At 46.1% G+C, this 57494-nt stretch carries 59 protein-coding genes (1 of these 59 running past the window's edge); 35 read left to right on the top strand and 24 right to left on the bottom strand.

Features of this window, described 5'->3' with window-relative positions; translation table 11 throughout:
* The 3 genes from recF to dnaA form a co-directional block, all read right to left on the bottom strand.
* On the bottom strand, nt 1-1073 hold the 5' portion of the coding sequence (gene recF, locus AB4138_RS05305) for a DNA replication/repair protein RecF (RefSeq protein WP_372305200.1). 7 nt of this gene lie to the left of the window's left edge; only the first 1073 of its 1080 coding nucleotides appear in the window; its start codon is at nt 1071-1073; its stop codon lies off the left edge, out of view.
* A 53-nt stretch (nt 1074-1126) separates the two neighbouring features.
* The gene (dnaN, locus tag AB4138_RS05300) at nt 1127-2227 is read right to left on the bottom strand and encodes a DNA polymerase III subunit beta (protein WP_017058809.1); all 1101 of its coding nucleotides are present in this window, start codon (nt 2225-2227) and stop codon (nt 1127-1129) included.
* Between the two features lie 81 nt (nt 2228-2308).
* A complete protein-coding gene (gene dnaA, locus AB4138_RS05295) occupies nt 2309-3730 on the bottom strand; it encodes a chromosomal replication initiator protein DnaA (RefSeq protein WP_017058808.1) in 1422 nt (473 codons plus the stop codon).
* 311 nt (nt 3731-4041) lie between these two features.
* Between dnaA and AB4138_RS05290 the strand changes: the two genes are divergently transcribed.
* From AB4138_RS05290 to glmU, 23 genes are all read left to right on the top strand, one after another.
* Complete coding sequence (locus AB4138_RS05290; RefSeq protein WP_009848135.1) at nt 4042-4791, top strand: amino acid ABC transporter substrate-binding protein; 750 nt, start codon at nt 4042-4044, stop codon at nt 4789-4791.
* Between the two features lie 135 nt (nt 4792-4926).
* Nucleotides 4927-5598 carry an amino acid ABC transporter permease gene (locus AB4138_RS05285; RefSeq protein ID WP_009848134.1) on the top strand — a complete coding sequence of 224 codons (672 nt, stop codon included), beginning with the start codon at nt 4927-4929 and terminating at the stop codon, nt 5596-5598.
* Nucleotides 5595-6332, top strand: a complete 738-nt coding sequence (locus tag AB4138_RS05280) for an amino acid ABC transporter ATP-binding protein (RefSeq protein WP_017063027.1) — start codon at nt 5595-5597, stop codon at nt 6330-6332. Before AB4138_RS05285 ends, AB4138_RS05280 begins: the two co-directional genes overlap by 4 nt.
* Before the next feature lie 206 nt (nt 6333-6538).
* Nucleotides 6539-6673, top strand: a complete 135-nt coding sequence (gene rpmH, locus AB4138_RS05275) for a 50S ribosomal protein L34 (protein WP_004735800.1) — start codon at nt 6539-6541, stop codon at nt 6671-6673.
* 45 nt (nt 6674-6718) lie between these two features.
* Entirely contained in the window at nt 6719-7042 is a 324-nt protein-coding gene (gene rnpA / locus AB4138_RS05270) for a ribonuclease P protein component (RefSeq protein ID WP_017055478.1), read from the top strand.
* Nucleotides 7009-7266 (top strand): membrane protein insertion efficiency factor YidD, encoded by a 258-nt coding sequence (yidD, locus tag AB4138_RS05265; RefSeq protein ID WP_004735802.1) that lies wholly within the window; start codon nt 7009-7011, stop codon nt 7264-7266. Before rnpA ends, yidD begins: the two co-directional genes overlap by 34 nt.
* Before the next feature lie 2 nt (nt 7267-7268).
* Nucleotides 7269-8891, top strand: a complete 1623-nt coding sequence (yidC, locus tag AB4138_RS05260; RefSeq protein ID WP_017058806.1) for a membrane protein insertase YidC — start codon at nt 7269-7271, stop codon at nt 8889-8891.
* Nucleotides 8892-9021: 130 nt separating this feature from the next.
* Nucleotides 9022-10383: a tRNA uridine-5-carboxymethylaminomethyl(34) synthesis GTPase MnmE gene (mnmE, locus tag AB4138_RS05255; protein WP_029235098.1), complete on the top strand. Its 1362-nt coding sequence runs from the start codon at nt 9022-9024 to the stop codon at nt 10381-10383.
* A 50-nt stretch (nt 10384-10433) separates the two neighbouring features.
* Nucleotides 10434-10868, top strand: a complete 435-nt coding sequence (gene mioC / locus AB4138_RS05250; RefSeq protein WP_017058804.1) for an FMN-binding protein MioC — start codon at nt 10434-10436, stop codon at nt 10866-10868.
* A 482-nt stretch (nt 10869-11350) separates the two neighbouring features.
* Nucleotides 11351-13246 (top strand): tRNA uridine-5-carboxymethylaminomethyl(34) synthesis enzyme MnmG, encoded by a 1896-nt coding sequence (gene mnmG / locus AB4138_RS05245; protein WP_017058802.1) that lies wholly within the window; start codon nt 11351-11353, stop codon nt 13244-13246.
* Nucleotides 13246-13878 carry a 16S rRNA (guanine(527)-N(7))-methyltransferase RsmG gene (gene rsmG, locus AB4138_RS05240; RefSeq protein ID WP_017058801.1) on the top strand — a complete coding sequence of 211 codons (633 nt, stop codon included), beginning with the start codon at nt 13246-13248 and terminating at the stop codon, nt 13876-13878. The genes mnmG and rsmG overlap by 1 nt, the downstream gene beginning before the upstream one ends.
* 14 nt (nt 13879-13892) lie before the next feature.
* A complete protein-coding gene (locus tag AB4138_RS05235) occupies nt 13893-14666 on the top strand; it encodes a ParA family protein (RefSeq protein ID WP_029235097.1) in 774 nt (257 codons plus the stop codon).
* 23 nt (nt 14667-14689) lie between these two features.
* On the top strand, nt 14690-15571 hold the full coding sequence (locus AB4138_RS05230; protein WP_017058799.1) for a ParB/RepB/Spo0J family partition protein: 882 nt from the start codon (nt 14690-14692) through the stop codon (nt 15569-15571).
* A gap of 192 nt (nt 15572-15763) precedes the next feature.
* A complete protein-coding gene (locus tag AB4138_RS05225) occupies nt 15764-16153 on the top strand; it encodes a F0F1 ATP synthase subunit I (RefSeq protein ID WP_017058798.1) in 390 nt (129 codons plus the stop codon).
* A gap of 8 nt (nt 16154-16161) precedes the next feature.
* On the top strand, nt 16162-16959 hold the full coding sequence (atpB, locus tag AB4138_RS05220; protein WP_017058797.1) for a F0F1 ATP synthase subunit A: 798 nt from the start codon (nt 16162-16164) through the stop codon (nt 16957-16959).
* Between the two features lie 48 nt (nt 16960-17007).
* Nucleotides 17008-17265, top strand: coding sequence for a F0F1 ATP synthase subunit C (atpE, locus tag AB4138_RS05215; RefSeq protein WP_004411110.1), 258 nt, complete (start codon nt 17008-17010; stop codon nt 17263-17265).
* A 59-nt stretch (nt 17266-17324) separates the two neighbouring features.
* The gene (atpF, locus tag AB4138_RS05210; RefSeq protein ID WP_032545592.1) at nt 17325-17795 is read left to right on the top strand and encodes a F0F1 ATP synthase subunit B; all 471 of its coding nucleotides are present in this window, start codon (nt 17325-17327) and stop codon (nt 17793-17795) included.
* A gap of 15 nt (nt 17796-17810) precedes the next feature.
* Complete coding sequence (atpH, locus tag AB4138_RS05205) at nt 17811-18344, top strand: F0F1 ATP synthase subunit delta (RefSeq protein ID WP_372305198.1); 534 nt, start codon at nt 17811-17813, stop codon at nt 18342-18344.
* Between the two features lie 13 nt (nt 18345-18357).
* Nucleotides 18358-19899 (top strand): F0F1 ATP synthase subunit alpha, encoded by a 1542-nt coding sequence (gene atpA / locus AB4138_RS05200; RefSeq protein WP_102321083.1) that lies wholly within the window; start codon nt 18358-18360, stop codon nt 19897-19899.
* Between the two features lie 48 nt (nt 19900-19947).
* A complete protein-coding gene (atpG, locus tag AB4138_RS05195) occupies nt 19948-20814 on the top strand; it encodes a F0F1 ATP synthase subunit gamma (RefSeq protein ID WP_016794171.1) in 867 nt (288 codons plus the stop codon).
* Nucleotides 20815-20848: 34 nt separating this feature from the next.
* Nucleotides 20849-22252: a F0F1 ATP synthase subunit beta gene (gene atpD / locus AB4138_RS05190; RefSeq protein ID WP_048610850.1), complete on the top strand. Its 1404-nt coding sequence runs from the start codon at nt 20849-20851 to the stop codon at nt 22250-22252.
* Between the two features lie 18 nt (nt 22253-22270).
* Nucleotides 22271-22693: a F0F1 ATP synthase subunit epsilon gene (locus AB4138_RS05185; protein ID WP_004735742.1), complete on the top strand. Its 423-nt coding sequence runs from the start codon at nt 22271-22273 to the stop codon at nt 22691-22693.
* A 183-nt stretch (nt 22694-22876) separates the two neighbouring features.
* Nucleotides 22877-24238: a bifunctional UDP-N-acetylglucosamine diphosphorylase/glucosamine-1-phosphate N-acetyltransferase GlmU gene (glmU, locus tag AB4138_RS05180; RefSeq protein WP_136974239.1), complete on the top strand. Its 1362-nt coding sequence runs from the start codon at nt 22877-22879 to the stop codon at nt 24236-24238.
* 124 nt (nt 24239-24362) lie between these two features.
* Here the strand turns inward: glmU and punC are convergent, their stop codons facing one another.
* The gene (gene punC, locus AB4138_RS05175; protein WP_050633564.1) at nt 24363-25574 is read right to left on the bottom strand and encodes a purine nucleoside transporter PunC; all 1212 of its coding nucleotides are present in this window, start codon (nt 25572-25574) and stop codon (nt 24363-24365) included.
* A 163-nt stretch (nt 25575-25737) separates the two neighbouring features.
* Here punC and punR point away from each other — a divergent pair, with 163 nt between their 5' ends.
* A complete protein-coding gene (punR, locus tag AB4138_RS05170; protein ID WP_136974240.1) occupies nt 25738-26652 on the top strand; it encodes a DNA-binding transcriptional activator PunR in 915 nt (304 codons plus the stop codon).
* Nucleotides 26653-26749: 97 nt separating this feature from the next.
* Here the strand turns inward: punR and ilvA are convergent, their stop codons facing one another.
* The 5 genes from ilvA to ilvG are packed head-to-tail and all read right to left on the bottom strand — an operon-like array spanning nt 26750 to nt 33085.
* Entirely contained in the window at nt 26750-28294 is a 1545-nt protein-coding gene (gene ilvA, locus AB4138_RS05165; RefSeq protein ID WP_102426595.1) for a threonine ammonia-lyase, biosynthetic, read from the bottom strand.
* Nucleotides 28295-28297: 3 nt separating this feature from the next.
* Entirely contained in the window at nt 28298-30139 is a 1842-nt protein-coding gene (gene ilvD / locus AB4138_RS05160; RefSeq protein WP_048610861.1) for a dihydroxy-acid dehydratase, read from the bottom strand.
* 32 nt (nt 30140-30171) lie between these two features.
* Nucleotides 30172-31140 carry a branched-chain amino acid transaminase gene (locus AB4138_RS05155; RefSeq protein WP_171733076.1) on the bottom strand — a complete coding sequence of 323 codons (969 nt, stop codon included), beginning with the start codon at nt 31138-31140 and terminating at the stop codon, nt 30172-30174.
* Nucleotides 31141-31152: 12 nt separating this feature from the next.
* Nucleotides 31153-31437: an acetolactate synthase 2 small subunit gene (gene ilvM / locus AB4138_RS05150; protein WP_017055442.1), complete on the bottom strand. Its 285-nt coding sequence runs from the start codon at nt 31435-31437 to the stop codon at nt 31153-31155.
* Nucleotide 31438: 1 nt separating this feature from the next.
* Nucleotides 31439-33085, bottom strand: coding sequence for an acetolactate synthase 2 catalytic subunit (ilvG, locus tag AB4138_RS05145; RefSeq protein ID WP_017058784.1), 1647 nt, complete (start codon nt 33083-33085; stop codon nt 31439-31441).
* A 472-nt stretch (nt 33086-33557) separates the two neighbouring features.
* On the opposite strand from ilvG, the gene AB4138_RS05140 reads away from it, so the two are divergent.
* Nucleotides 33558-35081: a YifB family Mg chelatase-like AAA ATPase gene (locus AB4138_RS05140; protein WP_017058783.1), complete on the top strand. Its 1524-nt coding sequence runs from the start codon at nt 33558-33560 to the stop codon at nt 35079-35081.
* Nucleotides 35082-35143: 62 nt separating this feature from the next.
* On the opposite strand, the gene AB4138_RS05135 is transcribed toward AB4138_RS05140, so the two are convergent.
* From AB4138_RS05135 to AB4138_RS05110, 6 genes are all read right to left on the bottom strand, one after another.
* Nucleotides 35144-36100: a DUF2860 domain-containing protein gene (locus AB4138_RS05135; protein WP_017066751.1), complete on the bottom strand. Its 957-nt coding sequence runs from the start codon at nt 36098-36100 to the stop codon at nt 35144-35146.
* A gap of 139 nt (nt 36101-36239) precedes the next feature.
* The gene (locus tag AB4138_RS05130; protein WP_017063015.1) at nt 36240-36839 is read right to left on the bottom strand and encodes a thiol:disulfide interchange protein DsbA/DsbL; all 600 of its coding nucleotides are present in this window, start codon (nt 36837-36839) and stop codon (nt 36240-36242) included.
* A 55-nt stretch (nt 36840-36894) separates the two neighbouring features.
* Nucleotides 36895-37881 carry a serine/threonine protein kinase gene (locus AB4138_RS05125; RefSeq protein ID WP_372305207.1) on the bottom strand — a complete coding sequence of 329 codons (987 nt, stop codon included), beginning with the start codon at nt 37879-37881 and terminating at the stop codon, nt 36895-36897.
* Nucleotides 37882-37954: 73 nt separating this feature from the next.
* Nucleotides 37955-39373, bottom strand: a complete 1419-nt coding sequence (ccoG, locus tag AB4138_RS05120) for a cytochrome c oxidase accessory protein CcoG (RefSeq protein WP_017063014.1) — start codon at nt 39371-39373, stop codon at nt 37955-37957.
* Nucleotides 39374-39699: 326 nt separating this feature from the next.
* On the bottom strand, nt 39700-39963 hold the full coding sequence (locus AB4138_RS05115) for a YihD family protein (protein WP_009848104.1): 264 nt from the start codon (nt 39961-39963) through the stop codon (nt 39700-39702).
* Nucleotides 39964-40094: 131 nt separating this feature from the next.
* Nucleotides 40095-40262 carry a hypothetical protein gene (locus tag AB4138_RS05110; RefSeq protein WP_004739323.1) on the bottom strand — a complete coding sequence of 56 codons (168 nt, stop codon included), beginning with the start codon at nt 40260-40262 and terminating at the stop codon, nt 40095-40097.
* A 283-nt stretch (nt 40263-40545) separates the two neighbouring features.
* Here AB4138_RS05110 and AB4138_RS05105 point away from each other — a divergent pair, with 283 nt between their 5' ends.
* Both AB4138_RS05105 and AB4138_RS05100 read left to right on the top strand, forming a co-directional pair.
* Nucleotides 40546-41337, top strand: a complete 792-nt coding sequence (locus tag AB4138_RS05105; RefSeq protein WP_017058778.1) for a sporulation protein — start codon at nt 40546-40548, stop codon at nt 41335-41337.
* A gap of 156 nt (nt 41338-41493) precedes the next feature.
* Nucleotides 41494-42147, top strand: a complete 654-nt coding sequence (locus AB4138_RS05100; RefSeq protein ID WP_017058777.1) for a hemolysin III family protein — start codon at nt 41494-41496, stop codon at nt 42145-42147.
* On the opposite strand, the gene AB4138_RS05095 is transcribed toward AB4138_RS05100, so the two are convergent.
* From AB4138_RS05095 to def, 6 genes are all read right to left on the bottom strand, one after another.
* A complete protein-coding gene (locus tag AB4138_RS05095; RefSeq protein ID WP_372305193.1) occupies nt 42144-42719 on the bottom strand; it encodes a DUF3157 family protein in 576 nt (191 codons plus the stop codon). The two genes, AB4138_RS05100 and AB4138_RS05095, sit on opposite strands and share 4 nt — an antisense overlap.
* A gap of 26 nt (nt 42720-42745) precedes the next feature.
* On the bottom strand, nt 42746-44191 hold the full coding sequence (locus tag AB4138_RS05090) for a TrkH family potassium uptake protein (RefSeq protein WP_372305190.1): 1446 nt from the start codon (nt 44189-44191) through the stop codon (nt 42746-42748).
* A gap of 80 nt (nt 44192-44271) precedes the next feature.
* On the bottom strand, nt 44272-45648 hold the full coding sequence (gene trkA / locus AB4138_RS05085) for a Trk system potassium transporter TrkA (protein ID WP_004735766.1): 1377 nt from the start codon (nt 45646-45648) through the stop codon (nt 44272-44274).
* 109 nt (nt 45649-45757) lie between these two features.
* The gene (gene rsmB, locus AB4138_RS05080; protein WP_017058774.1) at nt 45758-47038 is read right to left on the bottom strand and encodes a 16S rRNA (cytosine(967)-C(5))-methyltransferase RsmB; all 1281 of its coding nucleotides are present in this window, start codon (nt 47036-47038) and stop codon (nt 45758-45760) included.
* A gap of 92 nt (nt 47039-47130) precedes the next feature.
* Nucleotides 47131-48078, bottom strand: coding sequence for a methionyl-tRNA formyltransferase (gene fmt, locus AB4138_RS05075; RefSeq protein WP_017058773.1), 948 nt, complete (start codon nt 48076-48078; stop codon nt 47131-47133).
* A gap of 37 nt (nt 48079-48115) precedes the next feature.
* The gene (gene def / locus AB4138_RS05070; RefSeq protein ID WP_017058772.1) at nt 48116-48628 is read right to left on the bottom strand and encodes a peptide deformylase; all 513 of its coding nucleotides are present in this window, start codon (nt 48626-48628) and stop codon (nt 48116-48118) included.
* Nucleotides 48629-48768: 140 nt separating this feature from the next.
* Here def and AB4138_RS05065 point away from each other — a divergent pair, with 140 nt between their 5' ends.
* Genes AB4138_RS05065 through AB4138_RS05050 form a run of 4 tightly spaced genes read left to right on the top strand, consistent with a single transcriptional unit; the run spans nt 48769 to nt 52031 of the window.
* Nucleotides 48769-49860, top strand: coding sequence for a LysM peptidoglycan-binding domain-containing protein (locus AB4138_RS05065; protein ID WP_372305187.1), 1092 nt, complete (start codon nt 48769-48771; stop codon nt 49858-49860).
* On the top strand, nt 49857-50969 hold the full coding sequence (gene dprA / locus AB4138_RS05060) for a DNA-processing protein DprA (protein WP_371725275.1): 1113 nt from the start codon (nt 49857-49859) through the stop codon (nt 50967-50969). Before AB4138_RS05065 ends, dprA begins: the two co-directional genes overlap by 4 nt.
* A gap of 3 nt (nt 50970-50972) precedes the next feature.
* Nucleotides 50973-51449: a DUF494 family protein gene (locus tag AB4138_RS05055; RefSeq protein WP_029235095.1), complete on the top strand. Its 477-nt coding sequence runs from the start codon at nt 50973-50975 to the stop codon at nt 51447-51449.
* Nucleotides 51450-51461: 12 nt separating this feature from the next.
* Nucleotides 51462-52031 carry a type I DNA topoisomerase gene (locus tag AB4138_RS05050; RefSeq protein WP_017063003.1) on the top strand — a complete coding sequence of 190 codons (570 nt, stop codon included), beginning with the start codon at nt 51462-51464 and terminating at the stop codon, nt 52029-52031.
* Nucleotides 52032-52119: 88 nt separating this feature from the next.
* On the opposite strand, the gene AB4138_RS05045 is transcribed toward AB4138_RS05050, so the two are convergent.
* Both AB4138_RS05045 and purE read right to left on the bottom strand, forming a co-directional pair.
* Entirely contained in the window at nt 52120-53250 is a 1131-nt protein-coding gene (locus tag AB4138_RS05045) for a 5-(carboxyamino)imidazole ribonucleotide synthase (RefSeq protein ID WP_102321074.1), read from the bottom strand.
* Between the two features lie 5 nt (nt 53251-53255).
* Nucleotides 53256-53741: a 5-(carboxyamino)imidazole ribonucleotide mutase gene (gene purE / locus AB4138_RS05040; protein ID WP_004735777.1), complete on the bottom strand. Its 486-nt coding sequence runs from the start codon at nt 53739-53741 to the stop codon at nt 53256-53258.
* Between the two features lie 195 nt (nt 53742-53936).
* On the opposite strand from purE, the gene AB4138_RS05035 reads away from it, so the two are divergent.
* The 4 genes from AB4138_RS05035 to AB4138_RS05020 all read left to right on the top strand — a co-directional run bounded on the left by AB4138_RS05035 (nt 53937) and on the right by AB4138_RS05020 (nt 56624).
* Nucleotides 53937-54494 carry an L-threonylcarbamoyladenylate synthase gene (locus AB4138_RS05035; RefSeq protein ID WP_017058767.1) on the top strand — a complete coding sequence of 186 codons (558 nt, stop codon included), beginning with the start codon at nt 53937-53939 and terminating at the stop codon, nt 54492-54494.
* 19 nt (nt 54495-54513) lie between these two features.
* Complete coding sequence (gene hemF, locus AB4138_RS05030; protein WP_372182716.1) at nt 54514-55431, top strand: oxygen-dependent coproporphyrinogen oxidase; 918 nt, start codon at nt 54514-54516, stop codon at nt 55429-55431.
* Nucleotides 55432-55506: 75 nt separating this feature from the next.
* A complete protein-coding gene (gene aroE, locus AB4138_RS05025) occupies nt 55507-56337 on the top strand; it encodes a shikimate dehydrogenase (protein ID WP_372182715.1) in 831 nt (276 codons plus the stop codon).
* A 17-nt stretch (nt 56338-56354) separates the two neighbouring features.
* Nucleotides 56355-56624: a DUF1488 domain-containing protein gene (locus tag AB4138_RS05020; RefSeq protein WP_017058764.1), complete on the top strand. Its 270-nt coding sequence runs from the start codon at nt 56355-56357 to the stop codon at nt 56622-56624.
* Here AB4138_RS05020 and AB4138_RS05015 read toward each other — a convergent pair.
* Nucleotides 56621-57166 (bottom strand): gamma carbonic anhydrase family protein, encoded by a 546-nt coding sequence (locus AB4138_RS05015; protein WP_017058763.1) that lies wholly within the window; start codon nt 57164-57166, stop codon nt 56621-56623. The genes AB4138_RS05020 and AB4138_RS05015 overlap by 4 nt on opposite strands.
* Nucleotides 57167-57494 lie beyond the last annotated feature (328 nt).

Below are 57494 nucleotides of genomic sequence, written 5' to 3'. Positions count from 1 at the left end.
TGCTCTATTTTGCCATGTTCCACATGAAACATCCTGCTATTTTCGTCATGCATATCTGCAATCTGATCAGCGGTAATAGAGCTTACAAAAACTTGAGCCTGGGTCGCCTTCAAACACTCAGCAAGACGTGCTCGGCGTTGGCTATCTAATTCGGAAGCGAAGTCATCTATTAAATAGATGCACTGCTTACCTGTCATTTGAGTGAGGTGTTGCCCTTGTGCTACTCGTAGCGCGCACACCATCAACTTCAATTGACCTCGTGACAAGACATCTTCCACTGGAGTGCCGTTCACTTTTATCTTCAGATCCGCTTTGTTGGGTCCACTAAAGGTGTAACCAAGTTGCTGATCCCTTTCAAAATTCTTTTCTAATATCTCGGCGTATGGGGTGTCTTTGTCCCAGCCACGATAATAGTTAATCTTTATCTCAAACTCAGGAAGGAAGGTCGCACAGATCTCTTCGGCGACTTCTTTGAGCTGATCAACGTAGGTGGCACGCCACTGACTGATGCTTTCAGCTAAACGGGCCAGTTCTTGGTCCCAATAGCTCAGCTCTCGATAGTGGATTGCCGTTTTCAATAAGGCGTTTCGCTGCTTATTGAGGCGCTTTACCCTACCCCACGCATCATAAAAGCCCGACTCACTGTGGAAGACTCCCCAATCAATGAATGCTCGGCGATGCTTAGGTCCATCTGTCAGTAAATCAAACCCTTCGGGGTGAATCAACTGCAAAGGTAAGACTTGAGCTAACTGAGCCAACTTTTGCCCAGTTTGACCGCTTATTTTAACCTCTGTCGTGCCATCGCGCTGCTTATTAATGCCAATTGGCAGCTCAAATTGATCCGAGGTCATAAAACGGCCGTGTACAAACAGCTCACTACACTCGTTTTGTATGATACGACCGGTAAGTGAACTCTTGAATGAGCGACCGTGTCCGAGCAGATACACCGCTTCAAGGACGCTGGTTTTGCCGCTTCCGTTAGCCCCTATAAGAAAGTTAAAGCCTGATGACGGTTGAATGTCACAGGCTTCAATATTTCTAAACTGCTTAACGATTAAGCGCGATAAAGGCATAACGTCTTCATATTAATCTTCAATCACGACTCGGTAGGTCAACATGGGGCAGCTTATAAGCGAATTGGCATAACAACGTACATCGCGCTGTCATCTTGTGCGTTCTCAATAAGAGCACTCGCATTGGCGTCTGACATTGAGATACGAACCTGTTCACAACGCAGTGTGTTCAGAACATCCAATACGTAGCTTACGTTAAAGCCAATCTCTAGAGCATCACCGTCGAAGTTAACATCGAGTACTTCTTCTGCTTCTTCTTGCTCTGGGTTGTTCGCGGTAATACGCATCTCGCTATCTGCAAGATTAACGCGAACACCACGGAATTTTTCATTCGATAGAATCGCAGCACGAGAAAATGCTGAACGTAATTCATCACAGCCAGCTTCAAGTGTCTTGGTGGTATTTTGCGGCATTACGCGGCGATAATCAGGGAAACGACCATCTACTAACTTAGAAGTGAAGACATAGTTGTTCACTTCCGCACGCACGTTAGAGTTACCGATTTGTAGTGTTACTGGCTGTTCAGGTGCATCCAATAGCTTCACTAGCTCTTGCACACCTTTACGAGGAACAATGATCTGCTTCTGAGCAAAATCCGCACCCAGTTGTGCTTGAGATACTGCCATACGGTGACCATCGGTCGCCACGCTGCGCAGGATAGAGCCTTCAATCTCAAACAACATACCGTTGAGGTAGTAACGAACATCTTGGTTCGCCATTGAGAATTGTGTTTTCTCGATAAGACCGCGAAGTTCAGCTTGTGTCACTGACACTTCAACTTCACTGCTCCAGTCTTCAATATTTGGAAAATCTGCCGCAGGTAATGTTGCTAAAGAGAAGCGGCTACGACCAGAGCGAACCTGAATACGGTCACCATCCAATACCACCGTGATCACTGAGTTATCTGGCAATCCACGGCAGATATCTAGGAATTTACGTGAAGGTACGGTAATGCTACCCGCTTCGAAATCACCTTCAAGCGTTACACGGCTGATCAGTTCAACTTCTAGATCCGTCGCTGTCATCGACAACACGTTATCTTCTACTTTAATCAGTAGGTTTCCTAGAATTGGAAGCGTTGGCCTGCCACCGAGTGCGCCAGATACTTGTTGTAATGGCTTAATCAGGTGACTACGTTCAATGGTAAATTTCATATCTTGCTCTTACGGTCTAAATGGCACTGCGTAATAGTACGTGGCCAAGATTCTGCTTATTAAGGTTAAGAATACTGTGTATTAAGAAGAAAGGGTACGAATCAAGTTCGAATAATCTTCTTTAATGTCGTGGCTCTCTTCACGCAGCTGAGCAATCTTACGACAAGCATGCAGTACCGTCGTGTGGTCACGACCACCGAATGCATCGCCAATCTCAGGCAAGCTATGGTTTGTTAGCTCTTTCGCCAGTGCCATCGCCAATTGACGTGGACGAGCAACAGAACGAGAACGACGCTTAGACAATAGATCAGCGACTTTGATTTTGTAGTACTCGGCTACTGTCTTTTGAATGTTATCAATAGTGACCAGTTTTTCTTGCAGTGCAAGTAGGTCACGCAGTGCTTCACGCACGAAGTCGATCGTGATCGGGCGGCCAGTGAAGTTTGCATTCGCAATAACACGGTTCAATGCGCCTTCCAGTTCACGAACGTTAGAGCGTAGACGCTTGGCAATAAAGAACGCCACTTCATCCGCAAGGTGAATTTGGTGGTCTTCGGCTTTCTTCATCAAGATCGCAACACGTGTCTCAAGCTCTGGTGGCTCAATCGCTACCGTCAAACCCCAGCCGAAACGAGATTTAAGACGATCTTCTACCCCGTTGATCTCTTTTGGATAACGGTCAGACGTTAGGATGATCTGTTGATTGCCTTCAAGCAGCGCGTTAAAGGTATGGAAGAACTCTTCTTGAGAACGCTCTTTATTAGCAAAGAATTGGATGTCATCGATAAGCAATGCATCAACACTACGGTAGTAGCGCTTAAATTCTTCGATCGCGTTGTTTTGCAGAGCCTTTACCATATCCTGAACAAAACGCTCTGAGTGCATGTAAACCACTTTCGCATTCGGCTTATTATCAACAATGGCGTTACCCACCGCATGCAACAAGTGCGTTTTACCTAAACCAGTGCCGCCGTATAGGAACAACGGGTTGTAGGCTGTACCTGGGTTATCAGAAACCTGACGTGCCGCAGCCAAACCGAGTTGGTTCGACTTACCTTCAACAAAGTTATTGAACTTATGTTTTGGGTTCACGTTTGAGCGGTGATTCAAGTCAACCGCGACAGGCTCTTCATCACGCCAGATATTATGGACAGGTTTGCGAGCTTGTAATTGCGCAGGTGCTGATGACTCAGCGGCCACATCAGCTGCAGTGCGAGTCTGAGTTGGTGTCGGTGTCGCAGGCTTTGGTGCAATCACACGCTTGCTTCCCACTTCAAAATGAAGATGTGGGATATCGTTACCGCAATATTCTTGCAGCAGACGGTTAATGCTATTTAGATACTTATCACGAACCCAATCGAGTACGAAACGGTTCGGTGCAAATAGAGTTAGAGTATTGTCATTGAGTTCCGCTTGTAACGGACGAACCCACATACTGAATTCTGTAGCTGGTAACTCTTCTTGAAGCTGTTGTAAACACTGCAACCAAAGCGAAGATGACACGGTGCCCTCACTCTATTTAAAGTAATATGAAATGACCGCTAATTTTACCTGTTGATAAGTCAGATCACCAGCAATTGATCACAGATCCAGTGAATAAGATCCAAGTTATTCACAATAAATTTGTAATTTATCGGTGGATCCACACATCTTGCCCCTAATTTACTCACACAATGATCCACTTATGCCCGGATCCTTGCTAGTTATCCCCAAATCGGGAATTCAATCTGGTTATGGTTAATAACATCTGGTTATTTATTCTAGTGAGCATTTTCCCAGTAACATCCAAACCCATAAATATAAGGAGTTACCAAATGAATAACTGGATTAAGGCTGCAATTGCGGCTATCGCACTCTCTGCTGCTACTGTTCAAGCTGCGACTGAAGTTAAAGTCGGCATGTCTGGTCGCTATTTCCCGTTTACGTTCGTTAAACAAGACCAGCTACAGGGTTTTGAAGTGGATTTATGGGATGAGATCGGTAAGCGTAACGATTACAAGGTTGAATACGTAACGGCAAACTTCTCTGGTCTGTTTGGTCTTCTTGAAACGGGTCGCATCGATACCATTTCAAACCAAATTACAATGACGGATGCACGTAAAGCGAAATACCTATTCGCAGACCCATACGTAGTAGACGGCGCACAAATTACCGTTCGTAAAGGTAATGACAGCATTAAAGGCATCGAAGACCTTGATGGCAAGACGGTTGCGGTAAACCTAGGCTCAAACTTTGAACAACTGCTTCGCAGCTACGACAAAGATGGCAAGATCAATGTAAAAACCTACGATACAGGTATTGAACATGACGTGGCACTGGGTCGTGCCGATGCATTCGTAATGGATCGCCTATCAGCACTAGAGCTTATCAAGAAGACTGGTCTACCATTACAACTAGCAGGTCAGCCATTCGAAACAATTGAAAACGCTTGGCCTTTCGTCGACAACGATAACGGCAAAAAACTGCAAGCAGAAGTAAATGAAGCATTAGCAGCAATGCGCGCAGATGGTACGCTAGAAAGTATCTCTCAGAAATGGTTTGGTGCGGACATTACTCAGAAGTAATTACTCACTTTCTCCATTCAAGGCCCACTGCTTTATACAGCGGTGGGCTTTTTGCTTTTGTGCACTGATTAAAAAACCTGATACAACAGTACTTACATATAGAACAACACTGCCAATAAAAATACGAGATAGATTATGGGATTTGACTTTAATTACATGCTAGAGCTGTTGCCAATACTACTGAAGTATTTAGGCACCACGATGGAGATGGCGACCTGGGGCTTGTTCTTTGCTCTGATCCTGTCTCTGATACTGGCGAATATTCGTGTATTCAAAATCCCAGTGCTCGACCAACTGAGCCAGCTGTACATTAGCTTCTTCCGAGGCACACCACTGTTGGTGCAGCTGTTCCTCCTTTATTACGGCTTACCACAAGTCTTCCCGTGGATGGTTGGGTTGGATGCCTTCAGCGCCGCTGTGATTGGCTTAACCCTGCACTTTGCCGCGTATATGGCAGAAAGTATTCGTGCCGCGATTATCGGTATTGATCGCAGCCAGATGGAAGCCAGCCTTTCGGTCGGTATGACAACCAGCCAAGCGATGCGCCGAGTGATCTTACCGCAAGCAACTCGCGTGGCACTGCCGTCGTTGATGAACTACTTCATCGATATGATCAAGTCGACTTCACTTGCCTTCACCCTAGGTGTCGCCGAAATCATGGCTAAAGCTCAGATGGAGGCTTCTTCAAGTTTCCGCTTCTTCGAGGCTTTCTTAGCAGTCGCACTGATTTACTGGGGCGTGGTGGTTATCCTCACTCGTATTCAAATTTGGGCCGAAGTGAAACTGAATAAGGCGTATGTACGATGATCAAATTACAAAGTATCCACAAGCAGTTTGGTGACACCGAAGTTTTGAAAGGGATCGACCTAGAAATCAAACAAGGTGAGATAATTGTCATCATAGGTTCAAGTGGTACGGGTAAATCTACCCTACTGCGTTGTGTGAATTTTCTAGAGCAAGCCGATCAAGGCACGATTTCGATTGATGATATCAAGGTTGATACTCAGAAACACACTAAGGCAGAGGTGCTTGCACTGCGTCGTAAGACCGGTTTTGTGTTCCAAAACTATGCACTGTTCGCTCACCAAACCGCGAGACAGAATATTGCTGAAGGTTTAATTACCGTTCGTGGTTGGAAAAAACAGCAAGCCCATGAAAAAGCACAACAAATACTTGATGATATTGGCTTAGGTGACAAAGGTGATAGCTACCCAGCCGCGCTCTCTGGTGGCCAGCAACAACGGGTGGGTATTGGCCGTGCAATGGCACTACAACCCGAGCTTTTACTGTTTGATGAGCCGACTTCAGCGCTCGATCCTGAGTGGGTTGGCGAAGTGCTTAACCTAATGAAAAAACTGGCAAATCAGCATCAAACCATGCTGGTGGTTACCCATGAAATGCAGTTCGCGAGAGAGGTCGCAGACCGAGTGATCTTCATGGCTGACGGTCATATTATCGAGCAGGGATCTCCACAGGATATTTTTGGTAATCCACAGGATCCTAAATTAAAAAAATTCTTAAATAAGGTTGGGATCGACTAAGGATCCTTGTGATTTTAGTTATTCTACGTATAATCCCCCGACCGGAATTTTAGTTAACCCAATCATTGACACTTTTTGTGACAGTGATTACAATTCCGCCTCTTTGTTGAGAGGCGTCGGTTTTCCTTTCTTATATAAAGAAGAGAAAAAATGCCCACGCCGGGTTTAACAAAAACCTAAAACTACTGATCAGTAAGGTAATTACAATGAAACGCACTTTTCAACCTACAGTTCTAAAGCGTAAGCGTACTCACGGTTTCCGTGCTCGCATGGCTACTAAGAACGGTCGCGCAACAATCAATGCACGTCGTGCAAAAGGCCGTAAGCGTCTTTCTAAGTAATCTTTGATTATTTTGAATAAGCTAGCCTTCGGTCGGGAGTTACGCTTGTTAACTCCCGAACATTATCAAAATGTCTTCAAGCAAGCTCATCGAGCTGGCTCCCCTCATTTCACCATCATTGCCCGAAATAACTCTCTTTCAAATCCTCGTCTTGGATTAGCAGTTCCGAAAAAGCAGATTAAAACCGCCGTGGGTCGTAACCGATTCAAGCGTCTTACTCGTGAAAGCTTTCGTAACACTCAACACAAACTTCCTAACAAAGATTTTGTTGTAATCGCTAAGAAGAGCGCGCAAGATTTAAGCAATGAAGAAATGTTCAAGCTACTCGACAAATTATGGCTTCGCCTGTCTCGCCCTTCGCGTGGATAGCGCTAATACCCATCTATTTTTATAGATGGTTTATTAGTCCACTCATCGGCCCACGCTGCCGATTTACTCCAACCTGCTCTTTATATGCGATAGAAGCGTTGAAAGCTCACGGTTTTGTAAAAGGGTGTTGGTTATCAGGCAAACGTCTATTAAAATGCCATCCTTTGAACGAAGGGGGCTTTGACCCCGTTCCACCAGTCCAAAAACAAGACAGAGATAAATAACGATGGATTCTCAACGTAATATCCTGTTAATCGCATTGGCTTTGGTTTCTTTCCTACTGTTCCAACAATGGAACGTAGCTCAGAATCCAGCACCACAAGCGGTTGAGCAGGCACAATCTGGCAGCACCCTACCAGCGCCATCTTATGCAGATGATCTAGACCCGGCTCCTGGTCAAGTTGCTTCTTCTGCTAAAACTATCACAGTAACAACTGATGTACTGACTCTGTCAATTGATACGGTTGGTGGTGATGTCGTTAAAGCAAACCTAAACGATTACTCTGCTGAGTTCGATTCTGAAGATACGTTTGTTCTTCTTAAAAACGAACCAGGTCACCAATTTATCGCACAAAGCGGTCTAGTGGGTCCTCAAGGTATCGATTTAAGCAGCACAAACCGCCCAAGCTACACAGTTTCAGCAGACAGCTTCACGCTTGCTGATGGTCAGGATGAACTACGCATCCCGATGACTTACCAAGCGAACGGCCTTGATTACACGAAAACATTCATCCTTAAGCGTGGCAGCTACGCAATGGATGTTGAATACGATGTAGTCAACAACTCTGGTAACAACGCGACATTCGGCATGTACGCTCACCTGCGTCAGAACGTAATGGATGACGGCGGTAGCCTAACAATGCCAACTTACCGTGGTGGTGCTTACTCTACGGAAGATACGCGTTACAAAAAATACAGCTTCGACGACATGCAAGATCGCAACCTGTCTCTTAACCTAGCAAACGGTCAAGGTTGGGCAGCGATGATTCAGCACTACTTTGCAAGTGCATGGATCCCACGCGACGAAGCAGGCAGCAACCTTTACACTCGTGTAATTGGTAACCTTGGCGACATCGGTGTTCGCATGCCGAACAAAACCATCGCTACTGGCGACGAAGCAAACTTCAAAGCAACGCTTTGGGTTGGTCCTAAACTTCAAGACCAAATGGCTGCTGTTGCACCTAACCTAGACCTAGTAGTTGACTACGGTTGGTTATGGTTCATTGCTAAACCACTTCATACTCTGCTTTCGTTCATTCAAGGCATCGTTGTGAACTGGGGTCTGGCAATCATCTGTCTAACTTTCATCGTTCGTGGTGCTATGTACCCACTAACGAAAGCTCAGTACACGTCTATGGCGAAAATGCGTATGCTTCAGCCTAAGCTGACTGCAATGCGTGAGCGTATCGGCGACGACCGTCAACGCATGAGCCAAGAAATGATGGAGCTTTACAAGAAAGAGAAAGTAAACCCACTAGGTGGCTGTTTACCTATCCTTCTGCAAATGCCTATCTTCATTTCGCTATACTGGGCACTAATGGAGTCTGTTGAACTGCGTCACTCACCGTTCTTCGGTTGGATTACTGACCTTTCAGCACAAGACCCATACTACATCTTGCCACTTCTGATGGGTGCTTCAATGTTCCTAATCCAGAAGATGAGCCCGACAACTGTAACGGATCCAATGCAGCAGAAGATCATGACCTTTATGCCGGTTATGTTCACATTCTTCTTCCTGTTCTTCCCTTCAGGTCTGGTTCTATACTGGCTAGTATCGAACATCGTAACTCTGATTCAGCAAACGCTTATCTACCGCGCGCTGGAAAAGAAAGGCTTACATTCTAAGTAAGTTCGATAATAGAAAGAGACAAAGAAAGGCGACCAAAAGGTCGCCTTTTTGTTTTTAGCTGATTACAATTCAGCTAATTGATTAATCGTGAGCGCCCCTTTTTGGCTTTCACATGCTAGCAGGCACAACTATGACTACAGATACGATTGTTGCTCAAGCGACTGCACCCGGCCGTGGCGGCGTCGGTATTATTCGCGTTTCAGGCCCACAAGCAGCCCAAGTTGCGCTTGAAGTTACCGGCAAAGTACTGAAACCACGTTACGCTGAGTACACCCCTTTTAAATCTCACGATGGTTTAGAGCTAGACCAAGGCATCGCGCTTTACTTTCCTAACCCGCACTCGTTTACCGGTGAAGACGTTTTAGAGCTGCAAGGCCACGGTGGTCCTGTGGTAATGGATATGCTCATCAAGCGCATCCTCGCTATTCCAGGTCTACGCGCAGCACGCCCAGGTGAGTTCTCGGAGCGTGCCTTCTTGAACGACAAGATGGATTTAACCCAAGCAGAAGCGATTGCTGACCTCATTGATGCCAGTTCAGAAGAAGCGGCGAAATCAGCTCTGCAATCGTTGCAAGGTGAGTTCTCGAAACGCATTAATACGCTGGTGGACTCTCTGATTCACTTACGCATCTATGTTGAAGCCGCTATCGACTTCCCAGAAGAAGAGATTGATTTCCTTGCTGACGGTAAAGTAAGTGCTGACTTACAAGCTATCATCGACAACCTCGAAGCGGTTCGCCAAGAAGCCAATCAAGGTGCCATCATGCGTGAAGGTATGAAGGTGGTGATTGCAGGTCGTCCTAATGCCGGTAAGTCGAGCTTACTGAATGCATTATCGGGTAAAGACTCCGCGATTGTGACTGATATTGCAGGTACAACCCGTGATGTACTTCGTGAACATATCCATATTGATGGTATGCCACTGCACATTATTGATACCGCAGGCCTGCGTGAAGCCTCGGATGAAGTCGAAAAAATCGGTATTGAACGCGCTTGGGAAGAAATTGCTCAAGCCGATCGCGTTTTATTTATGGTCGATGGCACCACTACCGATGCAACCGACCCGAAAGATATCTGGCCAGATTTCGTTGATCGTCTGCCGAATAACATCGGAATGACCGTGATTCGTAACAAAGCCGATCAAACCGGTGAAGATCTCGGGATTTGCCATGTTAATGATCCAACTCTGATTCGACTATCAGCAAAGACGGGACAAGGCGTTGATGCACTACGTAATCACTTAAAAGATTGCATGGGCTTTGCTGGTGGCAATGAAGGTGGCTTCATGGCACGTCGTCGCCACTTAGATGCCCTAGAACGCGCATCTGAGCATCTAGATATTGGCCAGCAACAGCTCGAAGGCTATATGGCAGGGGAAATCTTGGCAGAAGAACTGCGTATAACGCAGCAACACCTTAACGAGATTACTGGTGAATTCAGTTCCGATGACCTACTCGGCCGTATCTTCACCTCTTTCTGTATTGGTAAATAACCTTTAAAGGCCGGCTCATGCTGGCCTTTTTCTTTAGTAAGGACAGCTTAATGATCCACATTATTACAGGCAGCACCTTAGGTGGTGCAGAGTACGTTGGCGATCACCTTAATGATCTTCTTGAAGAGCAAGGCCACGAGATCACCCTTCATAATCAGCCTGAATTCGATGATATTCCCCAACAAGGCTTTTGGTTGCTGGTGACTTCAACTCATGGTGCGGGTGAATTTCCAGATAATATTAAGCCGTTTATCGACGCATTGACCCAGCAATCTCCAGATTTAAGCCCGGTTCGCTTTGCTGTCGTGGCGCTTGGTGATTCGAGTTACGATACCTTCTGTTTGGCGGGAAAATCAGTCCACAGCCAGATGAAAGAGCTCGGTGCTCAGCCTATTTCTGACTGTTTTACCATCGATGTATTGGAAACTCCGGTACCAGAAGACGCAGCAGAAGCTTGGTTCAACGATCATAGCGACCAGTTTTAACCTCTCTCCTCTCTCAAAAAGCGGCTTATGCCGCTTTTTTTGTCTCTGAACATCGTGATTGTGAATAACTTTTTTTCAAAAACATCGAAAATTAGCGATCTATTTTCAATTTCTGCTGTGGATAAGATCATACATATACGGTGATTAACCTATAGTTATCCAAATAACAAGTTTTAGGCTAATTTCCTCCTGTGAATAAGTAGCCATTTTGATCCCAGCTAATCCTCATCCTGATCAAAGTTAGATCACATCATTTGATCCAAAAAAGATCCATGATCTCGTTGATCATTTCCGACTTATCCACAGATACCCTCGATCCTAATAATAGATCTAATAAAAGATCTCCTTAAAGATCTTATCTATATTAATTAAAAACAGCTTTTTCGAAAAATCCCAAAAACGTTTTCTCAGGCTATGAAAACAGGTAGAATATCGCTCCTTTTTATCAATCTAGAAAACGTTTGAATACCTGAGGTCGGTTCATGCTTTATCACGAAAAATTTGACGTCATCGTTGTTGGTGGTGGCCATGCAGGAACGGAAGCCGCACTCGCATCTGCACGTACTGGTCAAAGTACGTTATTACTTACTCATAATATCGATACACTAGGACAAATGTCTTGTAACCCAGCCATTGGCGGGATCGGTAAGGGCCACTTGGTAAAAGAGGTCGATGCAATGGGTGGATTAATGGCGCAAGCTATTGATCATGCAGGTATTCAGTTCAGAACATTGAACGCATCAAAAGGCCCTGCGGTTCGTGCTACTCGTGCACAAGCTGACCGCGCACTGTACAAAGCCTTTGTTCGTAACGTTCTTGAAAACACGCCAAACCTGACTTTGTTCCAACAGTCGGTTGATGACTTGATCGTTGAACAGGATCAAGTGGTAGGTGTGGTAACGCAGATGGGCCTTAAGTTCCGCGCAAGCGCTGTGGTTCTGACTGTGGGCACATTCCTAGGCGGCAAGATCCATATTGGTATGGAAAGTTCTTCAGGTGGCCGTGCTGGTGATCCACCATCGATCGCACTGGCTGACCGTCTTCGTGATCTTCCATTCCGAGTTGATCGCCTGAAAACAGGTACTCCTCCTCGTATCGATGCGCGTAGCGTTGATTTTTCTGAGCTTGAGGTTCAGCACGGTGATAACCCGACGCCTGTTTTCTCGTTCATGGGCAGCCGAGCTCAACAACCTCGTCAAATTCCATGTTACATCACGCATACCAATGAAAATACGCATGACGTAATTCGTGCCAACCTTGATCGCAGCCCTATGTACGCGGGTGTGATTGAAGGCATTGGCCCTCGTTACTGCCCTTCGATTGAAGACAAAGTAATGCGTTTTGCTGACAAGAACAGTCACCAAATTTTTATTGAGCCAGAAGGTCTAACGACTCACGAGCTATACCCGAATGGTATCTCTACCAGTCTGCCGTTTGATGTACAGGTTCAAATTGTTCGTTCGATGAAGGGCTTTGAAAATGCTCATATCGTTCGCCCTGGCTATGCGATTGAGTACGATTTCTTTGATCCTCGCGACCTTAAGCTGACTTACGAAACTAAGTTTATCAAAGGTCTATTCTTTGCGGGTCAAATCAACGGTACCACTGGCTATGAAGAAGCGGCTGCACAAGGCTTGATGGCCGGTCTGAATGCAAGTTTGTTTACTCAAGGCAAAGAAGGCTGGAGTCCACGTCGTGACCAAGCTTACATGGGCGTGCTTATCGACGACCTATCTACCATGGGTACCAAAGAACCTTACCGCATGTTTACGTCTCGCGCGGAATACCGTCTGCTGCTTCGTGAAGACAACGCCGATATCCGCTTGACTGAAAAGTCGCGTGAACTTGGCCTTGTTGATGACGCTCGTTGGGCTCGTTTCAACGAGAAGATGGAAAACATGGAGAAGGAGCGTCAACGTCTGAAAGAGACTTGGATTAATCCAAAATCTGAAGATATTGATCAACTGAACCAAATTCTGAAAACACCAATGTCTCGTGAAGCGAGCGGTGAAGATCTTCTTCGTCGCCCTGAAATGACTTATTCACAGTTAACCGCATTGGATCGTTTTGGTCCTGCACTGGAAGATCAACAAGCGTCTGAGCAAGTTGAGATCCAAGTGAAGTACGATGGTTACATTCAGCGTCAACAAGACGAAATTGAAAAATCACTGCGTCATGAAAACACCAAACTGCCTGCTGATATCGATTACAGCAAGGTAAAAGGACTTTCTAACGAAGTGGTTCTTAAACTAACGACAGCTAAGCCTGACTCAATTGGTATTGCTTCGCGAATTTCAGGTATCACACCTGCAGCAATCTCAATTCTATTGGTTTACTTGAAAAAACACGGCCTGTTGAAAAAAGGTGAGGAAGCATAATGAGCGCATTACGCGAAAAACTGGATCACCTTATTGGCCAGACTGAACTTGAAGTATCTGAAAAACAACGTGGCCAGTTGGTTGGCTACGTTGAGTTACTGAACAAGTGGAACAAAGCTTATAACCTAACATCAGTTCGTGACCCACAAGAAATGATGGTGAAACATATCTTAGATAGCATCATTGTTAGCACTCACTTACAAGGTAAGCGCTTTATCGATGTGGGTACGGGACCTGGTCTTCCTGGGATTCCGCTCTCAATCATGAATCCAGACTGCGAGTTTTACTTGCTAGACAGCCTAGGTAAGCGTATTCGTTTTATCAAACAGGTGATTCATGAGCTGGGTATCGACAACGTGGTACCGGTTCAAAGTCGCGTTGAAGAATTTCAACCAGAAGAAAAGTTTGATGCAGTGCTCAGTCGTGCATTTGCGTCAATGACAGACATGGTAGAGTGGTGTCACCATTTACCTAAAGAGCAATCCGGTGTATTTTTGGCTCTTAAGGGACAACATCCTAGAGACGAAATCGACCTGTTACCTGAATGGTGTTCAGTGACAGACATTAAAGCTTTGCAAGTGCCAGAGCTTGATGGAGAGCGTCATCTAGTTACTTTATCGCGTCAGGGATAATCAGCGAGGCCATAGTGGGTAGAATCGTAGCAATTGCCAACCAGAAGGGTGGCGTAGGAAAAACAACAACTTGCATTAATTTAGCAGCATCAATGGCGGCAACAAAACGCAAGATATTGGTTGTTGACCTCGATCCTCAAGGTAATGCCACTATGGCGAGCGGTGTCGACAAGTATCAAGTTGAAGCAACAGCTTACGATTTGTTGGTTGAAGACACCCCATTTGATGAGGTGGTTTGCCGGAGTACATCTGGCAATTATGACCTCATCGCCGCGAACGGTGATGTTACTGCGGCAGAAATCAAGCTGATGGAAGTGTTTGCTCGTGAAGTTCGTTTAAAAAATGCACTCGAACCCATTCGCAATAACTATGATTTCATCTTTATTGATTGCCCGCCCTCATTAAACCTTCTTACAATCAACGCGATGGCTGCGGCCGACTCCGTATTGGTTCCTATGCAATGTGAATACTTTGCTTTGGAAGGTTTGACTGCATTGATGGATACCATCAGTAAGCTAGCGGCTGTTGTAAACGAGAACCTGAAGATCGAAGGTCTTCTGCGTACTATGTACGATCCTCGCAACCGCTTATCGAACGAAGTATCTGATCAACTCAAAAAACACTTTGGTAGCAAAGTCTACCGAACTGTGATCCCTAGAAATGTGCGTCTGGCAGAAGCCCCGAGTCACGGCAAGCCAGCAATGTACTACGACAAATATTCCGCAGGAGCTAAGGCTTACCTTGCTCTTGCTGGCGAAATGTTGCGTCGTGAAGAAGTCCCAGTATAGGTCCAACCAAAGGAATTCGCTCAATGTCTAAGCGTGGTTTAGGAAAAGGGCTAGATGCATTGCTTGCAACTAGCTCATTGGCTCGTGAAAAACAGCAAGTTGCTTCTCATAGTCAGGCGTTGTCGGCTGATGGTGAGCTTATTGAACTGGCTGTTGGTTGCTTGAAGCCTGGTGTATATCAACCGCGTAAGGATATTGCGCCTGAAGCGCTAGAAGAGCTGGCAGCATCAATTCAATCTCAAGGCATTATCCAACCGATCGTAGTTCGCCCATTGGCGCACGACCAGTTCGAGATTATTGCTGGTGAACGTCGTTGGAGAGCGGCTCGTCAAGCTGGCCTTAAACAAGTGCCATGTTTGGTCAAGAGAGTCGAAGACAAAGCCGCTATCGCGATGGCGTTGATTGAGAATATTCAGCGTGAAGATCTGAATGTTATCGAAGAAGCACAAGCGCTAGAGCGACTACAGAACGAATTTGAGCTGACACACCAACAAGTCGCTGATGTAATCGGTAAATCGAGAGCTACGGTGAGTAACTTATTACGTCTAAATCAGCTCGAAAATGAAGTAAAAGGTTTAGTTTCCAATAAACAACTGGAAATGGGGCATGCTCGAGCACTGCTTGCGCTTGAAGGTGATACCCAGGTTGAAGCAGCAAACACTGCGGCAACCAAAAAAATGACCGTGCGTCAAACTGAGCAACTTGTCAAAAAGTGCTTAAAACCAGACGTTGAAGGTGAATCGAAGCCTGAAGACACAGAAGCTATCGAACTTTCACGAAGACTCACGGAAAAATTGCAAGCAAACGTTTCAGTTACTCGTTCTGTTAGCGGTAAGTCAAAAGTGACAATTACTCTTGATGAGCCTCACAAATTAGAGCAACTTATTGCTAAACTAGAGTACTAAATGAGATAATTGATTTAGGTCAATTATGTAATAAACAAGTAATTTCGTACAAAAGTTGTAGGTTTGTATACAAAAATGTAAATGATTGCTGCATTGTTATTGCAATCAATTTGGCTGAACGTATAATTTTCGCCAATTTCTCAGCACGCTTTTAAGCGAGTAGTAAAGAAGGCTTAAAAGAGGAACGAATACATGGTAGCGGCGTTAGCAAGACCAGGACGAGTGCTTGCAAAGCAAATGTTATTGATCGAGCTTAGCGCGGTTATATTAGTGGCGATAGGGTTAGGTTTAGCTGTTAATCCTGATTGGGGTTTTGCTGCATTAATCGGTGGCGGTATTTTTGTCATCGCAAATGCAGTTTTTTGTGTGTGTGCTTTCCTATTTAGTGGAGCTCGCGCAACTAAGTTAGTTGCGGCGTCGTTCTATGCAGGCGAAGCGCTAAAAATCCTTATCACAGTTCTACTATTCTCTATTGTCTACATGTATATGCAGGTGGAATTAGTTCCCCTCAAACTGACCTATTTACTGGTTCTAGGTATTAATATCTTTGCGCCAGTGCTTTTCATTAACAATAAAAAATAGGATGAGTTATGGCTGCGCCAACAGCATCCGGATACATTGAGCACCACTTACAAAACCTTTCTTTAGCTAAGTTTGGTCTTGTAGAGGAGACAAGTTTCTGGAACGTACATATAGACAGTCTGTTTTTTTCGGTGTTGACAGGGATGTTATTCCTTTGGGTTTTTCGCTCAGTCGCTAAGAAAGCAACAGTAGGTGTACCTGGTAAGCTTCAGTGTTTTGTTGAAATGGTAGTTGAATTCGTTGATGGCAACGTTAAAGACACTTTCCATGGCCGCAACCCTCTGATTGCTCCATTAGCACTGACTATATTCTGCTGGATTATTTTAATGAACTTGATGGACTTAGTGCCTATCGATTTCTTACCATATCCTGCGGAGCATTGGCTAGGTATCCCTTATTTGAAAGTGGTTCCTTCAGCTGATGTTAATATAACCATGTCAATGGCCTTAGGTGTTTTTGCTCTGATGATCTACTACAGCATCAAAGTAAAAGGCTTAGGTGGATTCGCCAAAGAACTTGCTTTACATCCATTTAATCACCCAATCATGATCCCGTTTAACCTACTGATTGAAGTGGTATCGCTACTCGCGAAGCCTCTATCACTTGGTATGCGTCTATTCGGTAACATGTTCGCAGGTGAGGTTGTATTCATTCTTTGTGCGGCAATGCTACCGTGGTATTTACAATGGGTAGGCTCTCTACCTTGGGCTATCTTCCATATCTTGGTTATTTTGATTCAAGCATTTGTTTTCATGATGTTAACAATTGTTTATTTATCAATGGCCCATGAAGATGGCGATCACTAAAAATTTTTAAGTTTTATTCTAACTATTAATGTTAATCGGAGAACGTAAATGGAAACTGTACTAAGTTTTTCAGCAATCGCTGTTGCTATTATTGTTGGTCTTTGTGCCGTAGGTACTGCAATTGGTTTTGCTATTCTTGGTGGTAAATTCCTAGAAGGCGCTGCGCGTCAACCTGAAATGGCTCCAATGCTACAAGTTAAGATGTTCATCATCGCTGGTCTACTGGATGCTGTTCCAATGATCGGTATCGTAATCGCACTACTATTCACGTTTGCTAACCCATTTGTTGGTCAACTAGCAGGCTAATTAACTGTTAATTAGTTAATTAAATTTTTGTAGTTGATTCTTAACGAGGGGTAGCTGTTGTGAATATGAACGCAACTCTGTTAGGTCAAGCAATTGCTTTTTCTATGTTTGTTTGGTTCTGCATGAAATATGTATGGCCACCAATCATGCAAGCAATTGAAGAGCGTCAGAAAAAAATTGCTGACGGTCTAGTAGCCGCTGAACGCGCTGCTAAAAACTTGGATCTAGCACAAGCCAACGCTTCTGACCAATTGAAAGAAGCGAAGCGCACCGCAACTGAGGTTATTGAACAGGCAAATAAACGCAAGGCTCAAATTATTGATGAAGCTCGCGAAGAGGCTCAGGCAGAACGCCAGAAAATCTTAGCGCAAGCGGAAGCCGAAATTGAAGCTGAGCGCACACGTGCCCGTGATGACCTGCGCAAACAAGTCGCAACTCTGGCAATTGCTGGTGCTGAGAAAATCCTTGAGCGTACAATCGATAAAGATGTACACGATGATCTTCTTAACAACATTACTGCAAAACTTTAAAGCAAGGGGCTGTATATGTCTGATTTGACTACAATCGCACGCCCCTATGCTAAAGCAGCGTTTGACTTTGCGGTAGAGAAAGGTGAGCTAGACCAATGGGGTCAGATGCTTACTTTTGCTGCCGAAGTGGCACAAAATGATGATGTTCACAATTTCTTAAGCAGCTCTCAAACTGCTGAAAAATTAGCTGAAGCATTCATTGTAATTTGTGGCGAACAATTTGATGAATTCGGCCAGAACTTGATAAAAGTAATGGCAGAGAATGGCCGCTTAATGGCTTTTCCTGATGTTTGCAAAGAGTTCTTATTGCTCAAACAAGAGCACGAGAAAGAGATCGACGTTGAAGTCACTTCAGCGGTTGAACTTTCTAAAGAACAACGCGCAGAGATCAGCAGCAAATTGGAACAGCGCTTAGCGCGCAAAGTTCAGCTGAATTGCAGTATAGATGAGACTCTACTTAGTGGAGTTATTATTCGAGCCGGAGACCTAGTCATCGATAACTCAGCGCGCAGTCGTTTAGACCGCCTGAGCGATGCATTGCAGTCTTAATGGGGATTGGAGCATGCAACTTAATTCCACTGAAATTAGCGATCTAATTAAACAACGTATTGAATCTTTCGACGTTGTTAGTGAAGCTCGCAATGAAGGTACTATCGTTTCGGTAAGCGATGGCATCCTTAGCATTCACGGCCTAGCGGACGTGATGCAAGGTGAAATGATTGAACTACCGGGTGGCCGTTACGCGCTAGCACTGAACTTGAACCGTGATTCGGTTGGTGCTGTTGTAATGGGCCCATATGCTGACCTACAGGAAGGCATGAAAGTTACAGGTACGGGTCGTATTCTCGAAGTACCAGTAGGTCCTGAAATGCTTGGTCGTGTGGTAAACACGCTAGGTGAGCCAATTGATGGTAAAGGTCCTATTGATGCGAAATTGACTTCGCCTGTAGAAATTATCGCACCAGGTGTAATCGACCGTAAATCGGTAGATCAACCTGTTCAAACTGGTTACAAGTCAGTTGACTCAATGATCCCTATCGGTCGTGGTCAGCGTGAACTTATTATCGGTGACCGTCAGACTGGTAAAACAGCGATGGCGATCGATGCGATTATTAACCAAAAAAATTCTGGTATTTTCTCTATCTACGTTGCAATCGGCCAAAAAGCGTCGACTATCGCTAACGTAGTTCGCAAACTAGAAGAGCACGGCGCACTAGCAAACACTGTTGTTGTTGTTGCATCGGCTTCTGAATCTGCAGCGCTGCAATACCTTGCACCGTATGCTGGTTGTGCGATGGGTGAATACTTCCGTGATCGCGGTGAAGATGCACTGATTGTTTATGATGATCTATCTAAGCAAGCTGTCGCTTACCGTCAGATCTCACTACTGCTTAAGCGTCCACCAGGTCGTGAAGCGTTCCCTGGTGATGTTTTCTACCTTCACTCTCGTCTACTAGAGCGTGCTGCTCGTGTAAGCGAACACTACGTAGAAGAATTCACTAAAGGCGAAGTGAAAGGCAAGACGGGTTCTTTAACTGCTCTTCCTATCATCGAAACGCAAGCTGGTGACGTATCTGCATTCGTACCGACGAACGTAATCTCGATTACCGATGGTCAGATCTTCCTACAAACTGAGCTATTCAACGCGGGCGTACGTCCAGCTGTTGACCCTGGTATCTCAGTTTCTCGTGTAGGTGGTTCGGCGCAGACTAAAATCATCAAGAAGCTATCTGGCGGTATCCGTACTGCTCTAGCTCAATACCGTGAACTTGCAGCATTTGCTCAGTTCTCTTCGGATCTTGATGAAGCGACTAAGAAGCAGCTAGACCACGGTCAAAAAGTTACAGAACTGATGAAGCAGAAGCAATACGCTCCTATGTCTGTATTTGACCAAGCTCTAGTAATCTTCGCTGCAGAGCGTGGATACCTTCAAGACGTTGAACTTTCTAAAGTTCTAGACTTTGAAGCTGCTTTACTGTCGTTTGCTCGTGGTCAATATGCCGATCTAGCAACACAGATCGACACAACGGGTGCTTTCAATAAAGAAATCGAAGCTGAGCTGAAGAAGCTTGTTGACGATTTCAAGGCAACCCAGACCTGGTAATTGGTAGGTGGTCTTAGGGCCACCTCATACCATTAACGGAGAGTAACGATGGCCGGCGCAAAAGAGATACGTAATAAAATCGGTAGTGTTAAAAGCACACAGAAGATTACGAAAGCAATGGAAATGGTAGCAGCTTCAAAAATGCGTCGTTCTCAAGACGCAATGGAAGCTACTCGTCCATATGCAGAAACAATGCGTAAAGTGATCGGTCATTTGGCTAATGGTAGCCTCGAGTATAAGCATCCTTATCTTGAGGAACGTGAAGCCAAACGTGTTGGTTACATCATCGTTTCTACAGACCGTGGTCTTTGTGGTGGTTTGAACATTAACTTGTTCAAAAAAGCCATGAACGACATGAAAGATTGGTCTGAGAAAGGTGCTGACGTTGAACTTGCAATTGTAGGTTCAAAAGCGACAGCATTTTTCAACAACAGCGGCGCGAAAGTAGCAGCTCAAGTTTCTGGTCTGGGCGATCGTCCAAGCCTTGAAGACTTGATTGGCTCTGTAAGCGTTATGCTGAAGAAATATGATGAAGGCGAATTAGATCGCCTGTTCGTAGTGTTCAACAAGTTTGAAAACACTATGGTTCAAGAACCAACGATCGATCAATTACTTCCTTTGCCTAAATCAGACAGCGAAGAAATGAAACGCAGTCATTCTTGGGACTACATTTATGAGCCCGAGCCAAAACCACTACTAGATGCACTATTGGTTCGCTATGTCGAATCTCAAGTGTACCAAGGTGTGGTTGAGAACCTTGCTTGTGAGCAAGCGGCTCGAATGATTGCAATGAAATCAGCAACAGATAACGCTGGTGACATTATTGATGACTTAGAACTTGTGTATAACAAAGCGCGTCAAGCGGCGATTACACAAGAACTTTCTGAGATCGTTTCAGGCGCAGCTGCGGTTTAAGCTTAGGTAAAACTAAATAGTTAGAGGATTAACGATGGCTACAGGTAAGATCGTACAGATCATCGGTGCGGTAGTCGACGTAGAGTTCCCACAGGGTGAAGTACCTCGTGTATACGACGCTCTGAATGTTAATGAAGTACAAGAACGTCTAGTTCTTGAAGTTCAGCAACAACTTGGCGGTGGCGTAGTTCGCGCAATCGTAATGGGTAGCTCTGATGGTTTACGTCGTGGTTTGACAGTTGAAAATACTGGCGCTCCAATCTCAGTACCAGTAGGTACTAAGACATTGGGTCGTATCATGAACGTCCTAGGTGACGCGATTGATGAGTGTGGCGAGATTGGTGCTGAAGAGCATTACGCCATTCACCGTGAAGCTCCAAGCTACGAAGAGCAGTCTAACGAGACAGCTCTTCTAGAAACTGGTGTTAAAGTAATCGACTTGATTTGTCCATTCGCTAAGGGTGGTAAAATCGGTCTATTCGGTGGTGCTGGTGTAGGTAAGACCGTTAACATGATGGAACTTATCAACAACATCGCACTTCAACACTCAGGCCTATCTGTATTTGCAGGTGTAGGTGAGCGTACTCGTGAAGGTAACGATTTCTACTTTGAGATGCAGGAAGCAGGTGTTGTAAACATCGAAAAACCTGAAGAATCAAAAGTAGCGATGGTTTACGGTCAGATGAACGAGCCACCAGGTAACCGTCTACGTGTTGCACTGACTGGTCTAACAATGGCAGAGCGCTTCCGTGACGAAGGTCGTGACGTTCTACTGTTCGTTGATAACATCTACCGTTACACACTAGCAGGTACTGAAGTATCAGCACTTCTAGGTCGTATGCCTTCTGCGGTAGGTTACCAACCTACACTAGCTGAAGAAATGGGTGTTCTACAAGAGCGTATCACGTCAACTAAATCTGGTTCTATCACGTCTGTACAGGCGGTATACGTACCAGCGGATGACTTGACTGACCCGTCTCCAGCAACAACGTTCGCTCACTTGGATGCAACGGTTGTACTTAACCGTAACATCGCATCTATGGGTCTATACCCAGCGATCGACCCGCTAGATTCTACTTCACGTCAACTGGATCCATTGGTAGTTGGACAAGAGCACTACGACATCGCTCGTGGCGTTCAGTCTACTCTTCAGCGCTATAAAGAGCTGAAAGATATCATTGCTATCCTAGGTATGGACGAGCTATCTGAAGAAGATAAGCAAGTTGTATCTCGTGCTCGTAAGATTGAGAAGTTCCTAACTCAGCCTTACCACGTAGCGGAAGTATTTACAGGTGACCCAGGCGTTTACGTACCTCTTAAAGAGACTCTACGTGGCTTCCAAGGTCTTCTATCTGGTGAATACGATGACATTCCAGAGCAAGCGTTCATGTACTGTGGTGCAATTGACGAAGCTATCGAGAATGCTAAGAAGCTATAAGGCTAACTAGGAGGCGATATGGCAGCAATAACCTTTCACCTAGACGTTGTAAGTGCAGAGAAACAAATTTTCTCAGGCCTTGTTGAGACGTTTCAGGTGACCGGTAGTGAGGGTGAGCTTGGTATTTTCCATGGTCATACTCCACTGCTGACCGCTATCAAGCCTGGTATGGTGCGTATTGTTAAGCAGCACGGCCACGAAGAAATTATTTATGTTTCTGGTGGTATGGTAGAAGTTCAGCCTGGTACAGCGACTGTACTGGCTGATACAGCTATCCGTGGTGAAGAGCTAGACGCAGCAAAGGCGGAAGAAGCTAAACGCAAGGCTGTGGAGAATATCCAAAATCAGCATGGCGACATAGACTTCGCACAAGCGGCCGGTGAACTGGCTAAAGCCATTGCTCAGTTACGAGTTATCGAACTGACAAAACAGCGTCGTTAGTCTTTTTAAGATTATAGACTCTGAGATAAAGGCGACCTAAGGGTCGCCTTTTTGCATTTTTGATGTTCTCAAAAATGCTTCTTTTACGTATCACTACTGGTTAAATGGTTATTGCGATTTAATTTTTCGGCCAAAAACGGTTACAATATCGGCTTAATAAAAATAACGTTGGATAGGTTTACAATGAAGTTTAGCGCGGTAATTCTCGCGGCGGGCAAAGGCACTCGCATGTATTCAAACACACCAAAGGTTCTGCACACACTTGCGGGTAAGCCAATGGTGAAGCATGTTATCGATACCTGTAATGGTCTAGGCGCTCAAAACATCAACCTGGTTTACGGCCACGGTGGTGATCAGATGAAGGCTACTCTAGCTGAAGAATCTGTAAATTGGGCACTGCAAGCTGAGCAACTGGGTACAGGCCACGCGGTGGATCAAGCATCTGCACATTTCGCTGATGATGAAAAAGTATTGGTGCTCTACGGTGATGTTCCACTGATCTCACCTGAAACCATTGAAAACCTATTAGACGCTCAACCAAACGGTGGTATCGCGCTACTTACGGTCGTGCTAGACAACCCAATGGGATACGGTCGCATTATTCGTCGTAATGGCCCTGTTGTGGCTATCGTTGAGCAGAAAGATGCAACGGATGAGCAGAAGCTTATCAAAGAGATCAACACTGGTGTTATGGTGGCGACAGGTGGCGATCTGAAGCGCTGGTTGTCTGGTCTAAGTAACGACAACGCACAGGGCGAATATTACCTGACTGACGTTATCGCAGCGGCTCACGACGAAGGTCGTGCGGTTGAAGCAGTACATCCAGTAAGCCCTATTGAAGTGGAAGGCGTGAATGACCGCTCTCAACTTGCTCGTCTAGAGCGCGCTTACCAAGCTGAGCAAGCAGATAAGCTATTGAAGCAAGGCGTAATGCTTCGTGACCCAAGCCGTTTTGATCTGCGTGGTGAACTGCAGTGCGGTATGGATGTTGAGATTGATACTAATGTTATCATCGAAGGCAGCGTAAGCATTGGCGACAACGTGGTTATCGGCACCGGTTGTGTCTTGAAAGACTGTGAGATCGATGACAACACCATCGTGCGTCCATACAGCGTAATTGAAGGTGCAACGGTCGGTGAAGACTGTACGGTTGGTCCTTTTACTCGTCTACGTCCTGGCGCTGACATGCGTAATAACTCGCACGTCGGTAACTTTGTTGAAGTGAAGAACACTCGCCTTGGCGAAGGCTCTAAAGCCAACCACCTGACTTATCTTGGGGATGCTGAAATTGGTCAGCGCGTAAACGTGGGTGCGGGTGCAATTACTTGTAACTACGATGGGGCGAATAAATTTAAGACCATTATTGGTGATGACGTGTTTGTTGGTTCAGATAGTCAATTAATAGCGCCTGTTACGATTGGTAATGGTGCGACGGTTGGTGCTGGCTCTACAGTGACGCGTGATGTGTTGGAAAATGAGCTGGTTATCAGCCGTGCGAAAGAACGTAAGATTGCTGACTGGCAGCGTCCGACTAAGAAAAAGTAGTCTCTTAATAAATAAGATGATTTAAATGAAAGTCAGTAGTACCGCTACTGGCTTTTTCTTATTTATCTAGATATAAAAAAAGAGCGAGTAATCTCGCTCTTTTTTGTTTTCGTTAACTTAGAAACTAGTCTTGTTTCTCGTCAGCGACTACTCGAGAGTTGTCAGGTGTCGCGAAGTGTTCAGAAAGCTCTTTGTTCGAAACAATATAGCCAACCCACAACGCACCCAAACAGATCACAACGGCAATACCCGTCGCGCTTAGTGCTTGGCTAGCCATTGCCGCGACCAATGCACTTGATAGGCCACTGATACTGATTTGCAGGCTGTTTTGTAGACCAGCAGCTGTTGCTGGGCTTTGTTTAGCGCTTGATAGAGCACGGTTTACTACGATTGGGTAAAGTGCGCCGTTTGCGACAGCAATCAAACAGAAAGGCGCAAGTAGAGGCCAGATTGACGTCAGTTCCCACTGTGATGCGATAAAGATAAGCATCGCCGCTACACTGAACAAACCGATAAGGTTTCTTAGTACAACGCCATCGCCATATTTCTTCACTGCTTGCTTACCGAAGTAACCACCCGCCATGAACGCGATTGTTTGTGGGATAAAGCTCAAACCGATGTCTTTTGCTTCATAACCTAGTTGAGCCATGATCTCAGGCATACCCGTTAGGTAAGCGAAGAACGCTGCCGATGCTGATGCAAACATTAAAACATTACCCATGTAAGGCTTTGATTTAAGCAACATCTTGATGTCTGTCTTAATCGATGTCTGTTTTACTTCAGGCGCTTCTTTTGGTTGAGCCATTGTTGTAGCCACTAGCAGTGCACCCATCAAGGTTAATGTGATGAAGATGCTGTGCCAGCCAAAGTTATCTGCCAGTAACACACCTAGCTGAGGTGCTAGTGCAGGAGATAGCGCAACCAAAGGCATGATGGTTGCAAAAATTTGCTGGCTGCTACTTTGTGAGTAACGCTTGATTACCATTGCTTGCCAGATTACCGCTGGAGCACATACGCCGATCGCTTGAATGAATCGTAGTGTCAGTAGGTGCCATACCTCGGTGCTGAATGCTAAGCCGAATGAAGCTGCGGTAAAGATAACAAGACCAACCGCCAGCGTATTGCGGTGACCATACTTGTCACTCGCCAGACCCCAAAGAAGCTGACCCATTGCCATACCGCCAAGGAATACCGTTAGAGACAGAGCTATTTGCTCTGGGCCGGTTGCGAAATCAACTTCCATTGCCTTAAATGCAGGAAGGTACATATCGGTCGCAATAAAGCCAAGCATTGAAAGAACTGCAAGGTAGACCAATTGAAATTTAGAAATATTCATAAGATGCCATTAAGCTAAAGGTAGTGATGTTTTTATCATCAAAAAAATTGTTTGATATACAGAAGTGAAAGCCCCTGTTTATTTATGCTGACATTCTATTTTTCAGACCTGATAAAATAAAACGCTAAAATATGTGGTTATCAATCAAAAAATTTGAAGGCTTATGTTCTCTAAATCCTCTTTAGAAATGCTCGATACGGTAGCGCGCTTGGGCAGTTTTACCGCGGCGGCTGAGCAGTTGCACAAAGTGCCCTCGGCGATCAGTTATGGTGTCAGACAGGTCGAACAAGAACTGGATGTGCTGCTTTTCAGGCGTTTACCGAGAAAGGTTGAGCTCACTCCGGCAGGTGAACTGTTCATTGAAGAGGCGCGTGCACTACTGAGGCAAATGGAAGAGGTCAGTGCCCAGACTCGTCGAGCAGCTCGAGGTTGGAAGAAAACCTTGCGTCTGACGCTCGATAATGTGGTGAAGCTCGACAAGATGAAGCCGATGATTGAAGAGTTCTATCAAACCTTTGAGTTTGCCGAACTTCAGATCAACATGGAGGTATTCAACGGCTCATGGGAAGCGATTGCACAGGGCAGGGCGGATATCGTGATTGGCGCCACCTCAGCTGTGCCAGTTGGTGGCGATTTTGAAGTCAAAGACATGGGGCAATTAGATTGGGCATTTGTAATGTCGCCAAGTCACCCGTGTGTGCGCGAACAGAACCTCAATGAAGAGTTCGTGAGCCAATATCCAGCCATCTGCTTGGATGATACCTCCAGTGTGCTCCCTAAGCGACACACAGGCCACTACTCAAGTCAAAGACGCCTGTTGTTACCCAATTGGTATAGCGCAATTGAATGCCTTAAAAATGGAGTAGGGGTGGGTTATATGCCGAGGCACATTGCCGCGCCAATTATCGAACAAGGCTTGCTGGTGGAAAAAATACTGCCTGAACCGAGTCCGCAGAGTCATTGTTGTTTGGTGTGGCGAAAAGACGATAACCATAAGTTGATCGAGTGGATGGTGAAATACCTAGGATCGAGTGAACAACTTCACCAAGATTGGTTGGATCATCGCAAGGCGGTCTAATGATCTTAGCGAGAAGATCCTTTTCAAGTTTGAGTTGAATCAGCACCAATAAAAAGAGCGAGTAAATACTCGCTCTTTTTGATTCGGTCGTTAACTCTTATGACAAGAAGAACTTGTAGGAAGGGTTATCGGTTTCATCTTTACACTGATAGCCAAGCTCTCGTAGATGTGTTGAGAACTGAGCCAAATCATCGTCATCAAGTTCAAAGCCACACAATACACGGCCGTAGTCGGCACCGTGGTTACGGTAATTGAATAGGCTGATATTCCAGTGTGTCCCTAAGGTATCAAGGAATTTAATCAATGCACCTGGGTACTCTGGGAACTCAAAGCTGTATAGGCGTTCTTTCAATGGTTTTGATGGTTTGCCACCAATCATGTAACGAATGTGCAGTTTTGCCATCTCATCATCAGACAGATCGACGACTGGATAGCCACCTTCACGCAGGTCGTTGATGATGTGATCGAGTTCTTCTTGTCCACCATTGAGACGTACACCGACGAAGATGTTCGCTAGGCTGTCATCGTTATGACGGTAGTTAAACTCAGTCACAGCACGGCCGCCAATGATATTACAGAACTCTAGGAAGGCACCTTGTCGCTCAGGAATAGTAACCGCAAGTAGACCTTCGCGCTTTTCACCCAGCTCACAACGTTCAGACACATAGCGCAGACCATGGAAGTTGGTATTAGCACCAGAAAGTACAGTTGCCAGTTGTTTGCCTTGCAGTTGGTTCTGCTCTGCAAACTTCTTTAAACCAGCCAGAGCAAGCGCACCAGAAGGCTCGGCAATCGCACGAGTGTCTTCAAAGATGTCTTTGACCGCAGAGCAGATCTCATCGCTAGACACGGCAATGTGACCATCGATGTACTGCTGACACAGACGGAATGTCTCTTCACCAATGCGCTTAACCGCAACGCCATCGGCAAACATGCTGACTTGATCCAGTACTACTGGCTCACCGGCATCCAGTGCTGCTTTCAAGCAAGATGAATCTTCAGGTTCAACCGCGATGACTTTTATTTCCGGCATCAATTGCTTAACTAGCACGGCAACACCCGCAGCCAAACCACCACCACCGACAGGCACAAAGATGTAATCCATGTGACCATTTTGCTGAAGCATTTCCATACCCATGGTGCCCTGTCCGGCGATCACCAATGGGTGATCGAATGGAGGCACAAAGGTGTAGCCATGTTCAGCGGAAAGGCGTTCTGCTTCAGCTTTAGCTTCATCAAAGTTGCTGCCGTGTAGAACTACGTTACCGCCAAAGCCACGTACCGCATCAACCTTGATGTCTGGTGTGGTTTTTGGCATCACAATCGTAGTCTGAATGCCCAGCTTAGAGCCAGACAGCGCCATACCTTGAGCATGATTACCCGCCGATGCAGCAATCACACCTGCGGCTTTCTGTTGCTCTGAAAGGCTTGATACCATGTTGTAGGCACCACGTAGCTTGAACGAGTGGACCGGCTGACGGTCTTCACGCTTTAGCTGAACCTGATTACCAATGCGAGCACTTAAGCGAGGCATCTCTTGCAGAGGTGTCACGATTGCGGCTTCGTAAACTGGCGCTCTCAGGATCTGACGCAGATAATCTGCGCCAGTTTGTTTTTGGGGACTGACCGTGTCATCACTCATAGACTAGCCCTCTAGCTTAGACTTATCACGCACGGCGCCTTTGTCGGCACTGGTCGCCATGCTTGCGTAAGCTTTCAGTGCGAAAGACACTTCACGCTGGCGGTTTTCTGGTTTCCAGCCTAGTGCATCTTGTTTAACGCGACGTGCTTCAAGTTCTGCTTCAGGCACATCAAGTGTGATTGAGCGGCTAGGGATGTCGATAGTGATGATATCGCCAGTGTTTACTAGACCAATCACACCGCCACTTGCAGCTTCTGGAGACGCGTGACCGATAGACAAACCTGATGTACCACCAGAGAAACGTCCGTCAGTTAGAAGAGCACAAGATTTACCTAGACCCATAGATTTTAGGTAAGTCGTTGGGTAGAGCATTTCTTGCATGCCCGGACCACCTTTAGGACCTTCGTAACGAATAACAACCACTTCACCTGCTTTTACTTTACCCGCTAAGATGCCGTCTACTGCCGTATCTTGGCTTTCGAATACGATTGCAGGGCCTTGGAATTTAAGGTTTTCTTCATCAACACCCGCGGTCTTAACGATACAACCATCAACCGCGATGTTACCTGAAAGTACCGCTAGACCACCTTCTTGGCTGAATGCGTTCTCTTTGGTACGGATACAACCATCGACGCGGTCATCATCAAGGCGATCCCAACGACAATCTTGTGAGAAGGCTTTGGTAGTACGAATGCCAGCAGGGCCAGCGCGGAAGAACTTAAGCACGGCTTCATCTTCTGTTTGCATGATGTCGTATTGAGCTAGCTGCTCTTGCATGCTTAGGCCAAGTACAGTGCGTGTTTGGTTGTTCAGTAGACCTGCACGATCAAGCTCACCTAGGATAGCCATTACACCACCAGCGCGGTGAACGTCTTCCATGTGGTACTTAGGTGTTGAAGGCGCAACTTTACATAGGTGTGGAACACGGCGAGACATCTCGTCGATATCACCCATATCAAAATCAATCTCACCTTCTTGAGCTGCCGCTAAAAGGTGAAGTACTGTGTTACTTGAACCGCCCATCGCGATATCTAGCGCCATTGCATTATCAAAGGCTGCGCGGTTAGCGATGTTGCGTGGCAGTGCTGATTCGTCGTCTTGCTCGTAGTAACGCTTAGTTAGGTCAACGATGCGTTTACCTGCATTGATGAATAGCTCTTCACGGTCAGCGTGGGTTGCTAGCATAGAGCCGTTACCAGGCTGAGATAGACCAAGCGCTTCAGTTAGACAGTTCATTGAGTTAGCCGTGAACATACCTGAACAAGAACCACATGTTGGACATGCAGAACGTTCTACTTGCTCACTTTGCTCATCAGAAATCGTTGGATCGGCACCTTGGATCATTGCGTCAACAAGGTCGAGCTTGATGATCTGATCTGAAAGCTTGGTTTTACCCGCTTCCATTGGGCCGCCTGATACAAAGATCACTGGGATGTTAAGGCGCATTGCTGCCATCATCATTCCCGGAGTGATTTTGTCACAGTTCGAGATACACACCATCGCATCCGCACAGTGTGCATTGACCATGTATTCTACTGAATCCGCGATAAGCTCACGTGATGGCAGTGAGTACAGCATGCCGCCGTGGCCCATTGCGATACCATCATCGACTGCGATGGTGTTGAATTCTTTAGCGATACCGCCCGCTTTCTCGATTTCACCAGCAACCAGTTGACCCATATCTTTAAGGTGAACGTGGCCTGGTACGAATTGAGTGAACGAGTTTACAACTGCGATGATTGGCTTACCGAAGTCATCATCTTTAACGCCAGTTGCACGCCATAAAGCGCGCGCACCAGCCATGTTGCGTCCGTGGGTAGTTGTTGCTGAACGATAGATTGGCATTGCTTAAATCCTTATAAATACTTGGCTGTTGCTTACTTAGTTGATTGTGTTTGGCTTTCTGAAGCGTGGTTTTCTGGATAAACGTAATCTAACCAGCCCCATTTATCTTCAGTGGTACCATTGAATAAACCAAAGTAAGCCGCTTGAACTTTTTCAGTGATAGGGCCGCGTTTGCCTTCACCTACTGTAATTTTGTCTACGCTGCGAACCGGAACGATTTCCGCTGCTGTGCCTGTCATGAAGACTTCATCAGCAAGGTATAGCGCTTCACGAGCAATATTCTCTTCACGGATCTCATAACCCATGTCTTTTGCTAGTGTCATGATCGAATCACGCGTGATGCCCGGCAGGATTGCACTGGTCGCTGGTGGTGTCGATAGCACGCCATTGCGCACTACAAAGATGTTTTCACCAGCCCCTTCAGAAAGGTAACCATCAACACTTAGAGCGATACCTTCATCGTAACCATGACGACGCGCTTCACCACCAACGAGCAGTGAAGATAGGTAGTTACCACCCGCTTTAGCAGCGGTTGGGATGGTGTTTGGAGCGGCACGGTTCCAGCTTGAGATCATTGCGTCTACGCCATTCTCTAGCGCTTCTTCACCTAGGTAAGAACCCCAAGGGAAAGCAGCGATGATAAGTTCCATCTCAGTGTTTTCTGGAGGGCATACGCCCAAACCTACGTTACCAACAAAGCCGAGAGGGCGGATGTACGCTGACTCTAGCTTATTTTGACGTAGCGTTTCGCGAGTCGCTTCCATAATTTCTTCCTCAGTGTAAGGAATAGGGAAGCGGTAGATTTTTGCTGAGTCTTTTAGGCGCTTAGCGTGCTCAGGGTGACGGAAAATAACCGGACCCTTTGGTGTGTTGTAGCAACGAACACCTTCAAATACGGAAGTACCGTAGTGCATTGCGTGAGTCAGGACGTGAACGTTCGCCTCTGCCCAAGGAACCATCTCACCGTTAAACCAAATATAGTCTGCCGTTTTAGCTGTCATGTTTGTGGTTCCTTATGCGTTTATCTTTTGTTGTAAGTTGTTGTTTGGCAATTCATTACGACTGATAGAGATAACGTCAACGGTACGCACATCCCACAGCTTTTCGATTTGATTGACTAAGAAAGAGATCGGACGGTCACTGTCGACAATGATCTCAACACTCGCCACTTTGCTTTCGTGGTTTTGAGTGCCCGCGACTTGCTTAACAATAAAGCCACGGTGGCGGATAACACGAAGAACACGCTCTAGTAGTACAGGCTTATCATCGGCTTTGATGTCTAATAGGTATCTTTTCATGTTATGTGTTCTCCAACATCTCACTGTTTGAAGCACCTGGCGGTACTAGTGGCCATACGTTCTCTTCTTCATCGATAAGAACATGAAGTAGGTAGGCGGTTTTGCTCTCTAGCATCTCTTTTAGTGCTGGTTCTACTTCTTCTTTACGCGTGATGGTTTTACCCGGGATATCGAACGCTTTCGCTAGCATTACGAAGTCTGGGTTGTCATCTAGGATAGTTTCACTATGGCGGCCATCGAAGAACAACGATTGCCATTGGCGAACCATACCCAAGCGAGAGTTGTTAAGAAGTACCATCTTCACTGGGATTTGGCGGCGTTTCAGCGTGCCAAGCTCTTGCACGTTCATCATGAACGAGCCATCACCAGAGATAAGAATAGATTGGTCATCAGGACGCCCAACCGAAGCACCCATTGCAGCTGGCAAGCCAAAGCCCATGGTGCCTAAACCGGCAGAGGTAATGAAGTTCTGTGGATCGCGAGGCTGAATGTGCTGAGCTGCCCACATTTGGTGTTGGCCCACATCAGTCGATACGATAGAGCTTGCTGGCATCATGTCTGACAGTTGCTTCAACAGCAGTGGAGCAAAAATCAGATCACCAGGGTGGTCGTAACGCCATTTGAATGAGCTACGAAGACCTTCAGAGTGATGAACCCAAGAGGAGATGTCTTGGCTTAGCTCTAGTTGAGGCATGATCTTGTTGATGTCACCGCGAATTGGCGCATTGGCAAGACGCAGTTTGCTGAACTCAGCGGCATCGATATCGATATGGATAACCTTAGCATGCGGCGCAAAGGTATCGAGTTTGCCAGTTACTCGGTCATCAAAACGAGCACCGACAACAATCAACAGGTCACTCTCTTGAACCACAAGGTTAGCGGCTTTAGTGCCGTGCATACCCAGCATGCCAAGGTAGTGTGGGTCGTCACGTTCGATAGTGCCCAAGCCTTTCAGTGTGCTTACTGCTGGCATTGGGTTTAGGCGTAAAAACTCACGAACCGCATCGGTTGCTTTAGCAAGTTGAACACCACCACCTACGTATAAAACAGGACGGGTCGCTTGAGACAAAAAGTACTGTGCCTGTTCAATGGCATCAGTTGTCGCAACAGGAATTGCGGGTGGAGTAAATTCAGGAAGAGCGTTAACAGGTGCTTCTGCTAGTTGAACGTCTTTAGCGATATCGACGATAACCGGGCCAGGGCGGCCAGACTTTGCTACCACAAACGCTTCAGCGAGGGTTGGAGCTAGCTCTTCAATATCAGTTACTAGGTAGCTGTGTTTAGTACATGACAGAGACATACCAATCACATCCATTTCTTGGAATGCATCGGTACCAATGTGGGAACTTGCAACCTGACCTGTGATAGCAACCAATGGGATTGAATCCATAAAGGCATCAGCAAGGCCAGTGACTAGGTTGGTTGCACCTGGTCCCGAGGTTGCCATACAAACAGCGACATCTTGTGTTGCTCTAGCCATGCCGATCGCGGCCATAGCGGCGCCTTGCTCATGGCGACATAGGATATGTTCAACCCCGCCGTCATAGAGTGCATCGTAGATTGGCATGATGGCACCACCGGGGTAACCAAATACGGTCTCAATTCCTTGTTGCTTGAGTGCGGATACGACTAGTTCTGCGCCTTTCATCGGAATTCTCCCGTATTACCTTTATTTTGGTAACTGTTTCCTTTGTCTCTGCACATCTTGTGCTCCCATTCTTCCTGTAAATCGGCAAAGCCGAAAATGCTCAAAAATATAAAAATCGAATGTTTAAATTAGAAAAAACCCCCGGACTTGTCAGTGCGGGGGTTTTTTCTAATTCGTGGTTACTTTCTTCCCACTCGCCCCCGCGCAGTCTTAATAATGACTACGATAATCAGGTTAATCAGTGCGTAAATGCGAGCGTTAAAAATCATAAAATTCGAGTTTTCTCGTTTATTGTCTTCAGTAAATGTCTACATCTCTAGTGTTATCACACAAATCTGCCGCATGACAAGGGAAATGTCATTCTTTTTTCACATTAAAATACCATTCCACCAAGCTATATAACAACCTTATCGCTTTGGTGAGCAACGAATATCCAGAGCGAATACTTTTAAATCAAAGACAAAGGAAAGTTATGGGACTCGCGATAATTCATAGCCGAGCTAGTGTGGGTGTAGAGGCGCCAGAAGTGACCGTTGAGGTGCATATAAGCAACGGAATGCCTGGCTTCACGCTGGTGGGTCTACCTGAAACAACGGTCAAGGAATCTAAAGATCGAGTGAGAAGCGCGATCATCAATTCTCGCTTTGAGTTTCCATCGAAAAGAATCACGGTTAATCTCGCCCCAGCCGATTTGCCCAAAGAAGGTGGCCGTTTTGACCTGCCCATCGCGCTTGGGATTTTGGTGGCGTCAGATCAGCTTCCGACATCAAAAATAGCTCAACATGAATTTATCGGTGAGTTGGCATTGTCAGGAGAACTTCGCTCGGTAAAGGGCGTTTTGCCTGCGACGTTAGCCGCCGACAGTGTAGAGCGATGCTTAGTTGTCCCACATCATAACGGTGATCAGGCTGCGCTGGTGGGCAAGGGAGCGCATAAATCTGCACAAACCTTGTTGGAGGTTTGTGCTGACATGTGTGGACAGGCTCAGCTTGGGCTATATAGAACGGAACATCATCAGGCTGATGTTTCAGTGCTTCGCGACCTACAAGATATTATCGGCCAACAACAAGGCAAGCGAGCTCTAGAGATAGCCGCTGCTGGGAATCATAACTTATTGTTTCTTGGCCCACCCGGAACCGGAAAAACTATGCTCGCTTCTCGACTGCGTGACCTATTACCTGAAATGAGTGATGACGAAGCGATGGAAACCGCGTCGGTGGCCTCGTTAACGCAACAAGAAATCAATCAATACAACTGGAAGCAACGACCTTTTCGCTCTCCTCACCATTCCAGTTCAATGGCGGCATTAGTGGGTGGTGGTTCGGTGCCTCGCCCCGGAGAGATCTCTTTAGCGCATAACGGCTTATTGTTCTTAGATGAGATGCCGGAGTTTGAGCGCAAGGTGCTTGATTCATTACGAGAGCCACTAGAGTCGGGCGAGATCATTATCTCCCGTGCTGCGGGCAAGACTCGTTTTCCTGCGCGTTTTCAATTGGTCGGTGCACTTAACCCAAGTCCAACGGGTTATTACGAAGGTAACCAGGCGCGCGCCAACCCACAGATCATCCTGCGTTACCTCAATCGCTTATCTGGGCCCTTGCTGGATAGGTTCGATATGTCATTGGAGATACCTCTGTTGCCAAAAGGAATGTTGGCCGAAGGCGGTGATCGCGGTGAAACCACTCAAGTAGTTAAGCAAAGGGTTAGGCAGGCGCGAGAGTTAATGCTATCTCGCAACCATAAATCGAATGCACTGTTAGGTAGCCGAGAAATTGAGAAGTATTGCCCACTGCGACGCGAAGATGCAGAGTTTCTTGAGACAGCACTACATCGCTTGGGTTTATCGATTCGTGCTTATCATCGAATTATTAAGGTGGCACGAACCATTGCCGACCTTGACGGTAACGAGCAGATCGAAAAGAAACATCTATCAGAAGCGCTAGGCTATCGCGCGATGGATCGCTTGCTGAAACAACTCACGGCTCAAGCTGTCTAGCAAGCAGAAAAAGCCTGCTTAGATGCAGGCTTTCGTTGGATTGCAGTTCATACTCGCTAAGGTTAGAACTTGTAGTTCAAGCCAACTGAAACTATATATTGAGACTCGTCGTAGAAGGTAATGTTCGAGTCGCTGGTGCCGTAGCCTGCCAGTGAAATAAACGACCAGTTTTCCCAATCCATGAATTGATCATACTCATAGGCGGCGAATAGGTTGATATTGTCGTCGCTGCGTTTCTTGTCGTAGATCGGGTTGCTCGCATCGTAAGAGCGTTGGTTGTAACCCGCTGTTAGTGCGTACTTGTGACGCCCCATGCCACCAAACAAGCTTACCTCACCACCGAATTGGTCGTAAGATTCAGCTTTACCATCAGCATCACGTGTTTGATAGATGACGGATGGAATAAGCATCATGGTACGACTAAGTGGCAGGCGATATTGACCTTTCAAGTAGAGAGTATTGGCATCTCGTTTGAGCTCTTGATCTTGAATATCATCCTTGTCGACATCTTTGGTCGCATAGGCCATGTCTAGCGAGAAAGCTGAGCCCGCAATGTTGCTTAGCTTCAAACGAAACGCATTGCCAGTTTCATCGGTCTTGGTGCGAGCTGATGTGGTGTTGTATGGATCAGCCCAAGTTTCACCAGACATAATGGTTGGCAGCAGTGAAGCGTCGATCACCATGCCTGACTCAAGTTGGTATTTGTAACCGACTTCGAGAACTACAGTACCTGTTGCTACATCATCTCGCGCGGTACCTGTGTATACCTGATGGTTTAGCTTTTCACCAAAGGTATAAGCAACACTACCTAAAGGAGCAACCAGAAAAGAGCTTTCCGAAGAAGCCTTCTGATCTGTGGATGAAAGATTGCTATCAGCATCGGTATTAAAGTTCGAGGTGGAAGAGGTAACCCCGGTATTGAGAGAGATTTCACCACTGAAACCTTGTTGGTCTGCAAGCTTGGCAAAAGCGGGAGAAGCCGCAACGCTCAATGCCAAGAGAGTTATTTTTATTTTCATTCAAGGGCTCCTTGCCCACCGGTTCTTAGGACGGGTTATTAATAGCAGTAAAGCTTTAAACTTCCAGGTTAATTATTTATCAATAATGATTTTTGAACTAGCAAAAAAAAGGAAGCCGAAGCTTCCTTTCATCAATGGCTTACTTCTTTAATAAGAAGTTCACGAGCTCGAAGTACTCATCAAGAGAGTTGATACCTTGAGCTTCTACTAGGTAGCGGTTGTTAACCACAACAGCGGGTACACCTGAAAGGCCGCTGTCTTTGAATGCTTTGTCGAAGCGACGAACCATAGAATCTACAGCAAAGCCGTTATACGCAGCATCGAATTTCTTCGCATCAACGCCTTCGTCTAGGAAGATTTGACGCAGTTCTTCTTCATCACGTGGTGGCTTGTTCATTGTGTGGATGCGGTTAAACATCACTGGCACCATTTTATCTTCAACTTTCAGTGCAATCATTGTCGCGTAAGCTTTGCTCATTGGCAGACCCATGTTGCCACCCATGAATGAAACATGGTTCTTCTGTAGCTTAGCGTCTTTAGGTAGCTGTTGTTTTAGCTGCTGGATGATTGGCTCAAAGCTATTACAGTGTGGGCAGTAAAAAGAGAAGAACTCTGTCACCATTGGTTTTTTTGATGCTTCTAGGTCGAGAACTTTGTAGTGTTCACCTTCGTTAAATTTCGCAGCGTGAGCGGTAAGGCTCAACATGATCAATGAGAAAAATGCGAATAGCTTTTTCATTTATCCAATCTCCATTATGTTTGAATTTTTATCTAGTTGTATGTTGCGATTGCTGTTACCACTGAGGCATTAACGAAAGTGGTGGCTCTTGCAGGGTAGCAATTTGCTCTTTACAAGCAAGTACTTGTTGCTCCCAATATTTCGGATCATTAAACCACGGGAAGGCCAGAGGAAACGCAGGATCGTGCCATCGTTTCGCCAACCATGCCATGTAATGCACCATACGTAGACCGCGTAGTGGTTCGATTAGTTTCAGTTGTGCGGTATTAAAATCGCAAAACTCTTGGTAACTCTCTAGCAAAATATCCAGTTGCATCAGCTTATCTTGGCGCTCGCCATTGAGCAGCATCCACAGATCTTGTATCGCAGGGCCGTTACGAGCGTCATCAAGATCGACGAACATTGGCCCATCGCGCCACAAAATATTGCCAGGGTGGCAGTCACCGTGCAGGCGGATATTCTCAATGTTGCTCGGCCACTGGCTCTCTAGCTCTTTGATCAGAAGGTCAACGTCATTGAAGAAGGCATTTTCTAGGTGCGTCGGGATAAACTGAGAGTTCTCTAGAATCTTACGTGGCTGATAAAGGTATTCATCTAAGCTGATGGTCGGGCGATGCTGGAATGTTCTTCCCGCGCTGGCTTTATGAATACGACCAAGAAAGCGTCCTACGCCTTCCAATTGATCTAGATTGTCAACTTCATACTGTCTGCCGCCAACACTTTCAAATAGTGCAAATAGGTAGCCTTGGTATTCATGTAAGGTTGCACCGTTGATTCGCATTGGAGGCGCAACCGGCATCTCTTGTTCGATAAGCTCGAGTGCGAAGTCATGCTCTTCTTGGATCTGTGCCTTGTTCCAGCGTTGTGGACGGTAAAACTTAACGACGTAGCGCTTACGGTCTTCATCGGTGAACTGATAGACACGGTTTTCGTAACTGTTGAGAGCGAGAAGCCCGGATTCAGCGCGAAATCCGATGCTCTCCAGTGCGTACCACATGAAGTCAGGAGTCAGGTTATCAAAGTTAAAGGCTTGCATCGTCATAGAATAAAAAAGGCTCATTACTGAGCCTTTTTCCATTTATTGGGTTGTTATACCAAGCACTACGGTGCGGGTATCAGAGCTTCTTGATAAAGCGGCTTTCGACTTCCATCGTAAACTCTTCATTATCCGAGAGTATAAACTGAATTGTCGAAACTGGTGAGCTCAGTTTTTCTGGGTCGGCGCCCAAACTGATAGGTAGGTTCAAAACCTCGCCTGGATCGACAGTAATCGTCTGTTTACCATACCAGATAGAATCGGGCAGTCCGCTAACATCGAGTTTGTACTCTTGCTCTTGTTGAGTCTTGTTGATCACTTTCAAGGTGTAGGTGTTTTCAACCAACCCTTGGTTATTGACTCTAAACAGTTGGTTTCGGTCACGCAGAACACTTAGGCCGGCAGGATCAACGCTCGCGATTTGGGCGAAGAACAAGCCCAGCATCACGATCAAGATAGCGCCATAGCCCAACAGCTTGGGACGCATTACCTTGGTCGAGTGACCTTCAAGTCTGTGCTCGGTGGTGTAATTGATCAGGCCTTTCTCATAGCCCATACGCTCCATCGTGTTGTCACAGGCATCAATACACGCGCCGCAGTTAATACACTCGTATTGCAGGCCGTCACGGATATCGATACCCGTAGGGCACACTTGTACACACAGATTACAGTCAATACAGTCGCCTAGACTAAGCTCTTTTGGATCGGCTTTACGAGAGCGAGGGCCACGGCTTTCACCACGTTCTGTGTTGTAACCAACGATGAAGGTGTCTTTATCGAACATTGCCGACTGGAAACGCGCGTAAGGACACATGTGCAGACAAACAATTGAACGCATCCAACCCGCATTGGCATAAGTACATCCAGCAAAGAACAGTACCCAAAACACCGGCCAGAAAGACGAGTTAAAGGTAAAGAAGCCAACCACTAACTCTTTGATTGGGATGAAGTAACCAACAAAGGTTAAGCCCGTCGCAATGGCAATCGCCCACCACGCAATGTGTTTGAGGGTTTTTCTGAGGATTAAATTGCTCGTCAGTTTGCCCGAGTCTTGTTTTCTTCGCTTATTGGCAGCGCCTTCTAGCTTCTCTTCGAACCAGATATACATGAAGGTCCAGACGGTTTGTGGGCATAAATAGCCACACCAGACACGGCCTAAGAAGGTGGTTATGAAAAACAGGCCAAACGCGGCAATCATAAATAGGATCGCGAGTAGGGTCAGATCTTGCGGGTATAAGGTGGTGCCAAAGAAGTTGAACTGTTGGCTGCCGATATCGAGCAAGATCGCTTGACGTTCACCAAAGGGAATCCATGGGATAAGCGCAAAAAGTAAAAGTAAGAACCAACCGCCATAGCGACGCAGTTGTTGGAATTTACCTTTGCTTTCTCGAACATAGATTCGGTTACTTGGGTTAAATCGATCTCCATTACCTTTATGTGTTTTCGGGTTAAAGGTTTTAGGAGTCACATCTTTGATATCGATTTTATCCTGACTCATGGACTATCCTTTTTGTGGCTTGTTTGCCCGGTTAAGTCGGGCATGACGACATTACTTGAAAGTATGGTTTAGAGAACCTGTTGAAATTGAGCTTGGTGCATTTGTTGTTATCGCACTCACTCTTATTATTTTAGAAGATTCTTATGGATGGCGATTATAACGACAATCTTGTTCTCATTTCTTTAACGCTATCAACCTTTAACAACAAAAGTCATAACAGTTGTTACGAAAAAATAGCGAACAGAAACAAAAAAGCGACCTGGTGGTCGCTTTTTAAAATTGAGTGTTTTATCTATACGGCAATTGAGCTCTAAACTAACGGGCGACTAAAGAAGGCCACGTGCTTTTAGAATTGCGGTTTTGAAATCATCTTCTTGGTCTTTTTTCAGGCCCGGGATCATCTCATCTTTTTCGCTGTTGCGCATTTTTAGGTGATAGATAAGAACATCGTCAGTCAGTTCTTCAAGCTTGCCTTGGTAGCCCGCTTCTTTTGATAGCTTAATGATGAACTCTAATAGGTTAAGCTCTTGATCTTTCTGCCACTCAGGCTCCATCAGTTCAAGCAGTTCTTCAATGCGGTGACACTTCATACTTTATTTCTCCACAAATTTTATAATGATTTGTGGCTAAGGTATCAAATCGGGTAGGGAATACCAATGTGTAAACACATTTCAAGATGGGAGCGGGCAAGAAAAAAGCGCAGTAAAAACTGCGCTTTTTGTTAAGCGGCTTTAATCACTTTCGTTGTAGTCGGTGCTAATAAAGCAGTCTTCTCAACTAGAGTCATTGTAGGAGCCAATTTCTTAGCCGTTGGAGCAGCAACAAAGCCACTACGACGACGCATCGCACTACGGTTGGTGTGCGAGAACCTGACAGCTGTTGGGCGCATTAATTTACCTAACGGTCAGGCATATCCATTGCCAATCTAATGGCCTGATTTACCATGAGCTCCACCTCAATTGCTTGAAGCGTCACTCGTCTGGCTTTCGCCAATCCGAAGAATAAATCAGGATAATGATATGCATGCATATCAAGGCTTAGATTATCACTATCTAAGTTATCGATCGACGCCTGAGTGATAAATAGACGATATTAGAGCTAAAATAGTGTGAGCAGTATATTTGAGTTTGAACCTCTTTCAGGCTTAAGATGATGCTTTAAAGGAGGTGCATATGTCGTTCTTAAAGAAAACGTTAGCAAGTTTTGGAATTGGATCTGCCAAGGTGGATTCTGTATTGCAACAGGAAGTGCTTTATCCAGGCAAGAAGGCGAGCATTATTGTGCATGTCTATGGTGGCGCTCAGCCACAAGAGATCGACAATATCGATCTCAACTTGTGCTGTCGTTACGTCAAAGAAATTACTATGAATTCGCAAAGGCAAGAGGGCGGTCAAACACGTCGAATGCACCAGACATACTCGTTGGCCAAATGGAGCCTGCCGTATGCCTTTGTTATTCAGCCGGGTGAAACCCGTGATTTTGAATGTGAGTTTGATGTCCCGCTGAACACACCTGTCACGATTGGTGATTCAAAGGTGTGGCTAGAAACCGGGCTCGATATTGCGATGGCGATTGATCCATCGGATAAGGATATTTTAACGGTTCGCCCAGATGCACTTCTTGATGGTATTTTTAATGAACTAGAAGCTCAAGGTTTACGCATTCGCCAAGTTGAGTGCGAAGCAGTAGAGGGCTTTGAACTGCCATTTGTTCAAGAGTTTGAGTTTGTCCCTACCACTGGTCCATATCATGGCCGCTGGCGTGAACTGGAAGTGGTTGCTCATCGTGATGAAACCGAGCTTAAGTTGTGGTTTGAGATAGACCGTAATCGCGATGGTGCAAAAGGCATGTTGGCGAGCTTGTTAGGCATTGGCCAACTGCAGCGTCAATTGAGTGTGCCATTGGATACGTCACCACAAGATGCGGGCAAGATGGTACTTGAGTATCTAGACAACGCATCTTAGTTAGCTCTTTGGTTCTGTAGCTTTAGAGACCTTAGCTTCATCACACCGTTTAGGCGTTATTAATGTCATAAAAGATGTCATAAAAATTTAAGCTTACACGTGTAAGCTTAATGTGCAATACTAGGCAAATCGAACATTTACTCTAGTAGGATAATCATGTCTGCATCATCGGCGAGCGAATACAGTGACATCGAAGAACGCGCCAATGCGATAACCCATGGCTTGGGTGTTGTGCTTGGCGTGGTTGGTTTAGTCCTGCTGCTGATTCGTGCGTTTGACCATCAAGCCGACATACTGACTATTGCGAGTATGGCGGTATATGGCAGCAGTATTATCCTACTCTTTCTCGCTTCCACGCTTTATCACTCGATCACCACAGAAAAGACCAAGCGATTACTGAAAACTCTCGATCACTGTGCGATCTACTTATTGATCGCGGGCAGTTACACGCCATTTTTATTGGTGAGTTTAAGAACACCATTGGCGATGGGTTTGATGGCAGTGATTTGGGGTATCGCGCTAGTCGGAATCATTATGAAGATTGCCTTCGTCTACCGATTTAAGCGTTTGTCATTGGTGACTTACTTGGCGATGGGTTGGTTATCGCTGATTGTGGTTTATCAACTGGCGATGAATATCGAGATGGGTGGTTTGGTGCTACTAGCACTCGGTGGCGTGATTTACTCGTTGGGTGTGATTTTCTATGTGGCAAAACGCATCCCTTACAATCATGCCATCTGGCATTTGTTTGTGTTGGCGGGCTGCGCTTGCCATTTCTTCGCTATTTATTTGTACGTGACTCCGGTTTAGCGAGCCAGTACCTCAGTAATCTCAGCTTTAATCTGATATTCAGGGTGTTGTTCTAGGTCGAGCTTGATGAGCTTGCCTTCTTCACCCGTCTTTGGTCGTAGGTATGTGTCGGCCATTCGTTTGATTGATTTCCACACAGCAACTTCTTCTTCTGCCAACAACTCACCTTCTGCAGTAAATACGCTGATGTTAAGTGATACCAAAATGACCGCTTGAGTGCCTTGGTTAGTGATGGCTGTCGGAATGATAAGCTCACCATCTTCATAGCGACTTGCACCCAGTACAACATCCACTCCTGACTGAGACAGCTGTAAGCTTGGCTTTTTACTATTAACCACAATCGTAGTGCCACGCACGTTAGTCGCAACTGGAACTGCCACAACAGGCGCTGCTGCGACAGGTACGGCGATCTCTGATGTTGTCGCTACTTCTTCCGCTTGCTTCTCTGCCACGTACTGCCAAGTAAAGTCATCTTTCAGCAGTATCTGTTTTCCATCTTGAAGAGTTACCATTTGGTCGGCGAAGGCTGAACTGCTTAGCAGTGCGCTTGCGATAAGTAGGTATGATTTCATCTCTGTTTCCTTAAATATTCGTGCAATTAGCGTCGCCAAAAGGCTGGGAAAAATAGAACAATGAGCGTCAGTATCTCGAGTCGCCCCATCAGCATTCCTAAGCTTAGCAACCATTTAGCAGCGTCGGGCAGTGGAGCAAAGTTCCCGGTTGGACCGATCACGCTGCCCATGCCTGGGCCCACGTTGGCAACGGCTGTGATAGCACCAGATATACTGGTCACAGGATCAAGCCCCATCGCGCTCAAGCCACCTGCAATTAAGATAATCGTAATAAAGAACATCAAACCAAATGCGACCAGTGAACGCACAATGTCGTCATTAACGGGGCGTTGGTTATAGCGTTGAACAAAGACACCTGATGGGTGGATCAACTTCATCATCTGTTTGTGAAGCATGGTCATCGCGATCTGGAAGCGGAAGATTTTGATACCGCCAGAGGTTGAACCTGAGCACGCGCCCGACATCATTAGAAACGCAAACAAGGTCGTTGGCAGTGCACCCCACGCGGTGAAGTCTTCTAAGCCAAAACCGGTAGTGGTAACTACGGACACAATATTGAACATCGAAACACGCATCGCATCCATGACCGTGTAGCCATCTCTAACCACCAACCATGTCGATATCACGGCACTGGTGACTAAGAATAGATAGGTGAAGCCTCTCACTTGCGCGTCTTTGTAGAGGATTGAGAGTTTTCTGCCACGCAGTGCGCTAACGAACAGTAGGAACGGCAGACCACCAAGGAACATGAACAGGGTTCCCACCCAGTGAGCACTGTTAGAGAAGTGGTTCATCGAGCCATCTGATGTTGAGTAACCACCCGTAGACAGTGTTGTGAAGGCATGATTGATCGCGTCAAAGATGCCCATGCCTGCAAAGAGATAGCTAATGATGCACAAGCCAGTCAGAACCAGATAAACCGCCACGATGTTCTTCGCGACCGTTTTTGCTCGTGGGCTGCTTTTATCTGACCAGTCGGATGATTCGGTTTGGAACAGGCGCATACCACCGACGTTGAGCATTGGCAGAACCGCTACCGCCATAACGATGAAGCCGATGCCACCTAACCATTGCAATATAGAACGCCACAACAGAATGCTTGGTGCCATGCTGTCTAAGCTGCTTAATACGGTTGAGCCTGTTGTGGTGATACCAGACATGGTTTCAAAATAGGCGTCAGTGAAGCTGATGTGGTTGATGAAGACAAACGGCAGTGCAGCAAAGGCACTGGCTATCGTCCATACCAGAGAGGTGATCAGGAACATGTCCCGCACCCCAAGTCGGAACTTAGCGGAGCGCCCTAAGCTCAAGCAGATGAACGCCACAATGTGCGTGATCACTACCGATTGACCAAACTCGAGGAAGCCACCGGTGCCTGTGAAAAAGGCAACCAATGTGGGGATGTACATGAAAAGGGCGAGTTTTGATAACACTAACCCTATCACTAATAATATCGGACGAAAGTTGACCATAGCTTAATAGACCATCGCTTTGTGCCGAAGCGTCGTTCTCACAAGAAGAAGGTTGCGAGAAGATACTTACGAGAACAAGGCTATAAGAAGAACGGGCTCGGTTGGAATAGAGACTCAACATCAGGTACGTATTTCTTGTCCACTAGGAACATCACTACGTGGTCATCTTGTTCGATTACGGTTCTATCGTGCGCGATAAGTACTTCTTCTCCGCGAACAATCGCACCAATAGTGGTGCCCGGTGGTAGCTTGATGTCGCCAATCGCTCGGCCAACCACTTTAGAGGTGGTTTCGTCACCGTGAGCAATCGCTTCGATCGCCTCTGCAGCGCCGCGACGTAGAGAGGATACGTTTACGATATCAGCACGACGAACGTGAGTAAGCAGCGCAGAAATGGTCGCTTGCTGTGGCGAGATAGCAATATCAATCACACCACCCTGAACAAGGTCTACGTAAGCACCACGCTGAATCAGTACCATTACCTTCTTGGCACCCATTCGCTTCGCCAGCATGGCTGACATGATGTTGGTTTCATCTTCATTGGTTAGGGCGATGAACACATCAACTTGATCGATATTCTCTTCGGTCAGCAGCTCTTGATCGGCGGCATCACCACAGAATACGATGGTGTTTTCTAATTCTTCAGACAGCTTCTCGGCGCGAGTGTAGCTGCGCTCGATAAGCTTGATACTGTAGCTCTGCTCAAGGCGTTTTGCCAAGCTTGCACCAATGTTACCACCACCGACAATCATGATGCGGCGGTACGGTTTCTCTAGGCGCTGTAGCTCACTCATTACTGAGCGGATGTGGTTACTCGCTGCGACGAAGAACACTTCATCATCGGCTTCAATGATGGTGGTGCCTTGTGGACGAATAGGGCGACCTTGACGGAAAATAGCGGCAACACGGGTATCAATGTGCGGCATGTGCTCACGCAAAGCAGACAATGCGTTACCAACCAGTGGACCACCGTAGTAGGCTTTTACTGCTACTAGGCTAACCTTCTGTTCAGCAAAGCTCACAACCTGCAGTGCGCCTGGGTATTGAATCAGGCGCTCGATGTAGCTGGTCACTAGCTCTTCGGGTGCGATCAGGTGATCGACTGGGATGGCACCTGATTTGAATAACGCTTCTTTCTCTTCTAGGTATTGAGGAGAGCGAATACGAGCAATTCGGTTCGGCGTATTGAAAAGAGAGAAAGCAACCTGACACGCAGCCATGTTGGTTTCATCCATGTTGGTTACGGCAACCAACATGTCGGCATCTTGCGCACCCGCTTCACGTAGTGTGTTTGGGTGGCTGGCATAACCGTTTACAACCCTAAGGTCGTACTTATCCTGAAGTTCACGAAGTCGGTCAGCATTACGGTCGACAATGGTGATGTCGTTGTTTTCACCAACCAGGTTTTCAGCAAGGGTACCGCCAACTTGTCCAGCACCTAGGATAATGATCTTCATAGCCTTTCTCTTTTCTTTACCGTGGTAATTCTAGTTATCTAACTTTATTTTGATAATGCACTAGAAAGAAACAGCGGCTAAGAAATAAATTCTTAGCCGCTGTTAGTTGTTATGCCTGTTTTACTAGAACTGCGTAGTAGAAGCCATCCATATCTTCTTCTCCAGGTAGTATTTGACGACCCGGATTTTCGATATCAGACCCAACCAACGTAGCGTTCTCAGTGCGTGCTAGGAATGCTTTCACTTGCAGCACGTTTTCTTGCGGCGTGATAGAACAAGTCGCATAAACCATGGTGCCGCCTTCTTTCAGCTGACGCCACATTGCATCCATAATCTCGCTTTGCAGTTCAGCCAGCGCATCAATGTCAGACGCACGACGTAGCCACTTGATGTCAGGGTGACGGCGAATGACGCCAGTCGCTGAACAAGGTGCATCAAGTAGGATACGGTCGAACTTATCACCCATCCACCACTCTTCTGGGTAGCGAGCATCACCACAAATTACGTCGGCACGCAGTTGTAGACGCTCAAGGTTATCGTAAACGCGGTCTAGACGTTTAATGTCGCAGTCAATCGCAACCACTTCAGTGTCTTGAGTGTGCTCAAGAATGTGTGCCGTTTTACCACCTGGCGCAGCACAACAATCTAAGATCAGCTCACCATCTTTTGGTGTTAGGTAGTCAACCGAAAGCTGAGCGGCAGCGTCTTGCACTGATACCCAACCTCTGTCGAAGCCAGGAAGCAAAGTAACATCACAAGGTGCAGCTAATTTTATGGCATCGGCTGCTTCTGGGTGCAATGTGTATTCAATGTTTTCGTTTTTAAGTAGTTCAACATACTCGTCACGAGTGTGGTGTTGGCGGTTAACGCGCAGCCACATTGGTGCCTTACTGTTGTTTGCTTCAACCAGTTGCTCCCATTGATCTGGGTAGCTCTCTTGAAGCATTTTTAGAATCCAGCTTGGGTGGCCGTATTTGCCTGCATTGTGACTAACGGCTTTCTCGTCCAGTTCTTCTTGGTCACGTAGGTAGCTACGTAGCACAGCGTTGATCAAACCACTCAGGCTTGGACCACGCAGTGTTTTAGTGCCCTCAACCGTTTCAGCAACCGCGGCATGCGAAGGGATACGCATGAAGCTTAGTTGGTAAATGCCCACCAAGATTAGGTGGTGGAATACACGCTTTTTACCTTTAAGCGGGTTTTCCATCAGTTCGTTAGCGATTGACTCTAAACGAGGCAGGTAACGAAGTGCGCCGTAGCAAATCTCTTGCAGTAGAGCATGGTCTCGTGGACGGATCGTTTTTTGAGCCGCAGGGAGAGCGTGTGACAGAGAGTGGCCTTTATCGACAACTTGGAATAGGACATTTGCAGCAGCAGCGCGAACATTCATGAGGGGTACCGAATATTTATTTGAATACATGAGGGCATCTCTGCCCTCGTAAAGGTTTTCTAAGCTGCGTAATTAGCAGCTTTAAAAGCGGATTAAGAAAGTTGTGTACCAACTTCAAACCAGCTTGCACGTGAGTTCAAGATATCCTGAACTGACATGGCTTTTTTACCTGGAACTTGCAGTTGTTCAAGAACAAGTACGCCTTGCCCTGTCGCAACATAGATACCAGTTTTATCCGCTTGCAGAATGGTACCTGCAGGCTTATCAGAAGTTTGCTCTGCCACACGGCTTTGCCATACTTTAATGCTGTTCTCAGCAGCTTCAAAGTGACTCATTGGCCATGGGTTGAAGGCACGAACGCAGCGCTCAATATGCGCAGCTTCATCACTCCAGTTGATACGCGCTTCTTCTTTGCTTAGCTTCTTCGCGTAGTTCGCAAGCTCATCGTCTTGCTTTTCTGCAACTGCTTTGCCAGAAGCGATGTCCGCTAGACATTCAACAAGCGCATCAGGGCCAAGGCCCGCTAATTTCTCGTACATAGATGCGCTAGTATCTGTCGCTTCGATAGGCAGCGTCGCGATACTTAGCATGTCGCCAGTATCTAGGCCGATATCCATCTGCATGATCGTCACGCCTGTCTCTTTATCACCCGCCCAAATAGAGCGTTGAATCGGAGCAGCACCACGCCAGCGCGGTAGGATAGAGCCATGTACGTTGATACAACCTAAGCGAGGCGTATCTAATACAACCTGCGGAAGCAATAAGCCGTAAGCGACAACAACCATGATGTCAGCGTTCAATTCAGCTAGCTCTTGCTTAGCCTCATCTGACTTGAAGTTTTCTGGTTGGTAAACCGGAATATTGTTTTCAAGTGCGATGTTTTTTACTGGGCTCGCAGTGAGTTTTTTACCGCGGCCTGCTGGGCGATCTGGCTGTGTGTAAACAGCAACAACTTCATGCTCCGAAGACAACAACGCCGCCAAGTGACGGGCGGCGAAATCCGGAGTACCTGCAAAGACAATTCTTAAAGACTGACTCAAGGTAGGCTTCCTTCTAATTTAGTAATAGCAGCGGTTATTAACCTTGTTTCTCGTTGAAACGTTTAATCTTCGCTAGCTTATCTTGGATACGTTTACGCTTTAGTGGCGATAGGTAATCAACAAACAACTTGCCTTCTAGGTGGTCAAGTTCGTGCTGAACACAGATAGCCAGAAGGTCGTCAGCGTCGAATGTGAATTCGTTGCCGTCACGGTCTAGTGCTTTAACCGTTACTTCTGCAGCGCGAGGTACTAGAGCTCGAGCGCCTGGTACAGATAGGCAGCCTTCTTCGATTCCATCTTCGCCGCGCTTCTCAGTAATTTCAGGGTTGATAAGCACCATTGGCTCATCACGTGTTTCTGAAATATCGATAACAACGATGCGTTGGTGGAAATCTACTTGCGTTGCCGCAAGGCCGATACCTTCTTCGTCGTACATGGTTTCAATCATGTCATCAACGAACTTTTGAATCTCTGGGGTAACTTCTTTTACCGGTTTCGCCACGGTACGTAGACGATCATCTGGTAATGTTAATACTTGTAATACAGACATATACACTCGAAATATTGAACTGTGCCGAAACAGCTTAAACCTTGTTGGCTCAATTCTAGACATTTTAGAGGTCAAATGACAGCATCCTGAAGGTAATTCTCAAATCAGATGTCATATATTCAGACCAAGGAACCTAGGTCATGCGTCATTTTTCTCCCATTTTTTCTCTTGTTTGTGCCTCGCTTTCGTTCGCCGCTACGGCTGAAAATAGCGCTCAACCTTTAACCATTAAGCAGGGCGCACCTGAGGCGTATGTGGTGGTAAAGGGCGATACCTTATGGGATATATCTGCGATGTATCTTGATAGCCCGTGGTTGTGGCCAAGGTTATGGCAGGTCAATCCAGAGATAGAAAACCCTCATCTCATTTATCCCGGAGATAAACTGTCTTTGGTTTGGATTAATGGCGAGCCTGTATTGAGCCTCAAGCCTGTTATCAAACTTAGCCCCAAGATTCGTGTTTCTGAGAAGAAAGCAGTACCTACCGTCAACGAGGGACTGGTTCTACCTTATTTACAGTCTGATCGCTTGGTAGAGCAGCAAGATATCGAATCGGCACAACGAGTATTAGGAACCAGTGATGGTAAACGTTTCTTATCGGGTGCAGACCGGTTGTTTATCTCAGGTAACCAACAACATCAAAAGTGGGGTATCTACCGCGCAGTTGAAACCTACCAACGGCAGCAACCCCAAGCAAGTATGACCTCTTTGCGTTTGGTCGCCACGGCGCGCTTAAAAGAAGTGGATGCTGAGTTCAGCAGCTTGCAGATAGACACTCAGCTGCAAGAGGTATTGCTGAACGACCTTGTGCTACCAGAACTTGGTGTTGATCAGGTGAAGCTCTCTACCACGTTTTATCCTGCACCTAGTGCGGCGGGTCAATTTGCTAATATTTTGGGTTCGTTAGATGGCAGCCAATACAGCGCAAAGAATCAGGTTGTGGTTATTAACAAAGGCTCGCAAGACAATCTTCGCCAAGGCTCTATGTTTACCCTCAGCGAAAGCGGCGCGGTGGTGTTTGGTAAGCAAGGCGAATACAGCTACAAAGAGTCTGCGGCGAGCGATAAGGTGCAATTGCCAAGTACCTCACTCGGTAGCTTGATGGTTATTCGTCCTTATGAGTATTTTAGCTTGGCGTTGATCACTCAAAGCTCTAAGCCGGTTAGCAATGACATCCTGGCGGTATCGCCTTTAGATCTTGCGTTGACGGAAGAGGTTAAGGGCACCGAGTGAATGAGCAACAACTGAGTGCTTGGTTAACTCTAAGTTTTGTTCCTCAATTGGGTGGCAAACGCCTTTCTCGCCTGCTGAGTATCGATTCCCCTTCGAACATTGTTGGCTACTCAAGCCAGCAGCTGCAAGTGATGGGTTTATCAGGCAAACAAATTTCTTATCTAAGAGAGCAAGCCCCAAGAGAAGTGGAGGCTTGCTTATCATGGCAAGCAAAACAGCCTAACCATCACATCATTACCCCTAATTGCCCACATTATCCCAAACTGCTTAATGAGATTGCCTCTGCGCCCAGTGTTCTTTTCGTTAAAGGTCACGTTGAAAAACTGATCGAGCCTCAAATCGCGATGGTCGGCAGCCGCAATGCCAGTATTGAAGGGTTACAGACAGCGAAGTCCTTCGCCAAAGAGTTTGTCCAAAATGGCTTGATCGTCACCAGTGGCTTAGCGTTGGGCATTGACGGCTATGCTCATGATGGTGCTTTGGATAAAGGAGGAGAGACTTTCGCGGTGCTGGGCTCTGGCTTAGATTCAATTTACCCTGCGCGGCACAGAAATTTAGCCGATAGGATCTGTGAAAATGGGGCGCTGATTTCAGAGTTTCGTCCAAGCGCCAAACCACGACCTGAACATTTCCCCCGTCGTAACCGTATTATAAGTGGCTTGTCGTTAGGAACCTTGGTGGTGGAAGCGGCTGAGAAGAGTGGCTCTTTAATTACCGCTCGCTATGCCATGGAGCAAGGTCGAGAAGTGTTTGCGCTGCCCGGTTCTATTCATAGCCCAACCAGTCGCGGAGGTAACAGTCTCATCAAAGCTGGAGCATGTTTAGTGCAAAATGCTCAAGATGTTCTGATTGAAATAAAGAGTCTGTTAAACTGGTCTATAGATCAGCAGCCGAGCTTATTCGAACCTACGCCGAATGAGGGTGAAAATGAACAATTGCCATTTCCACAGCTGTTAGCTAACGTAGGATTAGAGGCGACACCCGTTGATATTTTGGCACAGAGAACCCATATACCTGTGCATGAAGTCATGATGCAGCTTTTAGAGCTTGAGCTCTCAGGGCATGTTGTTGCAGTTTCCGGTGGCTATATTCGAAAGGGGAGAGGCTAAGCTATGATGATGGACATACTGATGTACTTGTTTGAAACCTACATCCATAGCGATTCTGAATTGCAGGTGGATCAAGATGAGCTGGAAGATGAGCTTCTTCGAGCAGGGTTTCACCAAGATGATATTTATAAGGCTCTCCATTGGTTAGAAGATCTTGCAGCATTGCAAGATACCGATAACCAAGCGGCGATTACTATGTGCTCTAATACCTCGATGCGTGTTTACACAAGTAAAGAGATATCACGTATTAATATGGAGTGTCGTGGTTTCTTGTTGTTCCTTGAGCAGATCAACGTCCTCACGACAGAGATTCGTGAAATGGTGATTGATCGTGTCATGGGGTTAGAGACCAATGAATTTGAGTTGGATGATCTGAAGTGGATTATCTTAATGGTACTGTTCAATGTACCGGGTAATGAAAGTGCTTACACGCAAATGGAAGAGCTGTTGTACACCAAAGAGCAAGGTATCTTGCATTAATACAGGCTTATCATGAGTAGTAAGATTGATAATCAGCTTTTTTCAGCACATGAACATGCGTTAGAGCATGAACCATGTCCACAGTGTGGTGGGGAGCTTCAGCTTCGCCATGGTAAGCACGGCCCATTTTTAGGCTGTAAGCAGTATCCGAGCTGTGATTACATCAAGCCTCTTCATCAAAATGATGGTCATGTGGTGAAAGAGCTGGGCGTTCCGTGTCCTAAATGCCAAAACGAATTGGTATTAAGGCAAGGTCGCTTTGGGATGTTCATTGGCTGTAGCAGTTATCCAGAGTGTAATCACATCGAATCTTTGGACCAACCGAAAGAACAACCTGAAGAGCAGCCACTTGTTGCCTGCCCTGAGTGTGGTCGAGGCCACTTGGTTGAGCGTAAATCTCGCTATGGCAAAACCTTCTATGCGTGTGATAACTACCCTAAGTGTAAGTTCGCCGTTAATCAGCCACCTGTTATAGGTCGTTGTGAACAGTGCCAGTTCCCGTTGTTACTTGAGAAGAAAACAGCCAGTGGTACCAAGAAGCAATGCGCTGATCGCAAGTGTCACCACATTCAATCTCAATAACTCGATATTATAGACACAAAAAAACGGCGCTCACTGAGCGCCGTTTTTGTATCCAATAAACTTTTTATATCAATAAGCCAATGTAGGCTTACTTCATCTGCTCAGCAAACTCATGCACAGCAGGGTAGGCTTGCTTATCAAGAATCTCAGCCAATGAGCACAAAGCTCTTTGTAATTCTGCGTTGTAGTCAGCGCTCACGTTAATGTGACCCATCTTGCGACCTGCACGCTTTTCTTTGCCATACCAATGAACATGACAACCACCTTGAGCAAGAATAGCCTCAGGAAGAGTATCTTCGCCAAGAATGTTGATCATTGCGGTTGGACGAATCAGTTTAGTGCTACCTAGTGGCATGCCACACACTGCACGTAGGTGGTTTTCAAACTGACAAGTCTCTGCGCCTTGTTGCGTCCAGTGGCCCGAGTTATGAACACGTGGTGCAATCTCATTAACAAGCAGTGAACCTTGAACATCAAAGAACTCAAGTGCTAGCACGCCAACGTAATCTAAACGCTCAGCAATGGCAGTGAACATGGCTTTAGCTTGCTCTTGCAGTTCAATGTCATCAATCGCTGTCGATAAGCTCAACACGCCGTCGGTGTGAACATTCTCAGCCAGTGGATACACTTGAACCTCGCCATTGGTATCACGAGCACCAACCAGTGATACTTCGCGGTCAAACGGAACAAACTCTTCAGCCACAATCGCTTGGTTGTCGGTCGCGGTAATGCACTCAGCCATTTCTGCCCAAGTCGCGTCAACATTGTCTAATGTCTTTAAGCGCCATTGGCCCTTGCCGTCGTAGCCGCCAAGTGTGCTCTTCAACACCATTGGTAAGCCAACGTGAGCAATTGCAGCGTCAAAGTCTTCGCGAGAGTTAACCACGTAGTACTTAGCATTCTTCACGTTCGCTTCGTCTAACAGGGCTTTTTCAAGACGACGGTCACCGCCAGCTTTGATTGCTTCTGTTGTCGGTAAGAACTTACCGCTGCGCTCACACACCTCAAGTACATCGTGAGGAATATGTTCGAATTCAGCAGTAATGACGTCCGCACGCTCAATCGCATTTTCTAAGCCGTTACCTAGAATCGCTTGCGTTAATGGGTGAACAATATTTTTGCTGCCAACATCAAAAGCAGAAATTTCAATATTCAGCGGTGCCCCAGCTAGGGACATCATGCGAGCAAGTTGGCCCGCGCCTAACACAAGAACATGCATGGAAATTAGTCCTCTGCAGGGTTTGGATTAGCCAAAACCGTTTCTGTTTGCTCAGAACGGAATGCTTCTACTTTTGCCATTACTTCTTCATTGTGTGTACCAATGATTTGAGCCGCTAGGATGCCTGCATTGGCAGCGCCAGCTTCACCGATAGCCAAAGTACCTACCGCGATACCTTTTGGCATCTGCACGATAGAAAGCAGAGAGTCCATGCCTTTCAGTGCTTTAGACTGAACTGGAACACCCAGAACTGGTACGCTTGTGAAAGCAGCAGCCATGCCCGGAAGGTGCGCTGCACCGCCAGCACCAGCAATAATTACTTTAATACCGCGCTCTTTCGCACTGGTTGCGTAGTCTGCAAGCAACTGAGGTGTGCGGTGAGCAGAAACCACTTTTGTTTCGTACGCCACGCCAAACTGATCCAACATTTCTGCAGCTAGCTTCATTGTTGGCCAATCAGATTTAGAACCCATGATAATACCGACAGTCATCTCAAACTCCTTCAGGTACGATTTAATTAGTGATTAGATATTTTGCGCGCATTATACGGGTAAAATTACTTAAGGAAAACGTTTGCGTCAGTCTAAGTTGTTAATTGATACATTTTATAAACAAATAGCTTTAGTCACAGTGAATGATAATTTGTACACTTAGCGAGTTCGATAACTGACTTAATGAGGCAACTCGTGGATAACTTTCAACATACATTGCAGGCATTACAACAAGGTGAAGTCATTGCTTACCCGACCGAAGGCGTTTTTGGGGTTGGTTGTGATCCTGATAATCCACATGCCATCAAGAAATTACTCGAGTTAAAACAGCGTCCAGTTGAAAAGGGCTTGATCTTGATTGCTGCAAGTTACGAGCAGCTGCTTCCTTATATTGATGAAAGCCAGTTGACGGAAGAACAGTTGGTAACAGTGAAAGCGACATGGCCAGGTCCGGTCACTTGGATTATGCCAACCAGCAGCAAAGTTACTGACTGGGTCAGCGGCCAGTTTGATTCCATCGCGGTACGAGTGACGGATCACCCTTTGGTTCAAAGAATGTGTAATGAGTTCGGCAAGCCGTTAACCTCTACCAGTGCCAACCTGACTGGCGAGCCGCCTTGTATGACGACTGAAGAAGTTCAACAGCAACTGGGTCAACACTTAGTCGCGATTCTAGAAGGCCAAACGGGTGGCCGTGAGAAGCCAAGCGAAATTAGAGATGCAAAAACGTCGAAAATATTAAGACAGGGTTAAACCCTGCAAAGGAAGTAAGATGTCAGCAATTGATAAAGAAGCAGTAAAGCAGTTTTTACTGAGCCTACAAGATTCGATTTGCCAGCAGCTTGAGCAAGCTGATGGTGTAGCGTTGTTTGAAGAAGATGCATGGGAGCGAGAACCTGGCGATCGTCTAGGTGGCGGTGGTCGTACTCGCGTGATGACCAATGGTGCTTTATTTGAACAGGGTGGAGTTAACTTCTCTCACGTCGCTGGTAAAGCAATGCCTGCCTCTGCAACCGCTCACCGTCCTGAGTTAGCCGGACGTAAGTTTGAGGCGATGGGGGTTTCATTAGTTATCCACCCTAAAAACCCATATATCCCAACCTCACACGCGAACGTTCGATTCTTCATTGCGGAAAAAGAAGGGGAAGACCCGATTTGGTGGTTTGGTGGTGGTTTTGACTTAACGCCATTTTATCCTGTCGATGAAGATTGCCAATCTTGGCATCAAACTGCTAAAGATCTTTGTGCGCCGTTTGGTGATGATGTTTATCAAGAACACAAAGAGTGGTGTGATAAGTACTTCTATCTTCCTCACCGAGACGAAACACGTGGTGTTGGTGGTCTGTTCTTTGATGACTTAAATGAGTGGGGTTTCGATAAGAGCTTTGCTTATATGCAGGCTGTCGGTGAAGGTTTTGCTGCGGCGTACTTACCTATTGTCGAGCGTCGCAAAGATACACCTTATGGCGAACGTGAGCGTGACTTCCAACTATACCGTCGTGGTCGCTATGTTGAATTTAACCTAGTTTATGACCGTGGCACCTTATTTGGCCTGCAAAGTGGTGGTCGCACAGAGTCTATATTGATGTCGATGCCGCCGTTGGTTCGTTGGGAATATCGCTATGAACCACAAGCGGGCTCACCAGAAGCTCTGCTTTATAGCGACTACCTAAAGCCTCGAGTTTGGTAGTTCTTCCTTCCTTATAGGGATAGTGATAGGGTCATCTATATAGATGACCCTTTTTTATTTCTGTTAGGTAAGGATATGACACAGCAAGTAGATCGTTATGCCGTTTTCGGTAACCCTATTGGGCAAAGCAAATCGCCATTCATTCACACATTATTTGCTCGCCAAACCAGCCAACAACTTACCTATACAGCACTCCAGCCAGAACAAGGTGAATTCATCATTGCTGCTCAAGCTTTTTTTAGTGAGGGTGGTAGAGGGTGTAATGTCACAGCACCATTTAAAGAAGATGCTTACCAGTTCGCTAATCGCCTGACTGAAAGGGCTGAACTAGCAGGTGCCGTAAACACACTTAAGAAGCTCGATGACGGAGAAATCATTGGTGATAACACCGATGGCGAGGGTTTAGTTCAAGACCTGCTTCAACATCAAGTTGCGTTAAAAGGAGCTCGCGTTCTTCTTCTTGGCGCTGGTGGTGCCGCGAGAGGAGTGATTCAACCTCTTCTCGACCAAAAGCCACAACAGCTGGTGGTCGCTAATCGAACCAGCTCCAAGGCTGAACTTCTGGCTGAGATGTTTTCTTCACATGGAAACATCAAAGGAATGGGGTTAAGTGATGTTAATGAAGGGTTTGATGTCATTATTAACTCGACCTCATCTGGTCTAAGTGGGCAGCTTCCTGAAGTGTCTGACGTTATTTTCAATTCTAATAGCGCCGTTTATGACATGGTTTATGGATCGGGAACCACAGTATTCAATCAATGGGCATTAGGTAATGGTGTTCATGCTGCTTATGATGGTTTAGGTATGTTAGTGGGGCAGGCAGCAGAGAGCTTTATGCTTTGGCGTGGCCTTCGTCCGGGAACAAAACAGATTTTAAGAGAATTACGTAAAAATCTAGAGATGTAATGGGGTGTTTATAAAAAATGAATCAATCAATTCTATTTCCTGATATCCAAGATTGGGATGAAGAGAGCCGAACAATCACGTTCCCAGCACAACAGTCGGGCGCATTGATTGAATGTGTCATGTCTATTGAGGAATTATCACGATTGGCAGGTAAAGATATAGAAGAAGGCGATCAAGCTTTAGTTATCTTTTCAGAGTTACGTTTCGATATTGAAGAGCTAGCGGAAGAGTTAATAGAAGAAGAGGAGTATGACTCCTCTAATCGGATTCAGATCAAAGCGCTTTAGACTGAAATTACAGAGTCTAGATAGTCATTTTTATTCTGAACGTAGTTGTCTGCAGACTTCTGTAGAAAGGCACGCTCTTTATCATTTAATGGGCGAGCTTGTTTTACTGGGCTTCCTACATAGAGGTAACCGCTTTCAAGTACCTTGTTTGGTGGCACTAAGCTACCAGCACCAATCATCACTTCTTTTTGGATAATCACGCCATCCAACACGATCGCTCCCATACCAACAAGTACACGATCCTCAATAGTGCAGCCATGCAGCATTACTTTATGCCCGATAGTGACATCATTACCTATTAAGAGAGGATAACCGTCAGGGTTTTCAGCATTCTTATGGGTGACGTGCAAGACACTACCATCTTGGATATTCGTTCTCTCTCCAATATGAATGTGGTTCACATCCCCTCGAGCTGCAACCAAAGGCCACACGCTAGAGTCGTTACCGATTTTGATATCACCAACCAGTACTGAACTGGTATCTATATAGACACCTTGCCCAATCTGAGGGGATATTCCTTTATAACTGCGTATTGAACTCATAAATCCTCCTTTATATAGGCACCTTAAGCCCTTAATTAAGAGGAATACTAGTGAAAATGGGGTGTTTTGAACAAAAAACGCTCGAACAATCAAAAAAGTAAGAAAAACTTCAAAAAGGGCTTGCCAGTGTGATCGAAATCTCTATAATGCCACCTCGCTGACACGGGATGGCTTCGTAAGAAACCAAAACGAATCAGCAGGTCAAATTAGCCAAGCTAAGCGCTTGAAAAAAGTTTTGAAAATAGTGGTTGACACTAAAACTTAAATCGCTAAAATGGCCGTCCGATTTGAGCGAAGCTCAAAAAGGAAAAGCTCTTTAACAATTTAA

Source organism: Vibrio sp. 10N.286.52.C3, from assembly GCF_041468865.1.
GTDB classification, from domain to species: domain Bacteria; phylum Pseudomonadota; class Gammaproteobacteria; order Enterobacterales; family Vibrionaceae; genus Vibrio; species Vibrio crassostreae_C.
Note: the sequence above shows the minus strand (reverse complement) of the source record. Positions and strands in the feature narration are given on the sequence as shown.

Coding starts and splice junctions, on each gene's coding strand:
- dnaN (WP_017058809.1), bottom strand. CDS start 2,227: ATGAAATTTACCATTGAACGTAGTCACCTGATTAAGCCATTACAACAA.
- AB4138_RS05290 (WP_009848135.1), top strand. CDS start 4,042: ATGAATAACTGGATTAAGGCTGCAATTGCGGCTATCGCACTCTCTGCT.
- AB4138_RS05285 (WP_009848134.1), top strand. CDS start 4,927: ATGGGATTTGACTTTAATTACATGCTAGAGCTGTTGCCAATACTACTG.
- AB4138_RS05280 (WP_017063027.1), top strand. CDS start 5,595: ATGATCAAATTACAAAGTATCCACAAGCAGTTTGGTGACACCGAAGTT.
- rpmH (WP_004735800.1), top strand. CDS start 6,539: ATGAAACGCACTTTTCAACCTACAGTTCTAAAGCGTAAGCGTACTCAC.
- yidD (WP_004735802.1), top strand. CDS start 7,009: ATGGCTTCGCCTGTCTCGCCCTTCGCGTGGATAGCGCTAATACCCATC.
- yidC (WP_017058806.1), top strand. CDS start 7,269: ATGGATTCTCAACGTAATATCCTGTTAATCGCATTGGCTTTGGTTTCT.
- mnmE (WP_029235098.1), top strand. CDS start 9,022: ATGACTACAGATACGATTGTTGCTCAAGCGACTGCACCCGGCCGTGGC.
- mioC (WP_017058804.1), top strand. CDS start 10,434: ATGATCCACATTATTACAGGCAGCACCTTAGGTGGTGCAGAGTACGTT.
- mnmG (WP_017058802.1), top strand. CDS start 11,351: ATGCTTTATCACGAAAAATTTGACGTCATCGTTGTTGGTGGTGGCCAT.
- rsmG (WP_017058801.1), top strand. CDS start 13,246: ATGAGCGCATTACGCGAAAAACTGGATCACCTTATTGGCCAGACTGAA.
- AB4138_RS05230 (WP_017058799.1), top strand. CDS start 14,690: ATGTCTAAGCGTGGTTTAGGAAAAGGGCTAGATGCATTGCTTGCAACT.
- AB4138_RS05225 (WP_017058798.1), top strand. CDS start 15,764: ATGGTAGCGGCGTTAGCAAGACCAGGACGAGTGCTTGCAAAGCAAATG.
- atpB (WP_017058797.1), top strand. CDS start 16,162: ATGGCTGCGCCAACAGCATCCGGATACATTGAGCACCACTTACAAAAC.
- atpE (WP_004411110.1), top strand. CDS start 17,008: ATGGAAACTGTACTAAGTTTTTCAGCAATCGCTGTTGCTATTATTGTT.
- atpH (WP_372305198.1), top strand. CDS start 17,811: ATGTCTGATTTGACTACAATCGCACGCCCCTATGCTAAAGCAGCGTTT.
- atpA (WP_102321083.1), top strand. CDS start 18,358: ATGCAACTTAATTCCACTGAAATTAGCGATCTAATTAAACAACGTATT.
- atpG (WP_016794171.1), top strand. CDS start 19,948: ATGGCCGGCGCAAAAGAGATACGTAATAAAATCGGTAGTGTTAAAAGC.
- atpD (WP_048610850.1), top strand. CDS start 20,849: ATGGCTACAGGTAAGATCGTACAGATCATCGGTGCGGTAGTCGACGTA.
- AB4138_RS05185 (WP_004735742.1), top strand. CDS start 22,271: ATGGCAGCAATAACCTTTCACCTAGACGTTGTAAGTGCAGAGAAACAA.
- glmU (WP_136974239.1), top strand. CDS start 22,877: ATGAAGTTTAGCGCGGTAATTCTCGCGGCGGGCAAAGGCACTCGCATG.
- punC (WP_050633564.1), bottom strand. CDS start 25,574: ATGAATATTTCTAAATTTCAATTGGTCTACCTTGCAGTTCTTTCAATG.
- punR (WP_136974240.1), top strand. CDS start 25,738: ATGTTCTCTAAATCCTCTTTAGAAATGCTCGATACGGTAGCGCGCTTG.
- ilvA (WP_102426595.1), bottom strand. CDS start 28,294: ATGAGTGATGACACGGTCAGTCCCCAAAAACAAACTGGCGCAGATTAT.
- ilvD (WP_048610861.1), bottom strand. CDS start 30,139: ATGCCAATCTATCGTTCAGCAACAACTACCCACGGACGCAACATGGCT.
- AB4138_RS05155 (WP_171733076.1), bottom strand. CDS start 31,140: ATGACAGCTAAAACGGCAGACTATATTTGGTTTAACGGTGAGATGGTT.
- ilvM (WP_017055442.1), bottom strand. CDS start 31,437: ATGAAAAGATACCTATTAGACATCAAAGCCGATGATAAGCCTGTACTA.
- ilvG (WP_017058784.1), bottom strand. CDS start 33,085: ATGAAAGGCGCAGAACTAGTCGTATCCGCACTCAAGCAACAAGGAATT.
- AB4138_RS05140 (WP_017058783.1), top strand. CDS start 33,558: ATGGGACTCGCGATAATTCATAGCCGAGCTAGTGTGGGTGTAGAGGCG.
- AB4138_RS05135 (WP_017066751.1), bottom strand. CDS start 36,100: ATGAAAATAAAAATAACTCTCTTGGCATTGAGCGTTGCGGCTTCTCCC.
- AB4138_RS05130 (WP_017063015.1), bottom strand. CDS start 36,839: ATGAAAAAGCTATTCGCATTTTTCTCATTGATCATGTTGAGCCTTACC.
- AB4138_RS05125 (WP_372305207.1), bottom strand. CDS start 37,881: ATGACGATGCAAGCCTTTAACTTTGATAACCTGACTCCTGACTTCATG.
- ccoG (WP_017063014.1), bottom strand. CDS start 39,373: ATGAGTCAGGATAAAATCGATATCAAAGATGTGACTCCTAAAACCTTT.
- AB4138_RS05115 (WP_009848104.1), bottom strand. CDS start 39,963: ATGAAGTGTCACCGCATTGAAGAACTGCTTGAACTGATGGAGCCTGAG.
- AB4138_RS05110 (WP_004739323.1), bottom strand. CDS start 40,262: ATGCGCCCAACAGCTGTCAGGTTCTCGCACACCAACCGTAGTGCGATG.
- AB4138_RS05105 (WP_017058778.1), top strand. CDS start 40,546: ATGTCGTTCTTAAAGAAAACGTTAGCAAGTTTTGGAATTGGATCTGCC.
- AB4138_RS05100 (WP_017058777.1), top strand. CDS start 41,494: ATGTCTGCATCATCGGCGAGCGAATACAGTGACATCGAAGAACGCGCC.
- AB4138_RS05095 (WP_372305193.1), bottom strand. CDS start 42,719: ATGAAATCATACCTACTTATCGCAAGCGCACTGCTAAGCAGTTCAGCC.
- AB4138_RS05090 (WP_372305190.1), bottom strand. CDS start 44,191: ATGGTCAACTTTCGTCCGATATTATTAGTGATAGGGTTAGTGTTATCA.
- trkA (WP_004735766.1), bottom strand. CDS start 45,648: ATGAAGATCATTATCCTAGGTGCTGGACAAGTTGGCGGTACCCTTGCT.
- rsmB (WP_017058774.1), bottom strand. CDS start 47,038: ATGAATGTTCGCGCTGCTGCTGCAAATGTCCTATTCCAAGTTGTCGAT.
- def (WP_017058772.1), bottom strand. CDS start 48,628: ATGTCTGTATTACAAGTATTAACATTACCAGATGATCGTCTACGTACC.
- AB4138_RS05065 (WP_372305187.1), top strand. CDS start 48,769: ATGCGTCATTTTTCTCCCATTTTTTCTCTTGTTTGTGCCTCGCTTTCG.
- AB4138_RS05055 (WP_029235095.1), top strand. CDS start 50,973: ATGATGATGGACATACTGATGTACTTGTTTGAAACCTACATCCATAGC.
- AB4138_RS05050 (WP_017063003.1), top strand. CDS start 51,462: ATGAGTAGTAAGATTGATAATCAGCTTTTTTCAGCACATGAACATGCG.
- AB4138_RS05045 (WP_102321074.1), bottom strand. CDS start 53,250: ATGCATGTTCTTGTGTTAGGCGCGGGCCAACTTGCTCGCATGATGTCC.
- purE (WP_004735777.1), bottom strand. CDS start 53,741: ATGACTGTCGGTATTATCATGGGTTCTAAATCTGATTGGCCAACAATG.
- hemF (WP_372182716.1), top strand. CDS start 54,514: ATGTCAGCAATTGATAAAGAAGCAGTAAAGCAGTTTTTACTGAGCCTA.
- aroE (WP_372182715.1), top strand. CDS start 55,507: ATGACACAGCAAGTAGATCGTTATGCCGTTTTCGGTAACCCTATTGGG.
- AB4138_RS05020 (WP_017058764.1), top strand. CDS start 56,355: ATGAATCAATCAATTCTATTTCCTGATATCCAAGATTGGGATGAAGAG.
- AB4138_RS05015 (WP_017058763.1), bottom strand. CDS start 57,166: ATGAGTTCAATACGCAGTTATAAAGGAATATCCCCTCAGATTGGGCAA.